This is a genomic window from Mycobacterium sp. E3198, from assembly GCF_001667015.1.
Lineage (GTDB): Bacteria > Actinomycetota > Actinomycetes > Mycobacteriales > Mycobacteriaceae > Mycobacterium.
Window position 1 is genome coordinate 1 of record NZ_LZIS01000066.1, and the last position, 55,778, is coordinate 55,778.

Consider the following 55,778-nt stretch of genomic DNA (forward strand, 5'->3'; position numbering starts at 1 on the left):
TTTTCGCCGGCGAGAATCCCGTCGCCGGTGTTGGCCTTCGCGCCGACGGTCCACTCGGTGGTGATGGGCGCGCGCTGGTACTTCACCCGCATCTGCTCGTTGTGCTCGAACCCGCCAGACGCGAGGATGACGCCGCGGCGGGCCCGGATCAGGCGCGGCTCAACCGATTCAGACGCGCCGGCGTCGGTCACGTACACCCCGCGCACCGCCCCGTCCTCGACATAGAGGTCGGTGAGCGCGGTGTTGAGCACGACGGGCACCCCGGCGCGCTGCAACCCGATCCGCAACGGCCCGATCAGCGCGCGCCCCATCCCGACCAGGTTTTTGCCGGTTGCCTTGGCCCACATCGTGCGGGCGCCGACCTTCAGGCTGCGCGCCACGCCCCGCGGGTGTCGCTTGAGCTGGTTGAGGCGCACGTAATCCTGCTGCATCACAACCACATTGAGCGGAACCTTGCCGTAGGCCGGTTCCAGGCCCGCCTCGTCGGGGCCCAGCTTGCGGGCGTTGAACGGCCTGGGCTCGATCGAGCGGCCGCCCGGGCGGCCCCCCGGCGCCTCGGGATAGTAGTCGGAGTAGCGCGGCACCCAGCACATCTTCAACGGCGTGTGCTTCAGCACGAAGGACAACATCTCGGGGCCGCGTTCGAGGTAGGCGTCGATGCGCTCCGGGTCCACGATGTCGCCGATGATGCCGTGGAGGTAGGTGCGGGCGGCTTCGGGGGTGTCTCGCACGCCGTCGCGCTTGAGCACCTCGTTGTTGGGGATCCAGACCCCGCCCCCGGACCGCGCGGTGGAGCCGCCAAAATGCGCGGCCTTTTCGATGACTAGTGTCGAAAGGCCGCGGTGGGCGGCGGCAAGGGCGGCCACCATGCCGGCTCCGCCGCTCCCGACCACGACGACGTCGTACTCCTGCGCTGTCATGTAGAACACGTTATAGAATTGCCCGGGTTGGGCGCTACCGGCCCGGTCACGAGAACGAGGGGACTTCGGTAAATGCTCAGTGTTGCGATCCGCGACGAGCTGGCCGCCGACCTGGCGCAAGCCGAGCGCAGCCGGGAGCCCATCGCTCCGCTGACCGCCCGATACCCGGACATCGATGTCGTCGACGCCTACGAGATTCAGCTGATCAACATCCGCCAGCGGGTCGCCGAAGGCGCCCGCGTGCTGGGGCACAAGGTGGGCCTGTCCTCGTTGGCGATGCAGCAGATGATGGGCGTCGACGAGCCCGATTACGGCCACCTGCTCGACGAGATGCAGGCGTTCGAGGACACCCCGGTCAAGGCCGGCCGCTACCTATACCCGCGGGTGGAGGTCGAAGTGGGATTCATCCTGTCCGCCGACCTGCCGGGGGCGGGTTGCACAGAGGAGGACGTGCTGGCGGGCACCGAGGCCCTGGTGCCGTCGATCGAGCTGATCGACACCCGGATCACCGACTGGAAGATCGCGTTGTGCGACACCATCGCCGACAACGCCTCGTCGGCGGGCTTCGTGCTGGGTGCGGCCCGGGTGTCGCCGTCCGACATCGACGTCAAGGCGATCGACGCGGTGCTGACCCGCAACGGCGAGGTGATCGCCGAGGGTCGCAGCGACGCCGTGTTGGGCAACCCCGTCACCGCGGTGGCGTGGTTGTCCCGCAAGGTGGAAAGCTTCGGTGTGCGCCTGAAAAAAGGTGACATCGTGTTACCGGGATCGTGCACGCGAGCGATAGATGCACACGCCGGAGACGAATTCGTCGCCGACTTCACGGGACTGGGTTCCGTGCGGTTGTCCTTCGAATAGCACCGGATTAGTTTTGAATTAGTCCAAATACAAGGAGCATCATGCCGTCCAAGGCGAGTGTGGCCATTGTCGGGTCGGGAAATATCAGCACCGACCTGCTGTACAAGCTTCTCCGATCGGACTGGCTGGAGCCGCGCTGGATGGTGGGCATCGACCCGGACAGCGAGGGCCTGGCGCGGGCCCGCAAGCTGGGTCTGGAAACCACCCACGAAGGGGTCGACTGGCTGCTGGCCCAGCCGGAGAAACCCGATTTGGTGTTCGAGGCGACGAGCGCGTACGTGCACCGGGACGCGGCGCCGAAATACGCGGCCGCGGGAATCCGGGCCATTGACCTGACGCCGGCCGCGGTGGGCCCGGCGGTGATCCCGCCGGCGAACCTGCGCGAACATCTGGACGCGCCGAACGTCAACATGATCACCTGCGGGGGACAGGCGACGATCCCGATCGTCTACGCGGTCTCGCGGGTCGTGGGGGTGCCGTACGCGGAAATCGTCGCTTCGGTGGCATCGGTTTCCGCGGGTCCCGGGACGCGCGCGAACATCGACGAGTTCACTAAGACCACCAGCAAGGGCGTCGAGACCATCGGCGGCGCCGAGCGCGGCAAGGCCATCATCATCCTGAACCCGGCCGATCCGCCAATGATCATGCGCGACACCATCTTCTGCGCCATCCCGGAGGATGCCGACCGCGACGCGATCGCCAAGTCCATCCACGACGTGGTGGCCGAGGTGCAGACCTATGTGCCGGGCTACCGGTTGCTCAACGAGCCGCAGTTCGACGAGCCGTCGGTGGTCAACGGCGGCAACCACGTGGTGACCACCTTCGTCGAGGTCGAGGGCGCCGGCGATTACCTACCGCCGTACGCGGGCAACCTCGACATCATGACCGCCGCGGCCACCAAGGTCGGTGAGGAGATCGCGAAGGAATCCCTGTCCGCGAGGGCGGGAGGAGCGCAAGGATGAGTGACATCTTCTTCAATCCGATCTGGGACGTCCGGATGACCGACACGTCGCTGCGCGACGGGTCCCACCACAAGCGCCACCAGTTCACCAAAGACGAGGTGGGCGCCATCGTCGCGGCCCTGGACGCGGCGGGTGTCCCCGTCATCGAGGTGACCCACGGCGACGGGCTGGGCGGCTCGAGCTTCAACTACGGCTTCTCCAAGACCCCCGAGCAGGAGCTGATCAAGCTCGCCGCCGAGACGGCCACCGAGGCCAAGATCGCCTTTTTGATGCTGCCCGGGGTGGGCACCAAGGAGGACATCAAGGAGGCCCAGAGCAACGGCGGCTCGATCTGCCGCATCGCCACCCACTGCACCGAGGCCGACGTCTCGATCCAGCACTTCGGTCTGGCGCGCGAGCTGGGCCTGGAGACCGTCGGGTTCCTGATGATGTCTCACACCATTCCGCCGGAGAAGCTCGCGGCGCAGGCGCGCATCATGGCCGACGCCGGCTGCCAGTGCGTCTACGTGGTCGACTCGGCCGGGGCGCTGGTCCTCGAAGGGGTGCGCGACCGGGTGGCGGCGCTGGTCGCCGAGCTGGGCGACGACGCCCAGGTCGGTTTCCACGGCCACGAAAACCTGGGGCTGGGGGTGGCCAACTCGGTGGAGGCCGTCCGGGCCGGCGCCAAGCAGATCGACGGATCCTGCCGCCGCTTCGGGGCCGGTGCGGGCAACGCGCCCGTCGAGGCGCTGATCGGGGTGTTCGACAAGATCGGCGTCAAGACCGGGATCGACTTCTTCGACATCGCCGACGCCGCGGAGGACGTCGTGCGGCCGGCCATGCCCGCGGAGTGCCTGCTCGACCGCAACGCGCTGATCATGGGCTACTCGGGCGTCTACTCCAGCTTCCTCAAGCACGCCGTGCGCCAGGCCGAGCGCTACGGCGTGCCCGCCGCGGCGCTGCTGCACCGGGCCGGTCAGCGCAAGCTCATCGGCGGCCAGGAAGACCAGCTGATCGACATCGCCCTGGAAATCAAGCGCGAGCAAGAGAGCGGCGCCGTCGTCACGCATTAGCGGTGGGCGCTCCGGTGTGCACCGCCTGCCCGGGCTCTAGAATTCTTTGAATCTGACGGAAGGCGGTAATCCTCCGTCGGGTTTGGCTTAGCGTTGTATCGACTGCATGTGCCGCTAGGGGATGTTGTGAGCTTCTTTACGTTGCCGCCGGAGATCAATTCGCTGTTGATGTACTCGGGCGCCGGATCGGGTCCGATGCTGCAGGCCGCGGCCGCCTGGAATGGGCTGGCCGCCGAGTTGGGATCCGCGGCCCAGTCGTTTGCCTCGGTCACGTCGAACTTGGCGAGCCAGGCGTGGCAGGGTGCGGCCGCGCAGGCGATGGCGGCGGCTGCTGCTCCGTACTCCGCCTGGCTGAGTGCCGCGGCGTCCCAGGCGGCGGGGGCGGCGGCTCAGGCCCAGGCGGTCGTCAGCGCCTTCGAGGGCGCGGTGGCGGCGACGGTGCACCCGCTGCAGGTGGAGGCCAACCGCAACGGCCTGTTCCAGTTGGTGATGAGCAACCTGTTCGGCCAGAACTGGCCGGCGATCGCGGAGACCGAGTTCAACTACATGGAGATGTGGGCCCAGGACGTCGCGGCGATGGTGGGCTATCACGGCGGCGCGTCGGCGGCCGCCGGGCAATTGCTGTCGGGGCAGGCCAGTCTGCCGGCCATCCCCAGCCTTCCGGGCCTGGGCGGCATCGGCGCCGGATCGAACCCGGCAGGCGGCACCGCCGCGGTCGCGGGCGCCGCCGGTGGTGCCGGTGGCGGTGGCGGTGGTGGCGACGCCCCGGCCGGCGCGGGCGTAGCCGGCGGCGCCGGCGGCGGAGGTGACAATCCCGGCATGGGTGCCGCGGTCGGCGCCGGAAGCGCGGACAGCGGCTACGCCAACGCTGTGCCGGCGACCGATGCCAACGCGGGCGCGGTGACGACGGGCGGCACCTACGCCGGCGCCGGAAACGTCGGCGCGGCGCCCGCCGGCGGCATGATCGGCGGCGGTGGCAGCCCGGGCTTCATCGGAGCCGGTGGCATGGGGGCCATGATGATGGCGTCCGCGGCGATGAACTCCTCCTCGTCCACGGGTTCCGCGACGGGTATCCCGGTCCCCACCACGAAGGCAGCGGAGGAAACCGCGACGCCCGCCGCGCCGCCCGCGCCGGAAGCGGTCGCACCGGAAGTCGAGGAAGCACCGGTTCCGCTCGCCGCCACACCTCTCGCGACCACACAGGCCGCGGCAGGACCGGCCGCAGAGGTCTCGGCCATCAAGCCCAAGGCGGCGGAAGCGCAGGCGTCGGGGGAGAGGGTGGCCATGGAGCTGCCACCGGACGAAGCGCCCGAACCCGAGGCTCGGGCCAACTAACCCACGCACCCGGCGCGCCGCGATCTCAGCGTCGATTCGGCGGTGGTCGCCACTCGGTTAACGCGGGTAACCTCGGCTCTATGACCGTGACATTCAGGACCGTCAACCCTCTTCGGCGCGGACTGTACGCCCTGGTTGCCGCCGGTCTGCTGAGCGCCACCGCCCCGGTGATGATCGCGCTGCCGCAGGCCCACGCCGCGCCGCAATGCAATCAGACCGTGGGTCAGTCCATCGACTCGTACCTCAAGGAGCATCCCCAGCTCCACCAGCAGCTGCAGGCCAAGTCCCAGGCCGAGGGCGGCAATGGCAACGTCATGGACTACCTGAGTCGGCACCCCGATGTGCGGCAGCATCTGATCGACCTGTCCCAGCAGTGTGCGCCCTAGTGAGCGGGTGTCGTCGGCAAACGTCAGCGGCGACGCGCGGGAACGTTCGCCATTGACGAAAAAGTAGAACACGTTCTAGCGTCTAGGCGTGTTCTCTAAACCCCTCACTGACGCCATCGCCCAGGCCGAAGAGTTGGTCGCCGCCGCACCGTTCATCGAGAGCGAGGCCGACCTCCTCGAAGGACTGCAATACCTGGCGGGATGCATCGCGGGCTGCATGCATCTGGCCTTCGACTACGAGCGCGACCATCCGTTCCTGCAGTCAGGCACCGGGCCGTTCACCAAGATGGGTCTGGACAACCCCGACACCCTCTACTTCGGCACCCGCGTACAGCCCGACCACGACTATGTCGTGACCGGCCGGCGCGGCACCACCACCGACCTGAGCTTCCAGTTGCTCGGCGGCGAGTACACCGACGACAACGTGCCCGCCAGCCAAGCCGCGTTCGACGATCGCGAACTCGAGATCGCCCCCGACGGCAGCTTCGAGTGGCGGGTGCGACCGAACAGCCCGGGCCAACTGGTGATCCGCGAGGTGTATGGCGACTGGTCGGCCCAACGCGGCACGCTGACCATCTCCCGGCTGGACACCGCCGGCACCGCGCCGCCGCCGCTGACCCGGCAGACGATCGAAAAGCGTTATGCCACAGCGGGTAAGCAGCTGGTGAACCGGGTGAAGACCTGGCTGCAATTCCCCGAGTGGTTCTACCTGAACATCCCGGTCAACACCATGGTCGCACCCCGGCTGACCCCCGGCGGGCTGGCGACGCAGTATTCGTCGGCGGGGCATTTCGATCTGCGGCCCGACCAGGCGCTGGTGATCACGATCCCGGTCTCGGACGCCCCCTATCTCGGCTTTCAACTCGGCAGCCTGTGGTACATCTCGCTGGACTACATCAACCACCAGACGTCGCTGAACAACACTCAGGCCCAAGCGGATCCGGACGGTAAGGTCCGCATCGTGGTCGCCGATCAGAACCCGGGCGTGACCAACTGGGTGGAAACGCGCGGCCACCGGCGGGGCTACGTGCAGTTCCGCTGGCAGCGGGTGTCGCGCCAGCTCACCGACGCCGACGGGCCCACCGTCGAGCTGGTGGACTTTGACGCGGTGCCGGGCGCACTGCCGTATTTCGAGCACAACAAGATCTCCGAGGAACAGTGGCGCGCACGAATCGCGTTGCGTCAACAGCAAATAGCGGCCAGGATGCTGGGGTGACGATGTCAGGAATGCTTAAGCGAAAGGTAGTCGTCATCAGTGGCGTCGGGCCGGGGCTCGGCACCACGCTGGCGCACCGGTGTGCGCGCGACGGCGCCGACCTCGTGCTGGCCGCCCGGAGCCTGGACCGGTTGGAGGCGGTGGCCAAGGAGATCAACGACTCCGGGCACAAGGCGCTGGCGGTGCGCGCCGACATCACCAACGACGAGGAGGTGGATTACCTCGTCGAGACCGCCATGGCGAGCTACGGCAAGGTCGACGTGCTGGTCAACAACGCATTCCGGGTGCCGTCGATGAAACCGTTGGCCGGCACGTCGTTTCAGCACATCCGCGATGCGATCGAGCTGAGCGCGCTGGGGGCGCTGCGGCTGATCCAGGCGCTGACGCCTGCGCTCGAGGAGTCGCACGGATCGATCGTCAACGTCAACTCGATGGTGCTGCGCCACTCGCAGGCGAAGTACGGCGCGTACAAGATGGCCAAGTCGGCTCTGCTGGCGATGTCCCAGTCGCTGGCCACCGAACTCGGCGAGAAGGGTATTCGCGTCAATTCCGTTGCTCCTGGCTATATCTGGGGCGAGACGTTGAAGGCCTACTTCGAACACCAGGCCGGCAAGTATGGCACCACCGCGGACCAGATCTACCAGGCCACGGCCGCGAACGCCGACCTGAAGCGACTGCCCACCGAGGACGAGGTGGCCTCGGCGATCCTTTTCCTGGCCAGCGATTTGTCCAGCGGCATCACGGGGCAGACGCTGGACGTCAACTGCGGGGAGTACCACAACTGATGGGCGACCGCACCGATGTCGGCACCGTCGAGGAACTGCACGCGTCCGCCACCAAGCTGACGGGCCTGGACGACTTCGGCGCCGACGACGACAACTACCGCGAGGCGCTGGGGGTGCTGCTGGACTCCTACCGGAGCGAAGCGGGCCTCACCGTGTTGGGCAGCAAGATGAATCGGTTCTTTCTGCGCGGCGCGCTGGTGGCCCGGCTGCTGTCCGAATCCTCTTGGAAGCAATACCCGCAGCACGCCGACGTCGTGATCCAACGGCCGATCTTCGTCACCGGGCTGGTGCGTACCGGCACCACGGCGCTGCACCGGCTGCTGGGCGCCGACCCGGCGCACCAGGGTCTGCACATGTGGCTGGCGGAGTTCCCGCAGCCGCGCCCGCCGCGCGAAACCTGGGAATCCAACCCGATGTATCGCCAGCTCGACGCGCAGTTCACCCAGCATCACCAGGAAAACCCCGGCTACACCGGTCTGCATTTCATGGCCGCGTACGAGCTGGAGGAGTGCTGGCAGCTGCTGCGGCAGTCACTGCACTCGGTGTCCTACGAGACCCTGTCGCACCTGCCCAGTTACTCGAAGTGGTTGTCGCAGCAGGACTGGACGCCGTCGTATCGCCGGCATCGCAAGAACCTCCAGCTGATCGGACTCAACGACGCCGACAAGCGGTGGGTGCTGAAGAACCCCAGCCACCTTTTCGCTTTGGACGCGCTGATGGCGACCTATCCGGACGCGCTCGTGATTCAGACCCACCGGCCCGTCGAGACCATCATGGCCTCGATGTGCTCGCTGGCGCAGCACACCGCGGAGGGATGGTCGACGACGTTCGTCGGCGCCCAGATCGGTGCCGACTCAATGGAAACCTGGTCGCGCGGTTTGGAACGGTTCAACAGCGCGCGGGCCAAGTACGACCCGGCTCAGTTCTACGACGTCGACTATCGGGCCCTGATAGCCGATCCGCTGGGCACCGTCGCCGACATCTACCGGCACTTCGGTCTGGCGCTGACCGACGAGGCCCGGGCGGCCATGGAGAAGAGCCACGCCGCCAGCCAGTCCGGCGAGCGGGCGCCCAAACACACCTATTCGCTGGCCGATTACGGGTTGACCGAGGAAGCGGTGAAGGAGCGATTCGCCGGGCTGTGACCGGTCGCTCGTGTGACGGTCACCCTTCGATCCGGCGCGACCCCAACCACACCCCTTCGGGAGGCCCGACCGCACCCGCCCGCTCCCGCGCCGCGGCCAGCTCCGGTGATCCCGCGAACCGCCTTGCGGCATCGATGTTTTCCATGTCCATGACGACGATGACGGTATCGGGGTCGTCGCCGTCGACATAGGTCCCCGTCACCACCAGTCCGTGCCGGCGCCTGATCGCGTCGAGCTGCGGGTCGCGAAACACGTTGTTCCATCGGCCGACGCTGGCGACCCGCTGTTTGACCAGCATGACTCCGGTCATGGCAAGCTCACCTCCGTACGATATGTCTACGTATGTAGACATATCCGCCAGCGTAGCGCTGCCACCGCCGCTATGTCTACAGTCGTAGACAATGCGAAGGGAGTGACATGACCAGCGTGTCGCCGCGGCGCCGCGATGCCGGCGCCACCAGAGCCAGGCTGCTTGAAGCGGCGCGCGAGCTTTTCCTGGCGCGCGGCTACAGCGCCATCGGCCTGCGTGAGCTCGCCGCCAAAGCCGGCGTGGATGTCACCCTCGTCCGGCGCTACTTCGGGTCCAAGCAACGGCTTTTCGAGGCAGCGACCGACGTCTCGGAAGACGTGGCGCACCTCCTGGACGCCGCCGACCATGCGCTGGGGGAGCGGTTGATCGCCCGCGTCCTGGCAGCCCGCCGTGACGTCGACGCCCCGTTGTTCGCGTTGCTGCGGTCCAGCGGGGACCCCGCCGTGGTGGCTCGGCTCAATGCCCAGCTTGAGGTCGGGCTCACGCGCAACCTGGCCAGGCGGATAACCGCCGACCGACCGAGGATTCGCGCGGACATGGTGACGGCCCTGTTGTTGGGCATCGGCGTGCAGCGAGTGCTGCTGGGAAAGAAGCCGCTGGCCGGCGCGCGCCACGACGACATCGCCGAGGTGTTTCTCGAGGCCTTCGAAGCGATAACCAAACTGCCCCAAGGCGACTGACTCAGTCGTCGTCCGGGTGGTCCAGGTAGCCCTCGGCGGCCGCGTGCTCGATGCTGTCGCTCAGCTTCGGGCAGGCGCGCGCACGCGCGGTGTCCCCGCCGGATTCGCGGACCTGGCTGAAGTACGCGCAACGCTGCGCCGCGTCGGTGTTCCATTGCACGGCGGTGTGCCCCGGACCGAGTCTTCTGACCGTGACCGTGACGTGGCAGAACCGGCAATCCACCGGCAGCAGCCCCGATGTCAGGTAGCGCTCCCGATCGGCGCGGCTGGCCGCGGCGACCGCCGCGGCGCGTTGCGGGTCGTCAGCGAAATCCTTTGACTTGGACCAGGATCCCGTCCCACCGGTTGCCGCGGGCGATTCGTCGTGATCGTGATGATCGCCATACAGCAGCAGCATCGACCGGGCGAGCCGATCGACGTCCGGTACTGCCGGGTGATCTTCGGGCATGGTCCTAGTGTTGCTCGGCGGGTACGCCTTCTGATTGGGGTTCGGACTCCCGCGCCTTCAGGTTTTCCTCGACCTCGGCGTTCCAGTACTCGTTGGCGCGGGTGGTGTCGACCTCGATCTCGAAGCGCTCCACCATCTCTGGGGCGATGTCGGCGACATCGACGTAGAACTGCTGGTACCAGCGGCGCAGCTGGTAGACGGCGCCGTCCTCCTCGACGAGCAACGGGTTTTCGATCCGGGTCTTGTGCTTCCAGATCTCGACGTCCTGCAAAAAGCCCTTGCTGACGCCCTCGGTGAACACCCGGGACAGCTTGTCGGTCATCGCTTCGTCCATGCCCTTGGGCTTTTCGACGATGACGCCCCATTGCAGGACGAACGAGTTCTGCGTGACCGGGTAGTGGCAGTTGATCAGGATCGACTCGGCCTTATAGCCGCCGTAGCTGTTGTGCAGCCAGTTGATCATGAACGACGGCCCGAAATAGGAGGCCTCGGAATCCAAATGCGCTTCGCCGTAGGAGGTCCCGAGATCGTTCACGTCGGGCCGGCCGACGTTGTGCAGGTACTGCGAGGCGATGTGGCCCTCGAAGACGTTCTTGAAATAGGTCGGCAACCCGAGATGGATGTAGAAGAAGTGCGCCATGTCGGTGACGTTGTCGATGATGTCGCGGCAGTTCGATCCCTCGATGAGGATGCGGTTCCATCGCCACTCGGTCCATTCGTCGCTGTGGGCCTCGGGGATGTCGGGTATCCGGACCGCGGGGTCCGGCGGATTCTGTTCGTGGTCGTGCCAGACGAAGAGCAGGCCGCCCCGGACGTCGGTGGTCCACGACCGCGTGCGCGCCGTCTTGGGGGTGCGCTTGGCGTACGGCACCAGCTTGCAGCGGCCGTCACCGCCCCAGCGCCAGTCGTGGAACGGGCAGGCAACCTCGTCGCCCTTGATGGTGCCCTCGGACAGGTCACCGCCCATGTGGCGGCAATAGCCGTCGAGCACCTTGAGGTCCCCGTGGGAATCGGCGAACACGACCAGCTTGGTGCCGAACGCCTGCACGGAGTGCGGCTTGCCGTCCTGGAAGTCCTTCGCGACGCCCAGGCAGTGCCAGCCGCGGGCGTATCGGGTCGGCAAGGCGCCGGGGTCGATTTCCCGGATGCCGACCGCCTTGGTGTCGGTACTCACCTTCCACCTCCAAGTAGTCTCTAACTAGAACACGTTACAGTTTTGGCCCCGTCCGGCGCAACGACAGCGCGTCTTGCTGCGGTTTTCAGCAAGCGTTTTGACGTTGGGGTATATCTAGACGATGCCGCTGTTTGCTTTCGAAGGTCGATCGCCGCGGATCGATCCCACCGCGTTTGTGGCCCCGACCGCGACCCTGATCGGCGACGTCACTGTCGAGGCGGGGGCATCGGTCTGGTTCAACGCCGTGCTGCGCGGCGACTACGGGCCGATCGTGGTCCGCGAGGGCGCCAACGTCCAGGACGGATCGGTATTGCACGCGCCGCCGGGCATTCCCGTCGACATCGGACCCGGGGCGACGGTGGCGCACATGTGCGTTGTGCACGGCGTCCACGTCGGCAAAGAGGCGCTGATCGCCAACCACGCCACCGTTCTGGACGGCGCGGTGATCGGCGCGCGCAGCCTGATCGCGGCGGGATCACTGGTGCTGGCCGGCACCCAGATTCCGGCCGGAATGCTGGCGGTCGGGTCGCCCGCGCAGGTGAAGGGACCGGTCGCCGGAACCGGCGCGGAGATGTGGATCAACGTCAACCCGCAGGCCTATCGCGACCTGGCGCAACGGCACCTCGCAGGGCTGGAGCCGCTCTAGGGTCAGCCCGAGATCTTTTTGGTGCTCGCGGCCGCCTGGTCCATCTCCCAGTACGCGCGCAGGGCCACCATCTGGCCCTCGTCGTTGGCCTTGTAGGTGAAAACGCCTTCGGCGGTGACCTGGTAATCGCCCGTCGTGATGAGGATGTGTCCGACGTTGGCTTCCTCGTTGCCGCACTGGTAGGTGTCGCGGAAGACGAACTCGATCTTGGTGGTGGGAGCGATGGCCAGGTCCCAGAACGACGAGATCGCGTCGCGCCCCCGGTGCCCTTTGCCCTCGGGATCGAAGGCCGACGGCCCGATCGGATCCTCGACGATCGCGTCGTCGGCGAACACCGCCAGCCAGGCTTCCTTGTCCCTGGCCATCACCGCCTCGCGGGATCGGCGACCGGCCTCGTGCGCGGGGTGCTTGGTCTTTTCCTGAGTGTCGGTCATTGTCAACCTCTTTCGGGTTTGTCCGCCCCCACGACCCACATCGAGTAGTACTGCGAGCCGCCGCCGTAGGCGTGGCCCAGGGCCTTACGGGCGTCCGGCACCTGGTGATCCCCGCCCTTGCCCATCACCTGAATCGCCGCCTCGGCGAAGCGGATCAGGCCGGAGGCCCCGATCGGGTTCGACGACAGCACGCCGCCCGACGGGTTCACCGGCAGCCGTCCGCCGATCTTCGTCTCGCCCGCCTCGGTGAGTTTCCAGCCTTCGCCCTCGGCGGCAAACCCGAGGTTTTCCAACCACATCGGCTCGAACCAGGAGAACGGCACGTAGATCTCGGCGGCGTCGATCTCGTCGATCGGGCTGGTGATGCCGGCCGCCTTCCACAGCGCGGCCGCGGCATCACGCCCCGCCTGCGGGCTCACCTGGTCGCGGCCGGAGAATTGCAGCGGCTCGGTGCGCAGCGCGGTGGCGTGAATCCAGGCGACCGGGTTTCCTTGCGCCAGACGGGCTTCGGCGCTTTCCTCGTCGCCGATCACCACCGCGGCCGCACCGTCGGAGGACGGGCAGGTCTCGTCGTAGCGGATCGGGTCCCACAGCATCGGGGACTCCATCACCTTTTCCAGGGTGATGTCGGGCTGGTGCAGGTGGGCCAGCGGGTTGCGGGCCCCGTTGAGCCGATCCTTGACCGCGACCATGGCACCGATGTTCAACGGTGCCCCCGACCGGCGGATGTACGACCGCACGTGCGGGGCGAAATACCCGCCGGCACCCGCGCCGACCGGCTTGATGAACGGAATGGGAATCGACAACGCCCACATGGCGTTTGACTCCGACTGCTTCTCCCAGGCCATCGCCAGCACGCGACGGTACTTTCCGGACTGGACCAAACTGGCGGCCACCACCGCGGTGGACCCGCCGACCGAGCCCGCGGTGTGCACCCGGATCATCGGCTTGCCGGTGGCGCCCATGGCATCGGCCATGAACAGCTCCGGCATCATGACGCCCTCGAAGAAATCCGGCGCCTTACCCACCACGACGGCGTCGATGTCGTCGAAGGTGGAACCGGAGTCTTCCAACGCCCGGTCGATGGCCTCGCGCACCAGGCCGTTCATCGACACGTCCTTGCGCTTGGCGACGTACTTGGTCTGCCCGGTACCCAGTACCGCGGCCAGGTGTGCTCCCGCGCCGGCCATCAGTTCTTCCCTTCCATGACCGCGACCAGGTTCTGCTGCAGGGCGGGACCGCTGGTGGCGTGCGCCAGCACCCGCCCGGCCGAACCGTTCCAGATGTGTTGTGCGGCAAAGCCGATCCGTTCCAGGCCCGCGACGAACATGGGGTTGGCCGCCAGCGCCCCGCCGGAGGGATTCACCTTCGTGTTCCCGTTGAACCCGATGGCCTCGGCCAGGATTAGGTGCTGGTGGGTGAACGGTGCGTGGATCTCGGCGACGTCGATGCTGCCGGTGTCGCCGCCGGTGGCCCCCTTCGCCGACGCGGCGGTCGAGGTCGAGACCGTCAGGTCGCGCACGCCCAGCGACGGCGACTCGATCCGGTGCTCGAAACCGGTGATCCAGGCCGGGTTTTCGCGCAACTCGCGCGCCCGGTCGTCGGCGGCGAGCACGATGGCCGCGGCGCCGTCGGTGATTGGGGCAATGTCGTGGCGCCGCAGCGGGTCGTTGAAGAACGGGCGGCCGAGCAATTCGTCGATGCTCTTGGCCGGCTTCTCCGAGTCGTTGCGTTCCGCGTAGGAGAACGAGTCGAGGGCAACCTGCGCCATCTGCTCGTGGGTCCACTTGCCGGAGTCGAGGCCGATGCGGGCCTGTAGCCCGGCCATCGACACCGAGTCGGGCCACAGCGGCGCCACGGTGTACGGGTCGGTCTGCCGCGACAGGATCTGGCGCAGGATGCCGGCCGAGGACTTGCCGAAGCCGTACACCAGCGCGGTGTCGACCTCGCCGGTCAGGATCTTGATGTAGGCCTCGTACAGCGCCCACGCCGCGTCCATCTCGACGTGCGATTCGTTGATCGGCGGGACGGCGCCGATCGAGTCAATCGCCGAGATGAACGAAAATGCCCGACCGGCAAGATAATCGGACGAACCCGAACACCAGAACCCGATGTCAGTCCTGGCGATGCCCAGCTCCTCGTACAGCTGGGCGAAGCACGGGATCAACATCTCGACACCGTTGGTGGTGCCGTCGGTGCGGCGGACATGCGGGGCGTGGGCGAAGCCGACGACCGCGACGTTGCGAGCGCTCATGTGTTCCTGGGCCTTTACAGGTGGTGCTTGTAGGTGTCGTACTCGGCGTCGGGCTCGCCCGTCGGCCGGAAGTACTCGATGTTGTCGATGCCGAAACCCCACTCGTCGCGGGGCCGCCACACCGCCTCCACGCGCATGCCCATCCGCACCTCGTGCGCGTCGATGTCGGCGACCAGGTGCAGGAAGGGGATGTCGGAGCCGTCGAGCAGCACGTAGGCCGCCACGTAGGGCGGCTTGATGCGCTGGCCCTGGAACGGGATGTTGATGATCGCGAACGTCGTCACCGTGCCCTTGTCGGGCAGCTCGACGAAGTCCGTCGTCGGCAGGCCGGTCGCGGGGTCGGCGCCGTGGGGCGGGAAGTACACCTTTCCCTTCTCGCCCGTCCGCGCCCCCAACAACTTGCCCTCGGCGATGGCGCGCAGATAGGCGCTCTCCTCGTGCGAGGCGGTGTGCTGGATGGTCAGCGAGATCGGCGTGACGATCATGGTGACCGGGTCCTGGTCGCTGGCGGGGCCTTCGGGTTCGGCGTCCTCGCCCAGCGCGAAGTAGGCGATGTCGGTGATGGCGCCAACAGTTTCGTCGGCCCAGTGCGCGTGCACCCGGGTGCCGGTGCGGATCTTGTCGGGTTCGCCCGCGTCCACCGCGTGCATCAGCAGCGTGTCCGCGCCGTCCAGCTTGATCAGCGCCCACGCGAAGGGCCGATCCAGCGGCTGGCCCTCGATCGGCTCGGGCTGCCACGTCCAGGACGCGACGGTGCCGACGGCCGACACCGGTACCATCTCGCCCAGCGGCTCGTAGGTAACCGGGTCATATTCCGGCGGCGGGACATGCACGCGGCCATCGGATCCGCGCACCCCCAGGATGCGGCGCTCACGCAACGCGGTGAAGAACTTGCTGAGCGTGGGGCCCACCGAACGGGTGTAGTCGAAGGACAACGTCAGTGGCGCGGAGAGCGGTGGCTCAGGATGATCTATCAAGGTCGGGCTGCTCGAACTGGCTGTCACGCCATCGAGTAGAACAGGTTCTAAGAATCGTTTCAACATCGGGTCGGCCGGAAGGGCAGAGGCTATGAAGCTTGGGCTGCAGCTGGGGTATTGGGGCGCTCAGCCGCCGGAGAACGCCATGGAACTCGTCGCCGCGGCCGAGCAAGCCGGATTCGACGCCGTGTTCACCGCCGAGGCGTGGGGATCCGACGCCTACACGCCGCTGGCCTGGTACGGATCCTCGACGTCGCGGGTGCGGCTGGGCACGTCGGTGGTCCAGCTGTCCGCGCGAACCCCGACGGCCTGCGCGATGGCCGCGCTCACGCTCGACCACCTGTCCGGGGGCCGGCACATTCTCGGGCTGGGCGTGTCCGGCCCGCAGGTGGTCGAGGGATGGTACGGCCAGCGATTCCCCAAGCCGCTGGCGCGCACCCGCGAGTACATCGACATCCTGCGGCAGGTGTGGGCCCGCGAAAAGCCGGTGACCAGCGACGGCCCTCACTACCCGCTGCCGCTGACCGGGCCTGGGACAACCGGGCTGGGCAAGCCGCTCAAGCCCATCACCCATCCGCTGCGCGCCGACATCCCGATCATGCTGGGCGCCGAGGGCCCGAAAAACGTCGCGCTGGCCGGCGAGATCTGCGACGGCTGGCTGCCGATCTTCTACACCCCGCGGATGGCCGACACCTACAACGAGTGGCTCGACGAGGGGTTCGCCCGGCCCGGCGCGCGCCGCAGCCGCGAGGACTTCGAGATCTGTGCGACCGCCAACATCGTCATCACCGACGACCGCAGCGCCGCGTTCGCCGCCATGAAGCCCTACCTGGCGCTCTACATGGGCGGGATGGGCGCGGAGGACACCAACTTCCACGCCGACGTCTACCGCCGGATGGGCTACGCCGAAGTCGTCGACGACGTGACGAAGCTGTTCCGGTCGAACCGAAAGGACGAGGCCGGGAAGATCATTCCCGACGAGCTCGTCGACGACGCCGCGATCGTCGGCGACCTGGACTACGTGCGTAAGCAGATCAAGGTGTGGGAGGCCGCGGGTGTCACGATGATGGTGGTGTCCGGCCGCAGTACTGAGCAGATCAGCGAGCTTGCCACGCTGGTTTAGGCGTTCCTTGCCAGGGGAGTAGAACGCGTTCTAGATTGGCCCGATGACAGCCTCGCAGCACACCATCGCGGGCACGGTGATCACGATGCCGGTGCAGATCCGCAAGGCAAATCAGCACATGGCGATGTTCTCCGTCGACGCCGACGCCGCCCAGCACCTGATCGACTACAGCGGCCTGCAGGTCTGCCGGTACCTTCCCGGGCGCACGATCGTGGTGTTGATGTTGATGCACTACATCGACGGCGATCTCGGTGAGTATTACGAGTTCGGCACCAGCGTCATGGTCAACCCCCCGGGCTCGAACGCGAGCGGGCCGCGCGCGCTGCAGTCGGCGGGCGCCTTCATCCACCACCTGCCCGTCGACCAGGCGTTCACCCTGGAGGCGGGCACCAAGATCTGGGGCTACCCGAAAGTCATGGCGGACTTCACCATTCGCCAGGGCCGCGAGTTCGGGTTCGATTGCACCGTCGACGGGCAACTGGTGATCGGCATGGACTTTCGCCGCGGCCTGCCGATCCGGCTGACCCCGCGGCATCAGGCCCAGCGCAGCTACTCGCACCGCGATCGCATCACCCGGGAGACCGCCTTCGAACACACGCTGGACGGGGTGCGGACCCGACTCGGCGGGGTGCGCGTCCGGCTCGGCGATCACCCCTACGCCAAAGAGCTGGCGTCGCTGGGACTTCCGAAGCGCGCGCTGCTGTCCAGTTCCGCGGACCAGGTGCAGATGACATTCGGCGACGCTCAGGAGATCTCATGACCATGACCAGGCCAGACGTCGACCTGACCGACGGCACCTTCTACGCCGGTGACTCCCACAGCGTCTACCGCTGGATGCGCGAGCACGAGCCGGTCTTTCGGGACCGCAACGGATTGGCCGCCGCGTCGACCTATCAGGCGGTGATCGACGCCGAGCGCAACCCGGAGCTGTTCTCGAACGCCGGCGGCATCCGACCCGACCAGGACGGCGTCGAGATGATGATCGAGATGGACGACCCGCAACATCTGTTGCGCCGCAAGCTCGTCAACTCCGGCTTCACCCGCAAGCGTGTGAAAGACCAAGAGTCCAAGATCGTTTCGCTGTGTGACACGCTGATCGACGCCGTGTGCGAACGCGGCCAGTGCGACTTCGTCTGGGACCTTGCCGCGCCACTGCCGATGGCGGTCATCGGCGACATGCTCGGGGTGCTGCCGGAGGAACGCGAGATGTTCCTCAAGTGGTCAGACGATCTGGTCGGCGCCTTGAGCAGCACCGCGGCCGAGGCCGACATTCAGGTCACGATGGACGCCTTCGCCGCCTACAGCGAGTACATGATGGGCATGATCGCGGCCCGCAAGTCCGAACCGACCGACGACCTGGTCAGCGTCCTGGTGCACGCCGAGGTCGAGGGCTCCCGCCTGGAGGACCACCAGATCGTCACCGAGGTGCTGCTGTTGCTGATCGGCGGCGACGAGACCACGCGGCACACGCTGAGCGGGGGCACCCGGCAGCTGCTGTTGCATCCCGAGCAGCACCGGCGCCTGGTGGGGGATCTGTCGTTGCTGCCCAACGCGATCGAAGAGATGCTGCGCTGGACGGCGCCGGTGAAGAACATGGCCCGCACGATCACCGCCGACACCGAGTTCCACGGCACCAAGCTGACCCAGGGCGAGAAGATGATCCTGCTGTTCGAGTCGGCGAATTTCGACGAGAAGGTCTTCGAGGATCCGGAGAGCTTCAACATCGAGCGCTACCCGAACAACCACCTGGCGTTCGGCTTCGGGACGCACTTCTGCCTGGGCAATCAGCTGGCCCGGCTGGAGCTGTCGATCATGCAGACGCGGCTGCTGCAGCGCCTTCCGGACCTGCGACTGGCCTTAGGAGACGCGGCGCTGCCGCTGCGCCCGGCGAATTTTGTGTCCGGCCTGGAGAAGATGCCGGTGGCGTTCAGCCCGTCCGCGCCGCTGGGCTGACGGTCATTGCGTCTCGTTGCGCCGAGCGTGCAACTGTTGCGAGGAAACGGCGCAGAACTCGCGACAGTTTCACGCTCGGCGACGCCATGCGTCGGCCAGTCGGGCCAGGATGCCGCCGCGCGTGTGCTCGCCCATGACACGGATGGTGATCCAGCCCATGGCGTCTAGCGCTTCGTAGCGCTCGATGTCCCTGCGCAGTTGCCGACGATCGGTGCGATGGTGCTCGCCTTCATACTCGAGCGCGATCTTGACGTTTTCCCAACCCATGTCGACAACCGCGACCAGCTCGCCATATTGCCCGTAGACCGGTATCTGCGTCTCCGGCCGAGGGTATCCGGCCTCGATGACCATGAGTCGCAGCCACGTTTCCCGGGGTGACTGCGCACCGGCATCGACAAGCGCGAGCGCGCGCCTGGCCCGCCGGATGTTCCGGTGGCCTTTGTAGCGCTCCGCAATCAATTCGGCATCGGCGATCTTCAGTCGGGTTGCCCGGGCCAGGGCATCGAGAGCGGCGACGGCGTTGCCGACCGGATTGCGACAGGCTAGGTCGAACGCCGTGCGCGCCGGGGTCGTCACCCGCATTCCCTGGACCGTTGTGCTTTCGTCGTCCTCGATGCGATCGGCCCAGGTGCGGACATGTGTCGGGGCGTGGCGATTCTGGTAGATGAGTTCGGCGGGTGCGTGCCCATCTACCCATTTGGCGCCGTGCAGCGCCGCGGCCGACCGGCCGGCGATGATCCCGCGCCGCCGTGACCACAACCACGCCGCCTGGGCGCGCACCACGGCGGAGATCTCGGTATCGCGGGGGACGTACACGTCGCGGTGGATCGCCACAAACTTGCCGGTGCGTAAGGCGTAGGGCGTCACCAGGCCGGACGTGACGGCCTCGCTACCAAGAAATGGCTTTCCCATCCCGCGGAGTATGCCGAGGGGCACCGACGGGTCGCCCAGTGTGAAGCTGTTGCGAAAATCCGGCCGGAAATTCGCAACAGCTTCACGCTCGGCGAAGGGGGGCGGGCGTCAGCGGTTCTGGAAGTTGGGCTTGCGCTTCTCGGCGAACGCCCGCGGGCCTTCCTTGGCGTCGTCGGACAGGAAGACCTTGATGCCGATCTGGGTGTCGATCTTGAAGGCGTCGTTCTCGTGCATGCCCTCGGTTTCGCGGATCGCCCGCAGGATCGCCTGCACGGCGAGCGGGCCGTTGTTCTCGATCAGCTCGGCGATCTCCAGCGCCTTGGTCAGCGCCTGGCCGTCGGGAACCAGGTGGCCGATCAGGCCGATCTCCTTCGCCTCGGCGGCGGTGATGTGCCGGCCGGTCAGCAGCAGGTCGCACGCCACGGTGTAGGGAATCTGCCGCACCAGCCGCACGGCCGAGCCGCCCATCGGGTACAGGCTCCACTTGGCCTCCGAGATGCCGAACTTCGCGCTCTCCCCGGCGACCCGGATGTCGGTGCCCTGCAGGATTTCGGTGCCTCCGGCGATCGCCGGCCCTTCGACGGCCGCGATGAGAGGTTTCGTGAGTCTGCGGCCTTTGAGCAAGGCGTCGATCCGTGACGGGTCGTAGCTGCCGTCCTTGAACGAATCGCCCGGCGGTTTCTTGGTCGCCGTCTTGAGGTCCATACCGGCGCAGAAGTAGCCACCGGCGCCGGTCAGGATGCAGCAGCGGATGTCGTCGTCGTTGTCGACGCGGTCCCAGGCCTGCACCATGATTTCCATCATTTCGGTGCTCAGCGCGTTGCGGGCGTGGGGCCGGTTCAGCGTGACGATCAGGGTGTGACCGCGCTGTTCGACGAGGGCGTCGGGACCCGTCTGTTCGTTTGCTGGTGCCTGAGCCACGGCTACCGCCTTTCCGTCGTCGGTGGGGGCGAGCTTGTCAAGAAATGTAACACGTTCTAATTTGGTGGCCGTGGCCCTGAATATTGCCGACCTCGCCGAGCACGCCATCGACGCTGTGCCTGACCGTGTCGCCCTCATCTGCGGCGACGAGAAGCTGACCTACGCCCAACTGGAGGAGAAGGCCAACCGCCTCGCGCACTACCTGATCGACCAGGGCGTCAAGAAGGACGACAAGGTCGGGCTCTACTGCCGCAACCGCATCGAGATCGTGATCGCGATGCTGGGCATCGTCAAGGCCGGGGCCATCCTGGTCAACGTCAACTACCGCTACGTCGAGGGCGAGCTGCGCTACCTGTTCGACAACTCCGACATGGTGGCGCTGGTGCACGAGCGGCAGTATTCCGACCGGGTCGCCAACGTGCTGCCGGACACCCCCAACGTCAAGACCATCCTGGTCATCGAGGACGGCTCCGACAACGACTACCAGCGTTACGGGGGAGTGGAGTTCTACTCGGCGATCGCACAGGGCTCACCCGAGCGCGACTTCGGCGAGCGCAGCGCCGACGACATCTACCTGCTGTACACCGGCGGCACCACCGGCTTTCCGAAGGGCGTGATGTGGCGCCACGAGGACATCTACCGGGTACTGTTGGGCGGCACCGACTTTGCCACGGGCGAATTCGTCAAGGACGAGTACGACCTGGCCAAGGGCGCCGTCGCCAACCCGCCGATGGTCCGCTACCCGATCCCGCCGATGATCCACGGCGCCACCCAATCGGCGACCTGGATGTCGATCTTCTCGGGCCAAACGACCGTGCTGGCACCGGAATTCAACGCCGACGAGGTCTGGCGCACCATCCACGAACACAAGGTCAACCTGCTGTTCTTCACCGGTGACGCCATGGCGCGCCCGCTGCTCGACGCGCTGGACAAGGACCACGGATACGACCTGTCCTCGCTGTTCCTGTTGGCCAGCACCGCGGCGCTCTTCTCGCCGAGCATCAAGGAGCGCCTGTTGGAGCTGCTGCCCAACCGGGTCATCACGGACTCAATTGGCTCCTCCGAGACTGGTTTTGGCGGCACCAGCGTCGTGGCCGCCGGGGCGCCGCACAGTGGCGGCCCCCGCGTCACCATCGACCACCGCACCGTCGTGCTCGACGAGGAGGGCAACGAGGTGAAGCCCGGCTCGGGTGTGCGCGGCTTCATCGCCAAGAAGGGCAACATCCCGGTCGGCTACTACAAGGACGAGAAGAAGACGGCCGAAACCTTCAAGACCATCAACGGCGTTCGCTACGCCATCCCCGGAGACTGGGCCCTCGTCGAGGAGGACGGCACGGTCACCATGCTGGGCCGCGGGTCGGTGTCGATCAACAGCGGCGGCGAAAAGATCTACCCCGAAGAGGTCGAGGCCGCGCTGAAGGGCCACCCGGACGTCTTCGACGCCCTGGTGGTCGGCGTGCCCGATCCGCGTTACGGCCAGCACGTGGCCGCGGTCGTGCAGCCCCGGCCCGGCTGCCGGCCGTCCCTGGCGGAGCTGGACAGTTTCGTGCGCTCCGAGATCGCGGGATACAAAGTGCCGCGCAGCCTTTGGTTGGTCGACGAAGTGAAGCGTTCGCCCGCCGGCAAACCCGACTACCGTTGGGCCAAGGAGCAGACCGAGGCGCGCCCGGCCGACGACGTGCATGCGAGCCACGCGACGACCTGATGCGCACCTAGCGGCGTGACCGACTTCGTCAAGCAGCACCCGGACGCGCCCACCGGCTATTTCGCCTGGGAGGCAGCGGGTTTGGGGTGGCTTGCCGGGATCGACGGCGGTGTGCCCTGCGCGCAGGTGGTTTCCGTTGATGCGACGAGCCTGACGTTGCGGCGGCTCGAATCCGTGCCCCCGAGCGCCGAGGCGGCGGAGGCGTTCGGCGCCCAGTTGGCCACGACGCACGACGCGGGCGCGCCCGCGTTCGGCGCGGGACCCGCCGGCTGGGACGGGCCCGGGTTCTTCGGGCCGCTGTCGCGGCCGCTGCCGATGTCGCTGCGGCGGCACCGGCGATGGGGCGCTTTCTACGCCGACGAGCGGCTGGCCCCGATGGCCGAGCTGGCGGCCGCGCGGCTCGGCGCGTCGACCCGCGCCACGATCGACGCCGTCGCGGCACGGTGCCGCGCCGGCGACTTCGACGACGACGACGGGCCGGCCCGGCTGCACGGCGATCTGTGGAGCGGCAACGTGATGTGGACGCCCGACGGGGTGGTGCTGATCGACCCGGCCGCGCACGCCGGCCACCGCGAGACCGACCTGGCGATGCTGGCTCTGTTCGGCTGCCCGCATTACGACACCGTCGTCGCCGGTTACCAGCGGGTGCGCTCACTGAGACCCGGCTGGCGCAACCGCGTCGGGCTGCACCAACTCTTCCCGCTGCTGGCGCATGTGGTGTTGTTCGGGGGCGGGTACGCGCAGCAGACGGACGCCGCCGCCCGCGCCGCGCTGGCCGCCTGACGCCCGTCTACTGCTGGATTGCCCGCCTCCTCCTCTCGCCGCTTCGCGGCGCGCATCGTCGGCGGGCTAATGTCGAAGCGCGATGACGATCGATGTCTGGATGCAGCACCCGACGCAACGGTTCTTGCGCAGCGACATGTTGGCCTCGCTGCGGCGCTGGACCGGCGGGTCGATCCCTGAGGCCGACATCCCGATCGAGGCGACCCTCGCGGCGATGGACGCCGCCGGCGTCGACTTCGGCCTGCTGAGCGCCTGGCGCGGCCCGAATGGCCAGGACTTGGTCTCCAACGACGAGGTCGCCGAATGGGTCGGGTCGCATCCGGCCCGGTTTGCCGGCCTGGCCGCGGCGGACCTCGATCGCCCGATGGCGGCGGTCCGCGAGTTGCGGCGCCGGGTGCAGGAGGGCTTCGTGGGCCTACGGGTGGTGCCCTGGCTGTGGGACGCACCGCCCACCGACCGCCGCTACTACCCGCTGTTCGCCGAATGCGTGGAGTCGGGCGTGCCGTTCTGCACCCAGGTAGGGCACACCGGCCCGCTGCGGCCGTCGGAGACCGGGCGCCCGATTCCCTACATCGACCAGGTGGCGCTGGATTTTCCCGAGCTCGTCATCGTGTGCGGCCACGTCGGCTATCCGTGGACCGAGGAGATGGTGGCGGTCGCCCGCAAGCACGAGAACGTCTACATCGACACCTCCGCATATACCATCCAGCGACTCCCGGACGAGCTCGTCCGGTTCATGAAAACCGGTACCGGGCAACGCAAAGTCTTGTTCGGCACCAATTACCCGATGATCACGCACGCGCACGCTCTGGCGGCACTGGACGAACTGGGACTAAGCGACGAGGCCCGCCGGGACTTCCTGCGCGGCAACGCCGAACGTGTTTTCGGACTGGAGGCAAACAGGTGAACGGCGCTCAGGCACTGATCAACACGCTGGTCGACGGCGGCGTCGACGTGTGCTTCGCCAACCCGGGCACGTCGGAGATGCACTTCGTGGCCGCGCTCGACGCCGTTCCCCAAATGCGCGGTGTGCTCGCCCTTTTCGAGGGCGTAGCCACTGGCGCGGCCGACGGCTACGCGCGAATGGCCGACCGGCCTGCGGCGGTGCTGCTGCACCTGGGTCCTGGATTGGGCAACGGCCTGGCCAACCTGCACAACGCGCGGCGCGCGCATGTGCCGATGGTGGTGGTCGTCGGCGATCACGCCACCTACCACAAGAAGTACGATGCCCCACTGGAATCCGACATCGATGCGCTGGCCGGCAGCGTCTCGGGATGGATGCGCCGCACCGAGAACACCGCCGACGTCGCGTCCGACGCCGCCGAGGCGATCGCCGCCAGCCGGTCGGGCTCGCAGATCGCCACCTTGATCCTGCCCGCGGACGTGTCGTGGACCGACGGAGCGGAACCCGCTCGCACACCGCCCGCCCAAGAGCCGCAACCCGATCCAGCCCTGGCGTCCGCCGCGCTCGAGGTGCTGCGTTGCGGGGAGCCCACGGTGCTCATGATCGGGGGCGACGCCACCCGCGGGCCGGGGCTGGCCGCCGCCGCGCGGATCGCCCAGGCGACCGGCGCCCGGTTGCTGTGCGAAACGTTCCCGACGCGCCTGGAGCGCGGTGCGGGCGTCCCCGCGGTCGAGCGGCTGGCCTATTTCGCCGAGGCGGCCGCCGCCCAGCTGAACGGTGCCAAGCATCTGGTGTTGGCGGGCGCCAAGTCCCCGGTGTCCTTCTTCGCCTACCCGGGCATGCCCAGCGACCTGGTGCCCGCCGGCTACGAGGTGCACGTGCTCGCCGAATACGGGGGTGCGGCAGCCGCTTTGGTCGCCCTGGCCGACGAGGTCGCTCCCGGCTCCGTCGCGCCGGCGGCGGCTCCGTCGCGCCCGCAGCTGCCGACGGGCGCGTTGACGTCGGCGTCGACGGCCGACGTGATCGGGGCGTTGCTGCCCGAGCGGGCGATCGTCGTCGACGAGTCGAACACGTCGGGGCTGCTGCTGCCGGCGGCCACCGCCGGTGCACCGGCCCATGATTGGCTGACGCTCACCGGCGGCGCGATCGGCTACGGCATCCCGGCCGCGGTGGGCGCCGCCGTAGCCGCACCCGATCGTCCGGTGCTGTGCCTGGAATCCGACGGGTCCGCCATGTACACGATTTCGGGGTTGTGGACCCAGGCCCGCGAGAACCTCGACGTGACCACCGTGCTCTATGACAACAGCGCCTACGACATCTTGCGCGTCGAGCTGCAACGCGTCGGAGCCGGGTCCGCGCCCGGTCCCAAGGCGCTTGATTTACTCGACTTGTCGCGGCCCACAATGGATTTTGTCAAGATCGCCGAGGGTATGGGGGTTCCGGCGCGCCGCGTCACGACCGCCGAGGAGTTCGCCGACGCTCTGCGCGCGGCCTTCGCTGAACCCGGGCCGCACCTCATCGACGCGGTGGTGCCCTCCCTGATGGGGTAGTGCCGGCGAGGAACGGTTATGCCGGAAGCTGGCAGACGAGCCAGTCGGCCATCGCGTTGATGGCGTCGACCCCGGGGTCGAACGCAGCGGCCTCGGCCGCCAGCGCCACCCCCACATGTGCCGATGCCGTTGGGACGATGCCGAACTGCCGGACCAGGTAGTCGTCGGCCAACCCGGGTCCCCAACCGGATTTGGCCGCAATGCCTTTGGCGGCCAGCCCCCAGCGCTGGCCCGGGGTCAGGCGGTGCATCAGGTCGATGACGGTCGCGGCATCACCGAGGCCGGGCAGGCCCGCGGCGAATCGGGCCTGGCAATCGAGGAGCCATCGCGTTTGTCCAAATGCGGTGAATGGCGGGCGAATTCGCTGCGATTCGACCACTGTGGCGGTGTCGCCGCATTTGCGGACGACGGCTTGCACCTGTAGGGCGGCCCGCGCGGCGTCGCCCAGCTGGGACCACAACCGCTCGGACGCCTCGTTGTCGGACTCGGTGATGGCTTTGACGACCAGGTCGCGGGCGCGGGCGGGATCGCGACGCAGGGCCGCGATTGCCAGCGGCACTTTGATCGTCGACCAGGCGACGCCGGACGACCACCGACCCAGGGAAATCACGTCGGCAACATCCGGACGGGCGATCGCGATGCCGATCGTCGCCGGGACGGCGGCGGCCAGCTCTCGGAAGCTCGCCTCCAGCCGGGGCGGTGCGGGAGTCATAGCGCTATCGGTGAATCGGCCACACCGGATCGCCGCAGTCCACGCCCTGCGCCGACAACTGCCGCTTGAGCACCTTGAAGGTCACCGTGCGCGGCAGCTCCGCGCTGACGCGGACGTAAGACGGCCACTGCTTGGGTCCCAGGTCGGGCTGCTCGGCCAGAAAGGCCCGGAACTTTTCGGGATCGAACTCCACACCGGCCGCCATGACGAACGCGGCCATCACCTGGTCGCCGACGACAGGATCAGGCACCGCGTACACCGCGACCTCGGCGGCGTCCGGGTAGCGCAGCAGCACGCGCTCGATCGGGGCGGCGCCCAGGTTTTCGCCGTCGACCCGCATCCAATCGCCAAGCCGCCCGGCGAAATACGCGTAGCCGTCCGCATCGCGATAGGCGAGGTCGCCGCTGTGGTACATACCGCCGGCCATCCGCTGCGCCTCGGCGGCATCGTCGTTGTAATAGCCCTCGAAACGTCCGGGCCCCGCGGTGTTGACGATTTCGCCAACCACTCCGACCGGGCACGGCTCGCCGGTGTCGGGGTCGACGATCTCGATCCCGTCCGGCAGCGGACCCAACGCGCCCGGCGGCGTGTCGGGGGTCCGCGCGATGGCCACCCCGCCCTCGGTCGAACCGAACCCGTCCTGGACCACGCACCCGAACCGGCTAGCGAAGCGCTCGATGTCGCCGGGCACACCCTCGTTGCCGTACACCGCGCGCAGCGGGTTGTCCGCATCGTCGGCACGCTCGGGTGTGGCGAGCACGTAGGACAACGGCTTGCCGACGTAGTTTGCGTAGGTGGCCCCGTACCGGCGGACATCGACCAAGAAATTCGACGCGGAGAACTTGCGCCGCAACGCCATTGAACCCTGGCACGCCGCGGCCACCGCCCACCCGACCAGCACCGCGTTGGAATGAAACAGCGGCATCGACACATAACAGACGTCATCGCGGCCCAGGTCGAAGCGCTGCGACATCGTCACGCCGGCGATCGCCACCTTGCCGTGGCTGCACTTCACCGCCTTGGGCTCGCCGCTGGTTCCCGACGTGAAGATCAGCATGAAAAGATCGGCAGCCGTTGCGGGCTGAAAGCTCGGCTCGGCGCCCTCGTGCGCGGCCACCTCGTCGGCCCACTCGGCGGAATCGACGTTGACGTGCTCGATATCGCCCAGTGGCGCGGCCGACTTCGAATCGGCCAGCACCAATTGGCAATCGGCGTGCGCGATGTCGCGAGCCAGCGCTGCACCGCGGCGCACCGGGTTGAGCCCCACCGGCACTATCCCGGACATCCCCGCCGCGACCAGAATCGCGGAAAAGAACGGGGTGTTCTCCAGCAGCACGCCGACGTGCGGCGGCTTCGCCGGGTCGAGGGCCTCGCGCAGCGTCGCCGCGATCGCGGCGCCGTGGCGGATGTGATCGCGCCAGCTGGTGAACGAGTCTTCGAAATAGACCCCGCTGTCGTCGATCTCGGCCAGCGGTACCAGCAGTTTGGTGACCGTGGGGTCGGGCGGAAGCACGAAGCTAGGCAGGGGTTTCCGCCAGTTCACGGCCGATCCGGCGCAGCTGCCCGGTGGCGCCGCGCAGCGCGAACTCGATCTCCTTGGCCGCCAGGAAGTAACGGTGCACCGGGTGGTCGGTGTCGACGCCGACACCGCCGTGCACGTGCACGACGGTGTGCGCCACCCGATGCCCGGCGTCGGCCGCCCAGAACGCCGCGCTGGCCACGTCGATCTCGGCGGGAATGTCCTCCGACACCCGCCAGGCCGCCTGGGTCAGCGTCAGCCGCAATCCCTTGACGTCGATGTATCCGTCGGCCAGCCGCTGCGCCACGGCCTGGAAACTGCCGATCGGGCGGTCGAATTGCTCACGGGTGCGGGCGTATTCGGCGGTGAGCTGCAAGCCCCGCTCCAGGACTCCGAGCTGAAAGGCGCTGCGGCCCAACGTGGTCAGTGTGTCGAGCCAGACGGCGACGGTTCCGTCGCCGACCTGTCGGCCGCCGTCCACCTGCACCCCGTCCAGGGCCAGGTGCCCGACGCTGCCGAGTCCGGTGGTCTCCATCGCGGTCACCGTGACGCCGGGGTCGTCGGCGGCGACCAGGAAAACGGCTCCGCCGGCATCGGTTTCGGCCGGAATGAGGAAGGCGTCGGCGACCGGGCCGAAGCCGACCTGGGTGCGGGTCCCGGTCAGCCGGTAGCCGTCACCGGCCCGGGTGGCCTGCACCGGCCCCTCGCCCATTTCGCCGTCGAGCGCGACGGTGAGGATCTTCTCACCCCGGACCGCCGGGCCGCCCCAGCCCTGCTGCAGTTCGTCGGAGCCGAACCGGGCCAGCGCCCCGGCGCCCAGCATCACCGACTCCAGGTAGGGCACCGCGGCCAGCTGGTGGCCCAGCGCAACCAGGATGGCCACCTGCTCGAGGACGCCGAAGCCGTCGCCGCCCAGCGACGTTGGCGACGCGCTGGTCAGAATGTCGGCCTCGACGAGCTTGCGCCACAGGTCGCGGTCGAATCGTTGCGCGAGCTTGTCGAGCTCACGCTGATGTTCCGGGGTGCACACCGCGTCCACGATGGTGTCGACCAGGCCGCCGAGGTCCTGCGCGGCTTCTGTTGTGGTGAAGTCCATGGATTCTCGTCCTTAAAGTCCTTATATGGAGGAAGCTCAGCGGTTGGCTCGGGGCAGCCCCAACGCGACCATCCCGATGATGTCGCGCTGCACCTCGTTGGTGCCGCCACCGAAGGTCAGGATCAGGCAGGCCCGGTGCATCCGCTCGACGCGGCCGCGCAGCAGGGCGCCCGGCGAATCCGGGCGCACCGTGGCCGCGGTACCCAGCACCTCCATCAGGAGCCGGTAGGCCTCGGTGGCCAGCTCGGTGCCGAACACCTTCGCCGCCGAGGCGTCGGCCGGCGACAGATCCTCACTTGCCGCCGACGCGAGCTCCCAGTTGATCAGCTTCAGCACCTCGGCCTTGGCATGCACGCGGGCCAGGTTGAGCTGCACCCACTCCGAGTCGATGAGCCGGGCACCGCTGGCGTCCTTGGTGTGTTGCGCCCACTCACGCACCTCGCGCAGCGCCACGATGATCGGCTGCGCCGAGACCAGGGCGACCCGCTCGTGGTTGAGCTGATTGGTCACCAGCTTCCAGCCGCCGTTCTCCTCGCCGATCAAATTGGTCACCGGGACCCGCACGTCGGTGTAGTAGGTGGCGCTGGTGTCGGGGCCGGCCATCGTGTGCACCGGCGTCCAGGAGAAACCTTCGGCGGTTGTCGGCACCACCAGCATCGAAATGCCGCGGTGCTTCTTGGCCTCGGGGTTGGTCCGCACTGCCAGCCAGACCCAGTCGGCGTACTGGATCAGGCTCGTCCACATCTTCTGGCCGTTGATCACGTAGTCGTCGCCGTCGCGCACGGCGGAGGTGCGCAGGTTGGCCAGGTCGGTGCCGGCGCCGGGCTCGGAATAGCCGATCGAGAAGTGCAGGTCACCGGCGGCGATCTTGGGCAGGAAGAACTTCTTCTGCTCGTCGGTGCCGAAGGCCATGATCGTGGGCGCGACGCTGTTGATCGTCAGGAACGGCACCGGCGCGCCGGCGATGGCCGCCTCGTCGGTGAAGATCAGCGAGTCCATCGGCGAGCGGTCCCGCCCGCCGTACTCCTTGGGCCAGTTCAGGGTGAGCCAGCCGTCCTTGCCCATCTGCGAGACCACCTCGCGATACGCGTTGCCCGTCCCGATCTCGCCCTGAGTCGAGCTCAGCGCCTCGCGGCGCTCCGGGGTCATCAGCGTGGTGAAGTACGACCGCAGTTCGCGACGCAGCTCCTCCTGTTCAGGGGTGTAACTGATGCGCATTACCAGCCGTCCTTGTTCGTCAAGCGTCGATATCGAATGCCGCGTCACGCGCGGTGGCCTTGCCAACGGCTACCCGTTCGCCTCCCCGGTTGTAACACGTTCTAGTCTTGGAATCCAGCGACCGTTTCCCCTGACGCACTGGGGCCCTATGGTGGACCTACATATCGACGGGGCGAGTGCTCAGTTTGAAGGCCAGGTGCAAGGAGGGTGCCGTGCGGGTGATCGTGGATCGTGACCGGTGTGAAGGGAACGCGGTATGCATGGGAATCGCGCCTGACCTGTTCGACCTGGACGACGAGGACTACGCGGTCGTGAAGATCGATCCGATTCCGCCCGACCGAGAGCAGCTGGCCGAGCAAGCCATCGCCGAGTGCCCCCGCGCCGCTTTGCTGCGCCAAGACTAGAGGTATTCATAAATTGACTAGCAGCACAAACGCGACCGATCTGTCCGGGAAGGTCGCGGTGGTGACCGGTGCGGCCGCGGGGCTGGGTCGCGCCGAGGCGCTCGGCTTAGCCGGCCTGGGCGCCACCGTCGTCGTCAACGACATAGCCGGCGCCCTGGATGCCTCCGACGTGATCGACGAGATCAGCGCCACCGGCGCCAAGGCCGTCGCCGTGACCGGGGACATCAGCCAGTGCGCGACGGCCGACGAGCTGGTGGCCACCGCCGACGAACTGGGCGGGTTGGACATCGTCGTCAACAACGCCGGCATCACCCGCGATCGGATGCTGTTCAACATGTCCGACGAGGAATGGGACCTCGTCATCGCGGTGCACCTGCGCGGCCATTTCCTGCTGACCAGAAACGCGGCCACCTACTGGCGCGCCAAGGCCAAGGACGCCGGCGGGACGGTCTTCGGCCGCATCGTCAACACCGCTTCCGAGGCCGGCCTGGTGGGCCCGGTGGGCCAGGCCAACTACGGCGCGGCGAAGGCCGGCATCATCTCGCTCACACTCACCGCCGCGCGGGCGCTGGGTCGCTACGGGGTGTGCGCCAATGCGATCTGTCCGCGGGCCCGCACCGCGATGACGGCCGACGTGTTCGGCGCGGCGCCCGAAGTCGACGAGGGCGGCATCGACCCGCTCTCGCCGGAGCACGTGGTCAGCCTGGTCAAGTTCTTGGCATCGCCGGCCGCCGCCGAGGTCAACGGTCAGGTGTTCATCGTCTACGGCCCGCAGGTGACGCTGGTTGCCGCGCCGACCGCGGAGCACCGGTTCTCCGCCGACGGGGCGGCGTGGGACCCCGGCCAGCTCTCCGGCGAGCTCCAAAAATACTTTGCTGGGCGCGATCCGGAGCGGAACTTTTCCGCCGTCGGGCTGATGGAGTAATGGCCGTGTAAAAGCACTTTACGGGGGGGAATCCGCGAGTAGAACATGTGTCAGATTGGAGTGTAGGCAATACCTCTGACCTGGACAAATTAACGGTTCGGATACGGAAATGCTGTTCATTGACACCGTGTACTTCTTCTGAGTTAATATGATCCGGCTCACACCGGGCCGCGAGCGATCGAAGACAATGCAAAGGCGATTCACAGGCTTCGCCGCGACCAGCAGAGGGGGGTGGCCAAGTTGAGAGAACAACTCGCCGTCCCCGCCCGCGCCATCGGCGGGTTCTTCGAGATGATGATCGACACCGGCCGCGAGACTTTTCGACGGCCGTTTCAATTTGGCGAGTTCCTCGAACAGACCTGGATGATCGCCCGGGTCTCGCTGGTTCCGACGCTGCTCGTCTCCATCCCGTTCACGGTGCTGGTCGCGTTCACCCTCAACATCCTGTTGCGCGAGATCGGCGCAGCCGACTTATCCGGTGCGGGAACCGCTTTCGGCACCGTTACCCAGCTGGGCCCCGTGGTCACGGTGCTCGTCGTGGCCGGCGCCGGCGCGACCGCGATCTGCGCCGACCTGGGTGCCCGCACCATCCGGGAAGAGATCGACGCGATGCGCGTGCTGGGCATCGACCCGGTCCACCGGCTGGTGGTGCCGCGGGTGCTGGCGTCCACGGTGGTGGCGTTGTTGCTCAACGGCCTGGTGTGCGCCATCGGCCTGTCCGGCGGCTACGTGTTTTCCGTCTTTCTGCAGGGCGTCAACCCCGGGGCGTTCATCAACGGCCTGACCGTGCTCACGGGGCTGCGCGAGCTGGTGCTCGCCGAAGTCAAGGCGCTGCTGTTCGGCGTGATGGCCGGCCTGGTCGGGTGCTACCGCGGCCTGACGGTCAAGGGCGGTCCCAAGGGCGTCGGGAACGCCGTCAACGAAACCGTGGTCTACGCGTTCATCTGCCTGTTCGTCATCAACGTGGTCATGACCGCCGTCGGCGTGCGGATTTCGGCCAAGTGAGGCGAGGGAGCACCCGATGAGCTACGACGCCACCCTCCGCTTCCGCCGCTTCATGTCGCGGCTGCAGGGCCCCATCGACGACTTCGGCGAACAGGCGCTGTTCTACGGCAAAACGGTGCGCTACGTGCCACAGGCGCTCACCCAGTACCGGAAGGAGACGATCCGCAACGTCGCCGAAATGACGCTGGGCGCAGGGGCTCTCGTCATGATCGGCGGCACGGTCGGGGTCGCGGCCTTTTTGACCCTGGCCTCCGGCGGCGTCATCGCGGTGCAGGGATATTCGTCGCTGGGCAACATCGGCATTGAGGCGCTGACCGGCTTTTTGTCGGCGTTCCTCAACGTCCGTGTCGTCGCCCCCGTGATCGCGGGCATCGCGCTGGCGGCCACGATCGGGGCGGGCGCAACAGCCCAGCTGGGCGCCATGCGGGTGTCCGAGGAGATCGACGCCGTCGAATGCATGGCGGTGCAGTCGGTGTCCTACCTGGTGTCGACCCGGCTCATCGCCGGCCTGATCGCGATCATTCCGCTGTATTCGCTGTCGGTCCTGGCCGCGTTCTTCGCCGCCCGCTTCACCACGGTGTACATCAACGGGCAGTCGAAGGGCCTCTACGACCACTACTTCAATACGTTCCTCATTCCGTCGGACCTGTTGTGGTCGTTCCTGCAGGCCATCGTGATGGCCATCGCGGTCATGCTGGTCCATACCTATTACGGCTACAACGCCAGCGGCGGGCCGGTCGGCGTCGGGGTCGCGGTCGGCCAGGCCGTGCGGACGTCGCTGATCGTCGTGGTCGTCATCACCTTGTTCATCTCGCTGGCCGTGTACGGCGCGTCGGGTAACTTCAACCTCTCGGGATAAGGGGGAGCAGCACAGCAACATGGCGGACGGCGGATCGGGACGCACATCTGTTCGGCTGGCAGCGGCGCTGCTGGCCAGTTTGATTGTGGCCTTCGCCGCCCTGACCTACCTGTCGTACACGGCGGCTTTCGCCTCGACCGACACCGTCACCGTCACGTCGCCGCGCGCGGGGCTGGTGATGGACAAGGGCGCCAAGGTCAAGTACCGCGGCATCCAGATCGGCAAGGTCACCGGCATCGACTACTCCGGTGACCAGGCGCGGCTGACGCTGGCCATCAACAGCGACCAGATGCACTTCGTCCCCTCCAACGCGACCGTGCACATCGCGGGCAACACCATCTTCGGCGCCAAGTCGGTGGAATTTATTGCGCCCCAATCGCCTTCGCCGACATCGCTGCGCCCGGACGCGCACGTGGCGGCCTCGGCGGTGGCGCTCGAGGTCAACACCCTGTTCCAGTCGCTCATCGACCTGCTGCACAAGATCGACCCGGTGGAGTTGAACGGGACGCTGAGCGCGCTCTCCGAGGGCCTGCGCGGCCACGGCGACGACTTCGGCTCGCTGCTGGCGGGACTGAACACGCTGGCCCGTCAGGCGAACCCGAAACTGCCCGCCCTGCAGGAAGACTTCCGCAAAGCCGGCATCGTCACGAACACCTACGCCGACGCCGCCCCGGACCTGAACACCATCTTCGACAACTTGCCGACGATCAACAGGACGGTGGTCGACCAGCAGAAGAACCTCAACGACACGCTGCTCGCCGCGATCGGCCTGGCCAACAACGCCTACGACACGCTGGAGCCCGCCGAGCAGAACTTCATCGACGCCATCAACCGGCTGCGCGCCCCGATCAAGGTGGCGCATGACTATTCGCCCGAATTCGGCTGCTTTTTCGCCGGTGTCGAGCGCGGCATCAAGGAGTTCGCGCCGCTGCTCGGCGTGCGCAAGGCGGGCCTGTTCACATCGTCCAGCTTCGTGTTGGGCGCGCCCTCGTACACGTACCCGGAGTCGCTGCCGATCGTCAACGCCTCCGGGGGTCCGAACTGCCGCGGGCTGCCCGACATTCCGACCAAGCAGACCGGCGGGTCGTTCTACCGATCGCCCTTCCTGGTGACCGACAACGCCAATGTCCCGTACGAGCCGTTCACGGAGCTGCAGTTCGACGCGCCCTCCACGCTGCAGTTCCTGTTCCACGGCGCCTTTGCGGAACGGGACGACTTCTGATGGCGGCCGCGGGGATGCCGTCGCACCGGTCGATGCTGATCAAGGTCTGCATCTTCGCGGTGGCCATGGTTGTGGTGAGCGCGTCGCTGGTGATCGTGTTCGGTGACTTCCGGTTCGGGCCCGAAAGCACCTACCACGCAACGTTTACCGACATATCGAAGTTGAAGTCGGGCCAGAAGGTTCGCATCGCCGGCGTGCCGGTCGGCGCGGTTTCGGGCGTGAAGCTCAACCCCGACAACACGATCGACGTGAAGTTCGGAGTGGACAGCCGCTACACGCTGTACTCGTCGACGCGCGCGGTCATCCGGTACGAAAACCTGGTCGGCGACCGCTACCTGGAGATCACGTCGGGCCCGGGGGAGCTGCGTAAGCTGCCGCCCGGCGGCACCATCAACGCCCAGCACACCCAACCGGCGCTGGATCTCGACGCGCTGTTGGGCGGGCTGCGGCCGCTGGTCAAGGGCCTGGACGCCGACAAGGTCAACACCATCAGCAGCGCGGTCATCCAGCTGCTGCAGGGCCAGGGCGGGGCGCTGTCCAACGTCCTGTCCGACACGAGCGCGTTCTCGTCGGCGCTGGGGCAGCGCGATCAGCTCATCGGCGACGCGATCACCAACCTCAACACGGTCCTGGGCACCGTCGACCAGAAGAGCGCGCAATTCTCCGCCAGCGTCGACCAGTTGCAGCAATTGATCACCGGGCTGGCCAAGAACAAGGACGCCATCGCGGGGGCCATCCCGCCGCTGGCGTCGACGACGACGGATTTGACTGAGCTGCTGAAGAATTCGCGCCGACCGCTGCAGGGCATCCTGGAGAACACCCGGCCGCTGGCCACCGAGCTGGACGACCGCAAGGCCGAGGTGAACAACGACGTCGAGCAACTCGGCGAGGACTACCTGCGGCTGGCGGCGCTCGGCGCCTACGGGTCGTTCTTCAACATCTACTTCTGCTCGGTCACGATCAAGATCAACGGCCCGGCCGGCGGCGACATCCTGCTGCCGCTCGGTGGCCAGGTGGATCCCAGCAAGGGGAGGTGCGCTTTTGTCAAGTAACGCAAGGCGCGAACGCGACCCGCTGCGCACCGGCATCTTCGGTGTCGTGCTGGTGGTGTGCGTCGTCCTCATCGCGTTCGGGTACGCCGGCCTGCCGTTTTGGCCGCAGGGCAAGGTCTACGACGCCTACTTCACCGACGCCGGCGGCATCAATCCCGGCAACGCCGTTTATGTGTCGGGCTTCAAGGTCGGGAAGGTGTCGTCCGTCGGCCTGGCCGGCAACAGTGCGAAGGTGACCTTCACCGTGGATCGGCACGTCGTCGTCGGTGACCAGTCGCTGGCCGCCATCCGCACCGACACCATCCTCGGTGAGCGCTCCATCGCCGTCACCCCGGCGGGCACCGGCAGGGCGACCAGCATTCCGCTGAGCAGGACGGCGACGCCGTACACGTTGGCCGGTGCCCTGGAGGATTTGGGTAACAACGCCAACAACCTCGACAAGCCGCGGTTCGAGCAGGCACTGGGCGTGCTCTCCGACACGTTGCGCGACGCCACGCCCGAATTGCGGGGCGCGCTGGACGGGGTGACCTCGCTGTCCCGCACGCTGAACCGCCGCGACGAGGCGCTGCAAGGCCTGCTGGCACACGCGAAGTCGGTGACGACGGTGCTGGCGCAGCGCGCCGGCCAGGTCAACAAGCTCGTGGACGACGGCAACGAGTTGTTCGCCGCGCTCGACGAGCGGCGCGCCGCGATCGGCCAGCTGATCTCGGGCATCGGCGGTCTCTCACAGCAGATCTCCGGCTTCGTCGCCGACAACCGCCAGGAATTCGGGCCGGCACTGACCAAGCTCAACGCGGTGCTGGCCAACCTCAACGAGCGCCGTGACTACATCACCGAGGCGCTCAAGCGGCTGCCCACCTATGCGACGGAATTGGGCGAGGTCGTCGGCTCCGGGCCCGGGTTCAACGTGAACGTGTTCAGCGTGTTGCCCGCGCCGATGGTCGCGATGGTGTTCGACTTCTTCTACCAGCCCGGCAAGCTGCCGGCCAGCCTCGCCGACTACCTGCGCGGGCTGATTCAGGAACGCTGGATCATCAGGCCGAAGTCGCCATGACCCGAATCACCGGCAGCAGGAGCGTGCGCTACGCCACCATCATCGCGCTGGTCGCGATGCTGGTGGGTGGCGTGTATGTGCTGTCGGCGCAGGGCAATAACCGCACCGTCATCGGCTACTTCACCTCCGCCGTCGGCATCTATCCCGGAGACCAGGTCCGAATCCTGGGCGTGCCGGTCGGTTCGATCGACACGATCGAGCCGCGTCCCTCCGACGTGAAGATCACCATGTCGGTGGCCAAGGACGTGAAGATCCCGAAGGACGCGAAGGCCATCATCATTTCGCCGAACCTGGTGTCGGCGAGGTTCATTCAGCTCACCCCGGCCTACACCGGCGGGGCGGTACTGCCCGACGGGGGCAGCATCGACCTGGACCGGACCGGGGTTCCGGTGGAATGGGACGAGGTGAAGGAGTCCCTGACGCAACTGGCCGTCCAGCTGGGTCCGACGACGGGATCGATGCAGGGGCCGCTGGGCAGGGCGATCAACCAGGCCGCCGACACGCTCGACGGCAAGGGCGAGTCGTTCCACAACGCGTTGCGCGAGCTCTCGCAAGTCGCTGGGCGGCTGGGGGATTCGCGCAGCGACATCTTCGGCACGGTCAAGAACCTGCAGGTGCTCGTTGACGCGCTGTCGGCGAGCAACGAACAGATCGTCCAGTTCGCCGGGAACGTCGCCTCGGTGTCGCAGGTGCTCGCCGACAGCTCGCGCCACCTGGACAACACCCTCGGCACGCTCAACCAGGCGCTCTCGGACATCCGGGGATTCCTGCACGAGAACAACTCGACGATCATCGATACGGTCAACAACCTCAACGACTTTGCCCAGACGTTGAGCGACCAGAGCGACAACATCGAGCAGGTGCTGCACGTCGCCGGCCCCGGTATCGCCAACTTCTACAACATCTACGACCCAGCGCAGGGCACGCTGAACGGCTTGCTGTCGATACCCGAATTCGCCAACCCCGTCCAGTTCATCTGCGGTGGCTCCTTCGAGACCGCCGCGGGGCCGAGGGCGCCGGACTACTTCCGGCGCGCCGAGCTCTGCCGCGAGCGGTTGGGGCCGGTGCTGCGCCGGCTCGCGGTGAATTACCCACCGGTGATGTTCCACCCGCTCAACACGATCACCGCGTACAAGGGGCAGATCATCTACGACACCCCGGAGACCCAGGCCAAGGCCGCCACTCCGGTGCCGCAGTTGACCTGGATACCGGCGCAGGGCGCGCACCCGGCACCGCCCGCCGAGAATCCCTCCGACCTGCAGGCGCTGCTGGTTCCGACGGCCCCGCAGACCGGTCCCGCTCCGGGGCCGCCGCCGGCCGGCGCGAACCCCGCTCCGGCGCCGGGCCCGGGGCCCGGTAACGCGTTCGGCCCGCTGCCCGGGCCCCCGCCCAGCCAGGCGCCCAACGGGCCGTCGGCCAACCTAAGTGGTGGCGGATGAAACGAATCTGGTTGCGTAGCAGCGTGTTAGCGGCGGGCGGTGTGCTGCTGGCCGGTTGTCAGTTCAACGGGCTCAACTCCCTGGCGATGCCCGGCACTGCCGGCCACGGCAGCGGCGCGTATTCGATCACCGTCGAGATGCCCGACGTGGCGACGCTGCCGCAGAACTCGCCGGTCATGGTCGACGACGTCACCGTCGGCAGCGTCTCGGGCATCTCGGCCGAGCAGCGGGCCGACGGATCTTTCTACGCCGCGGTGAAGCTGGCGCTGAACAAGAACGTGGTGCTACCGGCCAATGCGACGGCGACGGTGGCCCAGACGTCATTGCTGGGGTCGATGCACATCGACCTGGCGCGCCCCAAGGACAAGCCGGAGACCGGGCGGCTCAAGGACGGCTCGAAGATCTCGGAGGCCAACACGGGCCGCTACCCGACCACCGAAGAGGTGCTTTCGGCGCTGGGCATCGTCGTCAACAAGGGCAATCTCGGTGCGCTGGAAGACATTACCGACGAGACCTATCGGGCTTTCGCCGGTCGCCAGGACCAGTTCACCGACCTGATTCCGCGGCTGGCCGAATTGACCGCGGGGCTCAATCGGCAAACCAACGACATCATCGACGCGGTCGACGGGCTGAACCGATTCTCCGCGACCCTGGCGCGCGACAAGGACAACCTGGGCCGGGCGCTGGACACGCTGCCCGAGGCCATCCGGGTGCTCAACAAGAACCGGGACCACATCGTCGAGGCGTTCGCCGCGCTCAAGAGGCTGGCGACGGTGACCTCCCACATCCTGGCAAAAACCAAGGTGGACTTCGCCGAAGACCTCAAGGGCCTTTATTCGGTCGTCAAGGCCCTCAGCGACAACCGCAGGAACTTCGTCACGTCGATGCAGATCCTGTTGACATTCCCCTTCCCCAATTTCGGCATCAAGCAGTCGGTGCGCGGCGACTACCTCAACGTGTTCACCACCTTCGACCTCACCCTGCGCCGGATCGGTGAGACGTTCTTCACGACGTCGTACGCACTCGACCCGAACATGATGCACATGAGCGAGGTCCTCAACCCGCCCGACTTCCTGACCGGCGAATTGGCCAACCTGTCCGGGCAGGCGGCCGACCCGTTCAAGATCCCGCCCGGCGCGGCTTCGGGTACTGAGGGGCGGTAGGGCGGCGCGATGATCGACAAACTCACCAGGATCCAACTGTGGGTGTTCGCGGTGATCACCGCCATCACGCTGACCGTGATGGCCGTCTTCTACCTGCGGCTGCCCGCCACGTTCGGCATCGGAACCTACCAAGTCAGTGCGGATTTCGTCGCCGGCGGTGGGCTGTACAAGAACGCCAACGTCACCTACCGCGGCGTCGCGGTCGGCCGCGTGGAGTCGGTGGGCCTGAACCCCAGCGGCGTCACCGCCGAAATGCGGCTCAACAGCGGCACCCCCATTCCGGCGAACGTCACCGCCACCGTCAAGAGTGTGTCGGCCGTCGGCGAGCAGTACATCGACCTGGTGCCGCCGGGGAATCCCGCATCGGCCAAGCTGCACGACGGATCCCGCATCGACCGGGCGAACACCCGGATCGGCCAGGACGTCGCCGACCTGTTGAAGCGGGCGGAGGCGCTGGTCAACAGCCTCGGCGACACCCGGTTGCGCGAGCTGCTGCACGAGACGTTCGTCGCCGCCAACGGGTCCGGTCCCGAGCTGGCCCGGTTGATCGAGTCCGCCCGGCTGCTGGTGGACGAGGCCAACGCCAACTATCCGCAGGTCTCGCAGCTGATCGACCAGGCCGGCCCGTTCCTGCAGGCCCAGATCCGCGCGGGCGCCGACATCAAGTCGCTGTCCGACGGGTTGGCGCGGTTCACCTCCGAGGTGCGCCAAGCCGACCCGCAGCTGCGCCAGACGCTGGCCACCGCGCCCGGGGCCACCGACGAGGCCAGTACCGCGTTCTCCGGAATCCGGCCGTCGTTCCCTGCGCTGGCCGCCAGCCTGGCCAACCTCGGCCGGGTCGGCGTCATCTACCACAAGTCGATCGAGCAGCTGCTGGTCGTTCTGCCGGCGCTGTTCGCGGCGATCACCACGGCCGCCGGCGGCGCCCCGCAAGACGAGGGCGCGAAGTTGGACTTCAAGCTCGACCTCAACGACCCGCCGCCGTGCGCCGTCGGCTTCCTGCCGCCGCCGCTGATGCGCACCCCGGCTGACGAGACGCTGCGCGAGCTCCCCAGAGACATGTACTGCAAGGCGGCCCAGAACGATCCCAGCACCGTGCGCGGCGCCCGCAACTATCCCTGCCAGGAGTTTCCCGGCAAGCGGGCGCCGACGATCCAGCTGTGCCGTGACCCGAAGGGCTACGTTCCGGTTGGCCGCAACCCCTGGCGCGGACCGCCGGTGCCCTACGACACGCCCGTGACCAACGGCCTGAACGTGTTGCCGCCCAACAAGTTCCCGTACATTCCGCCGGGCGCCGAACCCGATCCGGGTACCGCCATCGTCGGGCCACCGCCTCCCGGCGTGGTGCCCGGGCCGGGACCGCTGCCCAACCACCAGCCGGCTTACGACCCGCCGCCGCCCAACGACAGCGGACCGCCGCCGGGCAACCCGTCGTGGCACCCGCCCGGGGTGCCGCCGGTGCCGCCGATGCTTCCGTATCCGAAGTGGCTGCCCCCGCCGGCACCGCCGGAGGGCATCAATCCCCCGCCGGCGGGTCCGGGACCGGAGAAGCCGTGGGGGCCGCCGCCCGGACCCCAGCCGCAGGCCAGCGGCCCGTCCTACGCCACCTACGACCAGCGCACCGGAGCCTTCACGGACCCGGCCGGCGGCACTGGTATCTTCGCGCCCGGCGCGAGCGGCGCGTCGAGCGCCGAGAACTGGGTGGACCTGATGCGTGATCCAAGGCCTCTTTGATGGGCTTGCAGTGACAGCAGAACAAGCGACGACGCAACGCGTCCGTCGGCGGGCCTCCCGCGCGGCGGGCCCCGCCAAGAGCGAGTCAGATGGGGCCGCCGCGGTCCAAGTCGATGCCCCGGCCGCGTCCGAGCCGTCGGCGAAGCCCGCCGCCAAAAGGGCGACCTCGCTCAAGCCGGTCAAGCCGCCGCCCCGGCGGCGGCCCCACCGGACCCTGGTGCTCTGGACGTCGTTCGCCGCGGCGCTGCTCGCCCTCGGCGCGCTGGCCGGCTGCCTGGCGTTCATGCTGACCCAGCAGCGGCAAGCCGACGCCAGGCAGGCGCGTGATCAGCGCTTCGTCGACACCGCCACGCAGACCGTGGTCAACATGTTCAGCTACAAGCAGGACAACATCGACGACAGCGTGAACCGGTTCTACAACGGCACCAGCGGCCCGCTGCACGGCATGCTGGGCGCCAACAACAACATCGAGAACCTCAAGGCCCTGTTCCGCTCCACCAACGCCACCTCGGAAGCCGTCGTCAACGGCGCCGCTCTGGAGGGCGTCGATTCGGTCACCGACAACGCGTCGGTGCTGGTGTCGGTGCGGGTCACGGTGGCCGATATCGACGGGACGAACAAGCCGTCCATGCCGTATCGGCTGCGGGTGATCGTGCACGAGGACGAGCGGGGCCAGATGACGGGCTACGACCTGAAGTATCCCGACGGGGGGAACTGATGCGGTGGCTGATCGCCGTCGTGGGTACGTTCCTGGCGGTGGCTTTCGTCGGCCTGTCCGCGGCGGCCGGCTGGTTTTACTGGGAGCGGGTCCAGACGCGCGGCGAGGCGGCCGCGCGCGCGGTGCTGCCCGGGCTGGCCGCCAAGGAGATACCCGAGGTCTTCGCCTACGACTACCAGACCGTCGAACGCAGCCTGTCGGCCGCCTACCCGCTGCTGACGCCCGCGTATCGCCAAGAGTTCCAGAAGAGCGTCAACACCCAGATCATTCCGGAGGCCAAGAAGCGCGAGGTTGTCGTTCAGGCCAATGTCGTTGGCGTGGGCGTCATGTCGGCCAAACGCACTTCGGCGTCGGTGATGGTCTACATGAACCGCACGGTGACCGACAAGTCACGGCAGCCGCTCTATGACGGCAGCCGGTTGCGGGTCGACTTCGCGAAGATCGGCAAGCAGTGGCTGATCGCCTACATCACGCCGATCTAGCACCTGAGGCCCCAGCGTCACACTGGCGTGACGTTCGGCAACCACCGCCACGCTGGCGTGACACTCGGCGCCGCGACAACCTCAGAAGCACATGGCGAACTCGTTGCAGCGCAACGGGTAACGCTCGACCGGGCTGGGCGGTGGCCCGGCCATCTGCAGCGAGAACGGTTGCTTCTTCATGTCGGACGGCAGCCCACAGACCGGGCCGTGCAGGGTGGTGTGGGTGCCGGTCATGGTTTCGTCGCTGAACGCGTAGGTTTCGGTGGTCGGCGCGGTGCCGCCGCCCGGACACGAAACGCCGTCGGCCTTGTCCACCTTGAAGGTCCACAGCATGCTCGACATGCGGGCCCTGCCGCTGAAGTTCTGCAGCTTGTCCGCGGCGGTGATCCGTTCGGGCGTCGAGCTCACGACGTTCAGGGCGCAGTTCATCGCGAAGACGATCGGGTCCGAATAGTCGTTCATGTTCCGGGTTCCGTTCGGCTGAACGCACAGCGCCGAGATGGTCCAGGTGACCCCGGATACGCCTGCCTCGTTGAAGGTGTAGGTGCCGTCCGCCGGCGGCCCGATGGCGCCGGCCGGGTGGCCCGATTCCGACGCGATCCCCAGCGCGACGGCCGCGCAGACGCCGGCGCCGGCGGCCAGCCCACGACCGAGTTTCATGATGCCCCTCCCTTCACGCTGCATCGAGTATCACAGCGTTTCGGCCGCGACACCATGGCTAGTTGGGGCCGTGCGGATGCGACTGGGCGAGAGCGTCCAGGAACGACCGCGCCCAGCGGTCGACGTCGTGGGCGAGCACCTGGCGTCGCATCGCTCGCATCCGGCGCCGGCCCTCCTCGTCCGTCTGGTTGAGCGCCGCCTCGATTGCGTCCTTGAGCCCTTCGAGGTCGTGTGGGTTGACCAGGTAGGCCTGCCGCAATTCGGCTGCGGCACCGGTGAATTCGCTGAGCACCAGCGAGCCCCCGAGATGGACGCGGCAGGCGACGTACTCCTTGGCAACGAGGTTCATCCCGTCGCGCAGCGGGGTGACCAGCATGACGTCGCTGGCGACGAAGAACGCGATCAGTTCGTCGCGGGGAACGGGGCGATGCAGGTAGTGCACCACCGGGTGACCGACCTCGCCGTATTCGCCGTTGATGTGGCCGACCTGACGCTCGACGTCGCTGCGCAGGATCTGATAGCTCTCCACCCGCTCGCGGCTCGGCGTGGCGAGCTGAACCAGCACCGTGTCGTCGCGTTTGGCGCGGCCCTCGGCCAGCAACTCGGAGAAGGCCCGCAGCCGAACGTCGATGCCCTTGGTGTAGTCCAGCCGGTCGACGCCGAGCAGGACCTTTCGCGGGTTGCCCAGCTCGGCGCGGATCTCGCGCGCGCGGCGTCTGACTTTCGGGTCGCGGGCCGCGTGGTCGAGCGCGGACGAGTCGATCGAAATGGGAAAGGCGCCCACCCGGACGGTGCGCGATTCCAGCTCCACCTCGCCGAATCGCGACCGCACCCCCACGGACCCCCGGGAGGTGTTGACGCCGATCAACTGCCGGGACAAGAACAGGAAGTTCTGCGCGCCGCCGGGCAGATGAAAGCCCACCAGGTCCGCGCCGAGCAGCCCCTCGACGATCTCGGTGCGCCAGGGCATCTGCATGAACAGCTCCACCGGCGGGAACGGGATGTGCAGGAAGAAACCGATGGTCAGGTCGGGCCGCAGCTCGCGCAGCATCTTGGGCACGAGTTGCAGCTGGTAGTCCTGCACCCACACGGTCGCGCCCCGGGCCGCCGCGTGCGACGTGGCCTCGGCGAAGCGGCGGTTGACCGCGACGTAGCGGTCCCACCATTCGCGGTGGTAGATGGGTTTGACGATGACGTCGTGGTACAGCGGCCACAGCGTGGCGTTGGAGAATCCCTCGTAGTACTCGGCGACGTCGTCGCTGGTCAGCCGCACGGGATGCAGGTGCAGGTCATCCTGCTCGATCGGCTGGTAATCCAGCTCCTCGTCGTCGTCGGCGACTCCCGGCCAGCCGACCCACGCGCCGCGCCGGCGACGCAGCAGCGGCTCTAAGGCCGTGACCAATCCCCCGGGGCTGCGTTTCCAGGCCGTGGTGCCGTCGGGAAGCCGCTCGAGGTCGACCGGCAGCCGGTTGGCGACGACTACGAAGTCGGAATTGCCGAAGCCCATTTAAGTGTCGAGCTTGGCCGGTCCAATACCGAGCATGGACAAGAAGACGCGGCACTCGTCGGCGTCGTTCGCGTACGCGGCGACGACCCGCCTGGCCTGGCTCGCGGTGCTGTCGGCCAGCGGCTCAACATCGCCGATTTCGCCAGGATCAGATTTCGTAGGCATGACATAACTCTAGGCCAAGGGCGGCACCCGGCGAGAACCCGCTTACATCCTGGCCGTAATGTGTAAACCCTCGGATCTGACAGAAGGTGGGCGGAATGACACTCTCCGACCAAGCCGGCGCGCAAGCCGGTGCCGCGCCGGCCAATGAACTGGTGACCTACGAGACCCTCGACGACGGCCGCGTCGCCCGGATCTGGCTCAACCGGCCGGAGGCCCACAACGCGCAAAGCCGCGGCCTGCTGATCCAGCTCGACGAGGCGTTCCTGCGCGCCGAGGCCGACGACGCCGTGCGCGTGGTGATCCTGGCCGCGCGCGGCAAGAATTTCTCCGCCGGCCACGACCTCGGGTCCGAGTTGGCGATCGCCGAACGCAGCCAGCTCCCGAGCTTCCGCATCAACGGCGGCACCCGCGATCCCATCGCCGAGAAGATCTACCTGCAGGAGTGGCACTACTTCTTCCAGAACACCTGCCGCTGGCGCGATCTGCGCAAGATCACCATCGCCCAGGTGCAGGGCAACGCGATCTCGGCGGGGCTGATGCTGATCTGGGCCTGCGACCTGATCGTGGCGGCCGACAACGCGAAGTTCAGCGACGTCGTCGCCGTGCGCCTGGGGATGCCGGGCGTCGAATACTACGCCCACCCTTGGGAATTCGGTCCCCGCAAGGCCAAGGAGCTGTTGTTGACCGGCGACGCGCTGGACGCCGACGAGGCCTACCGGCTGGGCATGGTGTCGAAGGTGTTCCCGGTCGACGAGCTGGCGGACAAGACGCTGGAATTCGCCCGGCGCATCGCCGATCGGCCCACGATGGCGGCGCTGCTCGTCAAGGACTCGGTGAACGCGGCCTCCGACGCGATGGGGTTCACCGAGGCGCTCCGGCACGCGTTCCACATTCACGAGCTGGGCCACGCGCACTGGGCCGCGCACAACGAGAACAGGTACGCCGTCGGCCTGCCGCCCGACGTCGAGGACTGGCGCGACGCCAAGCCCACGCAGATCGCCCGCCGCGATACGCCGTAACGCCGGCGGTCGGCTCTGTCGAGTGTGAAATGCCGGCGGTCATCGCCATCGAGTGTGAAACCTGGGCTTTTGGTGTGCGTCCGGGGCGCGATCTCGTCGATTTCTCAACCCTCGGTACACACGCAAAGCCCTGAGGACACGCAATCCCTTGTCCCGGGACGTAAGTGGCGCGTGTGACCGCTCGCCTATGCTAGAACCCGTTTCAGTTTTGGCGTGAAGGGATGCGGCGTGCAGCTTTCTTTCGACAACCGGACGTACCTGGTGACCGGTGGTGGCAGCGGGATCGGCAAGGGGGTCGCGGCCGGGCTGGTGGCGTCCGGGGCGTCCGTCATGATCGTCGGCCGCAGCCCCGATCGGCTGGCGGCGGCCGTCAAGGAGATCGAGGTGCTCAAGGCGGACGGCTCGATTCGGTATGAGCCCGCCGACATCACCAACGAGGAGGAGGCCGCTCGCGCGGTCGACGCGGCCACGGCCTGGCACGGCCGACTCCACGGGGTCGTGCATTGCGCGGGTGGGTCGGAGACCATCGGGCCGATCACCCAGATCGACTCGGAGGCCTGGCGCCGCACGGTCGACCTGAACGTCAACGGCACCATGTACGTGCTCAAGCACGCCGCCCGCGAGCTGGTGCGCGGCGGCGGCGGATCGTTCGTCGGGATCTCCTCGATCGCGGCCAGCAACACCCACCGGTGGTTCGGCGCCTACGGCGTCACCAAGTCGGCCGTCGACCACATGATGCAGCTGGCCGCCGACGAACTCGGCCCGTCGTGGGTGCGGGTCAACAGCATCCGCCCGGGCCTGATCCGCACGGATTTGGTCGTGCCCATCACGGAATCGCCCGAGCTGAGCGCGGACTACCGGCACTGCACGCCGCTGCCGCGGGTGGGGGAGGTCGAGGACGTCGCGAACCTGGCGATGTTCTTGCTGTCCGACGCGGCCAGCTGGATCACCGGGCAATGCATCAACGTCGACGGCGGCCACCTCCTGCGGCGCGGCCCGGACTTCTCCGCGATGCTGGAACCCGCGTTCGGTGCCGAGGGATTACGCGGAGTGGTCTGAGCTTCCGGCGTCCCGGGCGGCGAGGGTGGCCAATGCCGACCAGTCCAACTGGCCGCCGCCCGTCGCCACCAAAGTCAGGAAGCGGTCCCGCAGCAGGCTGGCCACCGGCAGCGGCACCTCGAGCTGCTCGCCGGCCGCGAGGACCAGCCGGACATCCTTGAGGCCCAGGCTCGCCGCGAAGCCGGCCGGCTCGAACTCCTGACGCGCGATCAGCCCGCCGTAGGTCTGATACGCCGGCGCGGCGAACAACGTCGACGTGAGGATGTCGACGTACTGCTGCCGGTCGACACCGGCCTTGGACACCAGCGCCACGGCCTCGGCGATCGTTTCGATCGCCGACGCGAGCAGGAAGTTGCCGCTGAGCTTCACCAGATTGGCGGTGTGCGGCTGCTCGGACACCACGAAGGTGCGCTGGCCGATCGCGTCGAACAGCGGCTGCACTGGCTGCAGCACCTCCGGGGCGCCCGCGGCGATCACGAAAAGCTTTGCCGCAGTGGCCGCTTCGGGCCTACCGAACACCGGCGCGGCGGCATAGCGCTGGCCGGCGTCGGCGTGCGCGGCGGCGAGGCGCTCCGACAGCGCGACGCTGATGGTGCTCGACGACACGTGCATGGCCCCGGCCGGCAGCGACGCCACGATCCCGTCGGGGCCGAGCGCGACGGCCTCGACGGCCCGGTCGTCGGCCAGCATGGTGAACACCACCTCGGCCCGGCACGCCTGCGCCACGGTGTCCGCCGCGGTCGCGCCCCGCTGCACGAGGCCTTCGGTCTTGCCGGGGGAGCGGTTGTACACGGCCACGCGGTGACCCGCGGCGACCAGGTTCGCCGCCATGCCCTGACCCATGTTTCCCAGGCCGATGAATCCGATGTCCATGTCATACACTCTGCCTTCTATGAAGCGACTCGAGGGCAAGCGGATCCTGGTGACCGGCGCCGCGTCGGGGATCGGTCAGGCGACCGCGTTGCGGTTGCTCGACGAGGGCGCGACGGTGGCGGCCTCCGACGTCGCCGAGGACGGCCTGGCCCGGACGAAGGCGCTGGCGGAGGAGGCGGCGACCGCCGACCGCCTCACCACCATGGCCATGGACGTCGCCGCCGAGGAGTCGGTGATCGACGGCGTTCGCCGGGCCGTCGAGACCCTCGACGGCCTGGATTCGCTGGTCAACGCGGCGGGCATCTTGCGCGCCGCGCACACGCACGAGACCAGCCTCGAACTGTGGAATCGGATCGTCGGCATCAACCTCACCGGGACCTTCCTCGTGGTCCGCGAGGCCCTCGGGGCCCTGCTGGCGAATCCGCGCAGCGCGATCGTGAACTTCAGCTCGACGTCGGCCTCGTTCGCCCATCCGTACATGGCGGCCTACGCGGCGAGCAAGGGCGGCATCCAGGCCTTCACGCATTCGTTGGCGCTCGAATACGCCAAGCAGGGGCTGCGCGCGGCGTGCGTGGCGCCGGGCAGCATCAAGTCCGGAATCACCGATGCCACCGGGGGATACATCCCCACAGATGCCGACTGGTCATTGTTCCCGAGGCTCATGCCCATCCTGCCCACGACCGTCGAATCCAGCGGGGCCGGAATGGCCGAGCCCAGCGCGATCGCCGGCGTCATCGCGATGCTGGTGTCCGATGACGGCGCCTGGATCACCGGCACCGAGATCCGCATCGACGGCGGCACGCACGCCTAGCCGCGGCGCCGCTAGTTGACGCAGGGCACCCCGCCGCCGTCGATCGGCTTCCCTTGATCGGGCGTCGGATAGGTCGTGGTGGTGCCGTTGTAGTAATACGTGTTGGACTTGCTGGTCGTGGTGGTGGTGGTGGTCGTTGTCGTGTCGTCCATCGTGGTGTCGTCCTGGGCCGGCAGCGAGAAGTTGGTGTCCACGGTCACCCGGATGTGCCCGGGCTGCACGGCGGCGTTGGGCTGCTTGGGCGCGTCGAGGCCGAGCAGGGTGGCCACGTTGCGCGCGTCGGTCTCCGCGCCGGCGCCGTATTCGATGGTGGTGGCGGTCGGTTCACCCGAATTGCGGTCGCGCACTTGACCGGCGGTGTAGCCGTGCTTCTTCAGCGCGCGGGACACCTCGGTGGCCATCCCGCTCACGCTGCCGGCATTGACCACGTCGACGACGGTTGACGGGCTGGGTTTGGCGGCGGTGGTGGCGGGCGTGGTCGACGGCTGTGGTGCGCCGATCGCCTGGGCCACCTCGGCTTTGATCGCGGCCGGGTCGATGATGTTCACGTCCTGACCGTCGATGTTGTCGTAGCGCACGACGGGCAGCGTCCGGAATTCGACGTTGCCGCTGGAGAACAGCGTGCCCAGGCGCTGAATCAGTTCCTCGTCCCAGCCGGAGGACAGCACCACATCCTTGCGCGCCACGGCCATCAAGCTCTTGAGCTTGTCCAGGTTCGTGAAGGTGCCCGAGGCCTGCAGCTCCTGCATGACCGACGAGATGAACGCCTGCTGCCGGTGGGTGCGGTCCAGGTCCCCGTTTTCCAGGCCGTGCCGCTGCCGGACGAACGAAAGCGCTTGGGAGGCATCCAGTGTCTGCCGCCCGGCCGGGAAGTCGGCGCCCGAATACGAGTCGTAGACCGCGTGATTCAGGCAGACTTCCACACCGCCCAGCGATTGGGCCAGGTCGTAGAAACCGGCCAAGTTGACCTCGGCGAAGTAGTCGATCGGGACGCCGGTGAGGCTGCGCACCGCGCGCAGGGTCGCCGCCCGGCCCGCCTCCCGGCCCTTGGTCTCGAGTTCCTTCTGACTGCTGGTGCCCTGATTGGCGAGCTTGTTCGCGACGTATTGCTTGGTCAGCCCGTACGCCTCTTTGATTTTGATGTGGTTGTATCCCGGAACGCCGTTGAACGCCACCCAGTCGTCGCGCGGGATCGAGAAGGCGACGACCTTGTTGTCGGCACCGATGTGCACCAGGATCAGCGTGTTGGTGTTGTAGCCGCCGTCGTCGGAATCGCCGGCGTGCAAATGCTTCAGGATCGAGTAGGGCAGATCGTTGCCGTCCTGGTCTTTGCGCGAGTCCAGCCCGATGAGCAAGATGTTCATGTTGTCGCCACTGGAACGCGGATCCTCCGCCGACAGCGCGTCGGAGACCGTGATGCCGCCCAGCGCCCCGTGGGCCACGTAGTACCCGGCCCCGGTCATCAGGATGGCCCCCACCGACACCAGCGTCATCAACCCGCGCGTCAGTCCCTTGCGGAGGCGCGACGGTTGGGTAACGGCCCGATGGCGGCGATGCGCGCCGCCTGAGCGTGCCATCAAAAACCTCGTCCTTTTACCAGCGCACCACCCGGCACCGCAACGGCGGTTTGCGGTGATGTCGCTTGCAGCATGCCGTCAAGTATGCGTTAGCTTGCTGTGAACCCCCCAATTGAGCGGGTTGATGTAACGAGGCTCACCCGCCGCCGGCCGCCCCGCTTCGTCGCGTCGATTCGGCCGCTACCAGCGGCTTTGCGCACAATCTGCCGGCCCGTGCCGCGCCGTCGTGCCGGGATCGAACCCAACCCGTTACCAATTTGGCATTCCGCGTCGAGTTGTTGCGCGAAATGTGCGCGGAATTTCGGCCAACTGGTCGACGTTCGCGATGCGGGTGGTCGAACGCCATTCAGCAATACGGATATTCAATGTGCCATCGGCCGTTCACATAGTCGGCCCGATACTGACCGCCCAGTTGAGGATTCGCATCGCGAATGAACCCGGAACCGCCGGCGTAGGGCGCGAAACCAGGCGGATCCCAGGTGACGGACTGGGGGTTGGGCGGCAAATCGGGCGTGCAGGTGAGCTGCTTCTCGACGTAGCCGTCGATGATCCTCTGCTCGGCGGTGGCTTGATCGCCGGCGTCGGGCGGAGGGTCGGCGGGGCAGAAAGACGCTGTGCGACAGAGGTTTTGGCGTACATCGACGAGCGTCATATCGCCGGCGGGGGTGGCGGCCATCGAGGCGACGATCACGAACAGTGCCGCTGCCGCACGTACCCACATGGTGGCCTCCAGCTGCCTATCGGGGCCTGACCAGGTCCTCGCCGGACGCGTAATACCAGCGAATATTCGAGCCCGCGACGATTTCGGCGAGGTATACGCCGAGCGGTTCTACCTCGTAGTAATAGTGAACGTTGCCCTGCGGGTCCACTGCCGAGGCGCACGAAAGGCCCGGGGCGCCGCACCGTTGCTTCACCGGTATCGCCAGGACGGCGATGAACAACATGACGGCAATCACCAGCGTCAGCGGCGCGCCGCCCAGTCCGCGACGGGTCCGCGCGGGATGGGTCACGTTCGGAGTGTAGGGGCTCACAAATCGACGTGCCCCGCCACGCGCCGCACTAGGGTCTGCTGGCTATGGCCACAGTCAACGCGCACGCGCCGTCGCCGCACACCCGGGTCGAGGTGCTGGGCAACATCGGGCCCAACTGGTTCGCCGCGGTCATGGGCACCGGCATCGTGGCCACCGCGGGCGCCACGCTGCCGGTCCACATCGTGGGGCTGCGGGCGTTCGCCCAAGTGGTCTGGGTGATCGCAGCGGGGCTGCTGACAGTGTTGATCGTCCTGGTGGGCGGTCACTGGTTGCGCCACCCCACCGTGGCGCGCACTCACGCGCGTAATCCGCAGATGGCCCATTTCTACGGTGCGGCGCCCATGGCGCTGCTGACGGTCGGCGGGGGAGCGGTGCTCGTCGGCTCCGATCTGATCGGTGAACGCGTCGCCGTCGACCTCGACTGGGCGCTCTGGGCGGGCGGTACGCTCGGTGGGCTGTTCACCGCGGTCAGCATCCCGTTTCTCATGTTCACCCAGCACGACGTCGAGCCGGACGCGGCGTTCGGCGGATGGTTGATGCCGGTCGTTCCGCCCATGGTGTCGGCGGCGACGGGCGCGTTGCTGCTTCCACACATGGCGGCGGGCGCCGGGCGAGAGACCATGCTCTACGGCTGCTACGCGATGTTCGGGCTGTCGCTGATCGCCTCGTTGAACATCATCGCGATGATCTGGTCCCGGCTGGTGCTGTACGGCACCTCCGGCACCGCGCGCGTGCCCACCCTATGGATCGTGCTCGGCCCGCTCGGCCAATCCATCACTGCCGCAGGGCTTCTCGGGGCGACCGCGCCGCTTGCCGTCAAGCCGGAAGTGGCCGAGGACATGGACGCGTTCGCGATCCTTTACGGGGTTCCGGTGTGGGGGTTCGCGATGCTGTGGATCGCGCTGGCCGCCTCACTCACGGTGCGGACCCTCCGACGGGGCATGCCGTTCGCCCTCACCTGGTGGAGTCTGACCTTTCCGGTGGGCACCTTCGTCACGGGCACCGCGCAGCTCGCCGCGCACACGCATCTGCCGGCGTTCAAGGCGACCGCGACCATCGCCTACGCCGGTTTGCTGTTCACCTGGTTTCTGGTGGCCGCCCGCACCGCGCGGGGAAGCCTGCGCGGCAATCTGCTCAAGCTGGCGCCCAGCAGCGCACCCGTCAAGGCCAGCAAGCAGCGCCTCTCCTAGTCGGGCCGGGTTGATCCGGCGGATCGCCAAGTTCTCCGGAGGGGACCAATACCTCACGGAAGCGCCGGGAGATTGCGAGGTCGTCTTACTATCTCCTGATGACGAGCGCACCTGAAACGTTTTCGACCCGGGGGACCGGCGGTGTTCGCATCGTCGCCGACCGGCTGGGCGATCCCCAAGCGCGCGCCGTGGTGTTTCTGCACGGTGGCGGGCAGACCCGCCGCTCCTGGGCCAAGGCGGCGGCGGCCGTGGCCAACCGCGGCTGGCAGGCCGTCACCATCGACCTGCGCGGCCACGGGGAATCCGACTGGTCCAGCGAGGGTGACTATCGCGTGGTCAGCTTCGCCGCGGACGTGCAAGAGGTGCTGCGCACTCTGCCGTCGCGCCCGGTGTTGGTCGGCGCGTCCCTGGGTGGCTTCACCTCGATGCTGCTGGAAGGCGAGCTCTCCCCGGGCACCGCCAGCGCCGTCGTCCTGGTCGACATCGTGCCCAACATGGAGCAGTCCGGGGCAACCCGCATCCATAACTTCATGTCCGACCGGGTGGAGTCCGGCTTCGGCTCACTCGAAGAGGTGGCGGACGCGATTGCCGAATACAACCCGCACCGGCCCCGGCCCACCGACCTCGACGGACTGACCGCCAACCTGCGCCGCCGCGGCGATCGCTGGTACTGGCACTGGGATCCGCAGTTCATCAGCGGCACCGCGCCGTACCCCCCGTTCGAGGTCACCGACGCCGATCGGATGCACGCGGCCGTCGACGCGATCCTGCGTAATGGCGTGCCGATGCTGTTGATTCGGGGTCAGGTGAGCGACCTGGTCAGCCAGGAGCGCGCCGACGAGTTCCTCGCGCGCTTCCCCCAGGTCGAGTTCACCGATGTGCGCGGCGCGGGACACATGGTCGCCGGCGACCGCAACGACATCTTCGCCGAGGCTGTCCTGGGTTTCCTTGGCCGGCATGTGGACGCCGGGTGACACGCGTACCGCCTACTGCCCGAGCAGTTTTCGCTTCTGCGCCTCGTACTCGTCGGCGGTGAGCTCGCCCCGGTCCCGCAGGTTCATCAGCTCGGTGAGCCGGTCCACCGGACTGCGGGCCTGTTCTTCCAGCCATCGCTCGCGCATCGCGAAAGTCGCTTGCCGGGCGGCGTTTTGGGCCTCGGGGGAGCGATCCAGGATGACCTTGTGCTGATCGGAAGGGTCGTAGAGCACCGCGACCACGGTGTTGAGCCACGGCCGCTCCGCCTCCCAGAGCCAAGCCTCGATTCGGGCCTCGAACGCGGGCGCATTCTGGGGCTGCACCCGGACCGTCATCGCCCAGAGGTCCGGCGTCGCCTGGGTAGGTGGGGTCTGATAGAAGGGGTCGTTGGTTTTGTAGAGGCCGGACATCGTGCGGCGGGTGGACAGCACGGTAGCCATCGCCGCCCGGCCCTGCCCGCGTAGTTTCCGCTCCAGCCGTCGGCCACCGATACCGAACACGCGTCCTCCACTTCGCACTGGATAACCCTGCGGCCAACGACGTCGAACCGAACCCAGTTGCTGCTGTTAACATGCTGCCCTACCCAAGAAGAGAGGCGGCGTGGGGTTGCGTTGGTTGCGAGGGTCGGGGGCGATCGCCGCCGTGGTCATTGCGGCGACGGTCCTGGCGCACCCCGTCCTGGCCGACCCGGGGGTGGCGCCGGGCATCAAGGTTGAGGACGAAAACAGCTCGTGCACAGCGGGCTTCGCGGCCCAAGGTGATGACGGCAGCTATTACCTCATGACCAGTGGGCACTGTGACCACCACGACGATTCGGTATGGACCTACGGCGATGACGTCCGGCTCGGAAGGATCACGGCCAGCGAGCAAGACGGCGACACGCGGGACGCCGCCATCATCCATCTCAATCCGAACGTCGGCGCGCCGGACGGTCACGTCGGCGGCAAGTATCCGGTCCGGGATGTGTTGAGCGCGGCGCAGATTCAGGTCGGCATGCCGTTCTGCAAGATCGGCGCGGTCACCGGAGAGACGTGCGGGACCGTCAAGAGCGTGGAGAACGACGTCGTCGAGACCAGCGTCTACAGCCTCAACGGCGACAGCGGCAGTCCCGGTTTCGTGAAGAACCCGGACGGCACCGCCAGCGCCGTGGGGCTGCTGACGTCTTCACCCGATGGTGACGATTACACGACGTACTTCGCGCTGGTGACCCCCCTGCTCGGCAAGTGGGGCCTGCGCGTCCTGGCCTGACCACCGGGCGCGAGAACCGACGTTTGCGAATGGTAGGAACGGGGAAAAGGTAGCGCACCAGCGACACGAAGGGGAGCACTAGTGAAGCGTGGGATCGTGGTCGGCGTAGCGGGCATGGCCGTGGCGGTCGCGGCGTGTGCCGGTTGTTCGAGCAACAAGTCCAGCACCGGAGCCTCAACGAGTTCGGGGGCGCCGGCGGCGTCGGGCCCTCAGCTCACGGTCGATGGTCAAAATCAAAACGTCAGCGGCCAGGTCACGTGCAACACGGCCAATGGCGTGGTCACCATCGGAATCGGTGACGCGACAGCCGGTATCGGCGCCGTGCTCAGCACCGACAATCCGCCGATCGTTCATTCCGTCGGGCTGGGCAGCGTCAACGGCATCGCGCTAGGCTTCTCCGACGCCGCTCCGAACCAGGCCAGCAACGCGGGGGCCGCGGTCAACGGCAAGTCCTACGCGATCAAGGGCACGGCGACGGGTACCGACATGAGCGACCCGCAGCAGCCGAAGACGGTGACCAAGCCATTTGAGCTGGACGTGACCTGCCCGTAGCGCAGGCACCGACACCCAAGAGGGGACGCATTCCATGTCGATGAAACGTATTGCCAGCGCGGCGGCGCTCGTGGCCGGCCTCGGGATCTCCGCGCTGAACCCGGGGTTCGCCAGCTCCGCGCCGCTCGACCCGCCGCCTCCGTGCCCGAACTGCCACGGCGGTGGTGGCGGCGGGGCGACACCGGCGCCGCAGAACCCGCCGCAGGCGCCGAGCACGCAAAGCCAGCCGCCGGCCACCCACAGCACCGCGCCGCCGGCCACCCAGAGTCAGCCGCCGGCCACCCAAAGTCAGCCGCCGGCGACGCAGAGCACCCAGCCGCCGGCCACCACCGAGCCGCCGGCCACCACCGAGCCGCCGGCCACCCAAAGCACCCACCCGTCGTGGACACGCGGCAGCGAGCCGCCGAGGACGGAAACCACGCAGCCCGGCGGGCAGACGACTCCGCCGAGCCCGCAAACCACGGCACCGGCGAGCGGGCAAACCAGCCCGCCGTCGGGGCGGGAGGCGCGCCCGGCGCTGAATCCGCCGAGCACGCAGCCTCCCCACCCGGCCTACGTTCCGCGCCGCGACCTGGTCACGGCCAGCGCGGAAGTCGGCGGCCCCGCCGGTAACGCCCAATTCAGCATCGTGGGCCGAGGCGCGCCGCCGCCGCCGGTCCGCGGCTGGGGCTGGAACGACGGCCCGGCTCCGCACCGCGCCCCGCCCGGCTGGTATGGCCCGCCGCCCCCCGGCGGCTGGGACGGTCCGCCGCCTCCCGGCGGCTGGAACCGCCCGTGGAGCGGGCCGCCGCGCGACGTCGTCCACGCTCGGTCCGATTTCGGCCCGTTCGAGTACAACACCTTCACCGTCTTCCCGGTCTTCAACTGGTATTACGGAGGTTGGGGTTACTGGTTCTTCGGCGTCTGGGTACCGCTGTACTGACGCTCTCGAGCCCTTTGTGAAAGCCGCCCCGGCATGCGTCGGGGCGGCTTCCAACTGTCGGCCCCAGTCGACAAGCGAGGCCGGGAAGGGGCGCATGGGCACCGCGGACAAGCGATTCGTCAGGCTCGGCCGCGACGGCGGCGTCGTCACCCTC

At 67.7% G+C, this 55,778-nt stretch carries 60 protein-coding genes (1 of these 60 running past the window's edge); 38 read left to right on the plus strand and 22 right to left on the minus strand.

Annotation, left to right across the window (positions count from 1 at the left end):
- A partial coding sequence (locus A5673_RS07740; RefSeq protein ID WP_156747998.1) for an FAD-dependent oxidoreductase occupies positions 1-920 on the minus strand: 920 nt, incomplete at its 3' end.
- Positions 921-992: 72 nt separating this feature from the next.
- Between A5673_RS07740 and A5673_RS07745 the strand changes: the two genes are divergently transcribed.
- The 8 genes from A5673_RS07745 to A5673_RS07780 all read left to right on the plus strand — a co-directional run bounded on the left by A5673_RS07745 (position 993) and on the right by A5673_RS07780 (position 8,659).
- On the plus strand, positions 993-1,778 hold the full coding sequence (locus A5673_RS07745) for a 2-keto-4-pentenoate hydratase (RefSeq protein ID WP_068229400.1): 786 nt from the start codon (positions 993-995) through the stop codon (positions 1,776-1,778).
- Between the two features lie 41 nt (positions 1,779-1,819).
- Positions 1,820-2,740 carry an acetaldehyde dehydrogenase (acetylating) gene (locus tag A5673_RS07750; RefSeq protein ID WP_068229403.1) on the plus strand — a complete coding sequence of 307 codons (921 nt, stop codon included), beginning with the start codon at positions 1,820-1,822 and terminating at the stop codon, positions 2,738-2,740.
- The gene (gene dmpG / locus A5673_RS07755; protein WP_068229407.1) at positions 2,737-3,792 is read left to right on the plus strand and encodes a 4-hydroxy-2-oxovalerate aldolase; all 1,056 of its coding nucleotides are present in this window, start codon (positions 2,737-2,739) and stop codon (positions 3,790-3,792) included. Before A5673_RS07750 ends, dmpG begins: the two co-directional genes overlap by 4 nt.
- Before the next feature lie 126 nt (positions 3,793-3,918).
- Positions 3,919-5,127: a PPE family protein gene (locus tag A5673_RS07760; protein ID WP_068229410.1), complete on the plus strand. Its 1,209-nt coding sequence runs from the start codon at positions 3,919-3,921 to the stop codon at positions 5,125-5,127.
- 80 nt (positions 5,128-5,207) lie between these two features.
- Positions 5,208-5,513 carry a hypothetical protein gene (locus A5673_RS07765; RefSeq protein WP_068229413.1) on the plus strand — a complete coding sequence of 102 codons (306 nt, stop codon included), beginning with the start codon at positions 5,208-5,210 and terminating at the stop codon, positions 5,511-5,513.
- 88 nt (positions 5,514-5,601) lie between these two features.
- Positions 5,602-6,729, plus strand: a complete 1,128-nt coding sequence (locus A5673_RS07770; protein ID WP_068229416.1) for a hypothetical protein — start codon at positions 5,602-5,604, stop codon at positions 6,727-6,729.
- 2 nt (positions 6,730-6,731) lie between these two features.
- Positions 6,732-7,514, plus strand: coding sequence for an SDR family oxidoreductase (locus A5673_RS07775; protein WP_068229419.1), 783 nt, complete (start codon positions 6,732-6,734; stop codon positions 7,512-7,514).
- Positions 7,514-8,659: a sulfotransferase gene (locus tag A5673_RS07780; protein WP_068229422.1), complete on the plus strand. Its 1,146-nt coding sequence runs from the start codon at positions 7,514-7,516 to the stop codon at positions 8,657-8,659. Before A5673_RS07775 ends, A5673_RS07780 begins: the two co-directional genes overlap by 1 nt.
- Before the next feature lie 19 nt (positions 8,660-8,678).
- Here A5673_RS07780 and A5673_RS07785 read toward each other — a convergent pair whose 3' ends face one another.
- On the minus strand, positions 8,679-8,969 hold the full coding sequence (locus A5673_RS07785) for a hypothetical protein (RefSeq protein ID WP_231970931.1): 291 nt from the start codon (positions 8,967-8,969) through the stop codon (positions 8,679-8,681).
- Positions 8,970-9,076: 107 nt separating this feature from the next.
- On the opposite strand from A5673_RS07785, the gene A5673_RS07790 reads away from it, so the two are divergent.
- Positions 9,077-9,649, plus strand: coding sequence for a TetR/AcrR family transcriptional regulator (locus A5673_RS07790; protein WP_068229425.1), 573 nt, complete (start codon positions 9,077-9,079; stop codon positions 9,647-9,649).
- A 1-nt stretch (position 9,650) separates the two neighbouring features.
- Here A5673_RS07790 and A5673_RS07795 read toward each other — a convergent pair whose 3' ends face one another.
- Positions 9,651-10,097, minus strand: coding sequence for a hypothetical protein (locus A5673_RS07795; protein ID WP_068229430.1), 447 nt, complete (start codon positions 10,095-10,097; stop codon positions 9,651-9,653).
- A 4-nt stretch (positions 10,098-10,101) separates the two neighbouring features.
- The gene (locus A5673_RS07800) at positions 10,102-11,271 is read right to left on the minus strand and encodes a Rieske 2Fe-2S domain-containing protein (RefSeq protein WP_068229433.1); all 1,170 of its coding nucleotides are present in this window, start codon (positions 11,269-11,271) and stop codon (positions 10,102-10,104) included.
- Positions 11,272-11,392: 121 nt separating this feature from the next.
- Between A5673_RS07800 and A5673_RS07805 the strand changes: the two genes are divergently transcribed.
- Complete coding sequence (locus tag A5673_RS07805; RefSeq protein WP_068229435.1) at positions 11,393-11,917, plus strand: gamma carbonic anhydrase family protein; 525 nt, start codon at positions 11,393-11,395, stop codon at positions 11,915-11,917.
- A 2-nt stretch (positions 11,918-11,919) separates the two neighbouring features.
- Here A5673_RS07805 and A5673_RS07810 read toward each other — a convergent pair whose 3' ends face one another.
- Genes A5673_RS07810 through A5673_RS07825 form a run of 4 tightly spaced genes read right to left on the minus strand, consistent with a single transcriptional unit; the run spans position 11,920 to position 15,609 of the window.
- Positions 11,920-12,351, minus strand: coding sequence for a nuclear transport factor 2 family protein (locus A5673_RS07810; RefSeq protein ID WP_068229438.1), 432 nt, complete (start codon positions 12,349-12,351; stop codon positions 11,920-11,922).
- 2 nt (positions 12,352-12,353) lie between these two features.
- Positions 12,354-13,541: a thiolase domain-containing protein gene (locus A5673_RS07815; protein ID WP_068229442.1), complete on the minus strand. Its 1,188-nt coding sequence runs from the start codon at positions 13,539-13,541 to the stop codon at positions 12,354-12,356.
- Positions 13,541-14,605, minus strand: coding sequence for a thiolase domain-containing protein (locus tag A5673_RS07820; protein ID WP_068229445.1), 1,065 nt, complete (start codon positions 14,603-14,605; stop codon positions 13,541-13,543). Before A5673_RS07820 ends, A5673_RS07815 begins: the two co-directional genes overlap by 1 nt.
- 14 nt (positions 14,606-14,619) lie before the next feature.
- Positions 14,620-15,609 carry a Zn-ribbon domain-containing OB-fold protein gene (locus A5673_RS07825; RefSeq protein ID WP_068229447.1) on the minus strand — a complete coding sequence of 330 codons (990 nt, stop codon included), beginning with the start codon at positions 15,607-15,609 and terminating at the stop codon, positions 14,620-14,622.
- Positions 15,610-15,673: 64 nt separating this feature from the next.
- On the opposite strand from A5673_RS07825, the gene A5673_RS07830 reads away from it, so the two are divergent.
- Genes A5673_RS07830 through A5673_RS07840 form a run of 3 tightly spaced genes read left to right on the plus strand, consistent with a single transcriptional unit; the run spans position 15,674 to position 18,658 of the window.
- Positions 15,674-16,705, plus strand: a complete 1,032-nt coding sequence (locus A5673_RS07830; RefSeq protein ID WP_068229450.1) for an LLM class F420-dependent oxidoreductase — start codon at positions 15,674-15,676, stop codon at positions 16,703-16,705.
- Positions 16,706-16,748: 43 nt separating this feature from the next.
- A complete protein-coding gene (locus A5673_RS07835; protein ID WP_068229456.1) occupies positions 16,749-17,465 on the plus strand; it encodes an acetoacetate decarboxylase family protein in 717 nt (238 codons plus the stop codon).
- On the plus strand, positions 17,462-18,658 hold the full coding sequence (locus A5673_RS07840) for a cytochrome P450 (RefSeq protein ID WP_068229458.1): 1,197 nt from the start codon (positions 17,462-17,464) through the stop codon (positions 18,656-18,658). The genes A5673_RS07835 and A5673_RS07840 overlap by 4 nt, the downstream gene beginning before the upstream one ends.
- A 69-nt stretch (positions 18,659-18,727) precedes the next feature.
- On the opposite strand, the gene A5673_RS07845 is transcribed toward A5673_RS07840, so the two are convergent.
- Together A5673_RS07845 and A5673_RS07850 are read right to left on the minus strand one after the other, a co-directional pair.
- Positions 18,728-19,570 (minus strand): type IV toxin-antitoxin system AbiEi family antitoxin, encoded by an 843-nt coding sequence (locus A5673_RS07845; RefSeq protein ID WP_068229459.1) that lies wholly within the window; start codon positions 19,568-19,570, stop codon positions 18,728-18,730.
- A gap of 108 nt (positions 19,571-19,678) precedes the next feature.
- A complete protein-coding gene (locus tag A5673_RS07850; protein WP_068229462.1) occupies positions 19,679-20,491 on the minus strand; it encodes a crotonase/enoyl-CoA hydratase family protein in 813 nt (270 codons plus the stop codon).
- A gap of 64 nt (positions 20,492-20,555) precedes the next feature.
- Between A5673_RS07850 and A5673_RS07855 the strand changes: the two genes are divergently transcribed.
- The 4 genes from A5673_RS07855 to A5673_RS07870 all read left to right on the plus strand — a co-directional run bounded on the left by A5673_RS07855 (position 20,556) and on the right by A5673_RS07870 (position 25,433).
- Positions 20,556-22,196, plus strand: coding sequence for an acyl-CoA synthetase (locus A5673_RS07855; RefSeq protein WP_068229471.1), 1,641 nt, complete (start codon positions 20,556-20,558; stop codon positions 22,194-22,196).
- A 15-nt stretch (positions 22,197-22,211) separates the two neighbouring features.
- On the plus strand, positions 22,212-22,979 hold the full coding sequence (locus tag A5673_RS07860) for a fructosamine kinase family protein (protein ID WP_068229477.1): 768 nt from the start codon (positions 22,212-22,214) through the stop codon (positions 22,977-22,979).
- An 82-nt stretch (positions 22,980-23,061) separates the two neighbouring features.
- A complete protein-coding gene (locus tag A5673_RS07865) occupies positions 23,062-23,886 on the plus strand; it encodes an amidohydrolase family protein (protein ID WP_068229479.1) in 825 nt (274 codons plus the stop codon).
- Positions 23,883-25,433: an acetolactate synthase large subunit gene (locus A5673_RS07870; RefSeq protein WP_068229481.1), complete on the plus strand. Its 1,551-nt coding sequence runs from the start codon at positions 23,883-23,885 to the stop codon at positions 25,431-25,433. The genes A5673_RS07865 and A5673_RS07870 overlap by 4 nt, the downstream gene beginning before the upstream one ends.
- Positions 25,434-25,449: 16 nt before the next feature.
- Here the strand turns inward: A5673_RS07870 and A5673_RS07875 are convergent, their stop codons facing one another.
- Genes A5673_RS07875 through A5673_RS07890 form a run of 4 tightly spaced genes read right to left on the minus strand, consistent with a single transcriptional unit; the run spans position 25,450 to position 29,978 of the window.
- Positions 25,450-26,145 (minus strand): hypothetical protein, encoded by a 696-nt coding sequence (locus tag A5673_RS07875; RefSeq protein ID WP_068229485.1) that lies wholly within the window; start codon positions 26,143-26,145, stop codon positions 25,450-25,452.
- A gap of 4 nt (positions 26,146-26,149) precedes the next feature.
- Positions 26,150-27,658 carry a long-chain-fatty-acid--CoA ligase FadD17 gene (gene fadD17 / locus A5673_RS07880; protein ID WP_068229489.1) on the minus strand — a complete coding sequence of 503 codons (1,509 nt, stop codon included), beginning with the start codon at positions 27,656-27,658 and terminating at the stop codon, positions 26,150-26,152.
- Between the two features lie 4 nt (positions 27,659-27,662).
- Positions 27,663-28,760: an acyl-CoA dehydrogenase family protein gene (locus A5673_RS07885; protein ID WP_068229492.1), complete on the minus strand. Its 1,098-nt coding sequence runs from the start codon at positions 28,758-28,760 to the stop codon at positions 27,663-27,665.
- A 36-nt stretch (positions 28,761-28,796) separates the two neighbouring features.
- On the minus strand, positions 28,797-29,978 hold the full coding sequence (locus A5673_RS07890) for an acyl-CoA dehydrogenase (RefSeq protein WP_068229493.1): 1,182 nt from the start codon (positions 29,976-29,978) through the stop codon (positions 28,797-28,799).
- A gap of 212 nt (positions 29,979-30,190) precedes the next feature.
- Here A5673_RS07890 and A5673_RS07895 point away from each other — a divergent pair, with 212 nt between their 5' ends.
- The 12 genes from A5673_RS07895 (at position 30,191) to A5673_RS07950 (ending at position 42,035) form a co-directional block, all read left to right on the plus strand.
- Complete coding sequence (locus A5673_RS07895) at positions 30,191-30,382, plus strand: ferredoxin (protein ID WP_068229660.1); 192 nt, start codon at positions 30,191-30,193, stop codon at positions 30,380-30,382.
- 13 nt (positions 30,383-30,395) lie between these two features.
- Positions 30,396-31,307: a 3-oxoacyl-ACP reductase gene (locus A5673_RS07900; protein WP_068229495.1), complete on the plus strand. Its 912-nt coding sequence runs from the start codon at positions 30,396-30,398 to the stop codon at positions 31,305-31,307.
- A gap of 240 nt (positions 31,308-31,547) precedes the next feature.
- The gene (locus tag A5673_RS07905; protein ID WP_068229663.1) at positions 31,548-32,312 is read left to right on the plus strand and encodes an ABC transporter permease; all 765 of its coding nucleotides are present in this window, start codon (positions 31,548-31,550) and stop codon (positions 32,310-32,312) included.
- 16 nt (positions 32,313-32,328) lie between these two features.
- Entirely contained in the window at positions 32,329-33,171 is an 843-nt protein-coding gene (locus A5673_RS07910; protein ID WP_067159662.1) for an ABC transporter permease, read from the plus strand.
- A 19-nt stretch (positions 33,172-33,190) separates the two neighbouring features.
- The gene (locus tag A5673_RS07915) at positions 33,191-34,393 is read left to right on the plus strand and encodes an MCE family protein (RefSeq protein ID WP_068229497.1); all 1,203 of its coding nucleotides are present in this window, start codon (positions 33,191-33,193) and stop codon (positions 34,391-34,393) included.
- Positions 34,393-35,445: an MCE family protein gene (locus A5673_RS07920; protein WP_068229503.1), complete on the plus strand. Its 1,053-nt coding sequence runs from the start codon at positions 34,393-34,395 to the stop codon at positions 35,443-35,445. The genes A5673_RS07915 and A5673_RS07920 overlap by 1 nt, the downstream gene beginning before the upstream one ends.
- Positions 35,435-36,499, plus strand: coding sequence for a virulence factor Mce family protein (locus A5673_RS07925; RefSeq protein WP_068229506.1), 1,065 nt, complete (start codon positions 35,435-35,437; stop codon positions 36,497-36,499). Before A5673_RS07920 ends, A5673_RS07925 begins: the two co-directional genes overlap by 11 nt.
- Positions 36,496-37,938, plus strand: a complete 1,443-nt coding sequence (locus A5673_RS07930) for a virulence factor Mce family protein (RefSeq protein ID WP_068229509.1) — start codon at positions 36,496-36,498, stop codon at positions 37,936-37,938. Before A5673_RS07925 ends, A5673_RS07930 begins: the two co-directional genes overlap by 4 nt.
- Complete coding sequence (locus A5673_RS07935; RefSeq protein WP_068229513.1) at positions 37,935-39,101, plus strand: virulence factor Mce family protein; 1,167 nt, start codon at positions 37,935-37,937, stop codon at positions 39,099-39,101. The genes A5673_RS07930 and A5673_RS07935 overlap by 4 nt, the downstream gene beginning before the upstream one ends.
- 9 nt (positions 39,102-39,110) lie before the next feature.
- Positions 39,111-40,835: a virulence factor Mce family protein gene (locus A5673_RS07940; RefSeq protein ID WP_068229516.1), complete on the plus strand. Its 1,725-nt coding sequence runs from the start codon at positions 39,111-39,113 to the stop codon at positions 40,833-40,835.
- Between the two features lie 10 nt (positions 40,836-40,845).
- On the plus strand, positions 40,846-41,553 hold the full coding sequence (locus A5673_RS07945) for a mammalian cell entry protein (protein ID WP_231970933.1): 708 nt from the start codon (positions 40,846-40,848) through the stop codon (positions 41,551-41,553).
- Positions 41,553-42,035, plus strand: coding sequence for a mammalian cell entry protein (locus tag A5673_RS07950; protein ID WP_068229523.1), 483 nt, complete (start codon positions 41,553-41,555; stop codon positions 42,033-42,035). The genes A5673_RS07945 and A5673_RS07950 overlap by 1 nt, the downstream gene beginning before the upstream one ends.
- 81 nt (positions 42,036-42,116) lie before the next feature.
- Here A5673_RS07950 and A5673_RS07955 read toward each other — a convergent pair whose 3' ends face one another.
- The 3 genes from A5673_RS07955 to A5673_RS28995 are packed head-to-tail and all read right to left on the minus strand — an operon-like array spanning position 42,117 to position 44,367.
- Positions 42,117-42,695, minus strand: a complete 579-nt coding sequence (locus tag A5673_RS07955; RefSeq protein WP_068229525.1) for a hypothetical protein — start codon at positions 42,693-42,695, stop codon at positions 42,117-42,119.
- Between the two features lie 58 nt (positions 42,696-42,753).
- Positions 42,754-44,202 (minus strand): trehalose-6-phosphate synthase, encoded by a 1,449-nt coding sequence (locus A5673_RS07960; RefSeq protein ID WP_068229527.1) that lies wholly within the window; start codon positions 44,200-44,202, stop codon positions 42,754-42,756.
- Entirely contained in the window at positions 44,203-44,367 is a 165-nt protein-coding gene (locus tag A5673_RS28995) for a hypothetical protein (RefSeq protein WP_139830586.1), read from the minus strand.
- Positions 44,368-44,462: 95 nt separating this feature from the next.
- Here A5673_RS28995 and A5673_RS07965 point away from each other — a divergent pair, with 95 nt between their 5' ends.
- Both A5673_RS07965 and A5673_RS07970 read left to right on the plus strand, forming a co-directional pair.
- Positions 44,463-45,386 (plus strand): enoyl-CoA hydratase, encoded by a 924-nt coding sequence (locus tag A5673_RS07965; protein WP_068229529.1) that lies wholly within the window; start codon positions 44,463-44,465, stop codon positions 45,384-45,386.
- A gap of 228 nt (positions 45,387-45,614) precedes the next feature.
- Positions 45,615-46,445, plus strand: coding sequence for an SDR family oxidoreductase (locus A5673_RS07970; RefSeq protein WP_068229532.1), 831 nt, complete (start codon positions 45,615-45,617; stop codon positions 46,443-46,445).
- On the opposite strand, the gene A5673_RS07975 is transcribed toward A5673_RS07970, so the two are convergent.
- On the minus strand, positions 46,428-47,318 hold the full coding sequence (locus A5673_RS07975) for an NAD(P)-dependent oxidoreductase (protein WP_068229535.1): 891 nt from the start codon (positions 47,316-47,318) through the stop codon (positions 46,428-46,430). The two genes, A5673_RS07970 and A5673_RS07975, sit on opposite strands and share 18 nt — an antisense overlap.
- 19 nt (positions 47,319-47,337) lie before the next feature.
- Between A5673_RS07975 and A5673_RS07980 the strand changes: the two genes are divergently transcribed.
- Complete coding sequence (locus A5673_RS07980; RefSeq protein ID WP_068229540.1) at positions 47,338-48,129, plus strand: SDR family NAD(P)-dependent oxidoreductase; 792 nt, start codon at positions 47,338-47,340, stop codon at positions 48,127-48,129.
- An 11-nt stretch (positions 48,130-48,140) separates the two neighbouring features.
- On the opposite strand, the gene A5673_RS07985 is transcribed toward A5673_RS07980, so the two are convergent.
- From A5673_RS07985 to A5673_RS07995, 3 genes are all read right to left on the minus strand, one after another.
- A complete protein-coding gene (locus A5673_RS07985; RefSeq protein ID WP_082958605.1) occupies positions 48,141-49,706 on the minus strand; it encodes an LCP family protein in 1,566 nt (521 codons plus the stop codon).
- Positions 49,707-50,052: 346 nt separating this feature from the next.
- A complete protein-coding gene (locus A5673_RS29900) occupies positions 50,053-50,427 on the minus strand; it encodes an integrase (protein ID WP_068229546.1) in 375 nt (124 codons plus the stop codon).
- A gap of 16 nt (positions 50,428-50,443) precedes the next feature.
- Entirely contained in the window at positions 50,444-50,650 is a 207-nt protein-coding gene (locus tag A5673_RS07995) for a hypothetical protein (protein ID WP_068229669.1), read from the minus strand.
- Between the two features lie 131 nt (positions 50,651-50,781).
- Here A5673_RS07995 and A5673_RS08000 point away from each other — a divergent pair, with 131 nt between their 5' ends.
- Together A5673_RS08000 and A5673_RS08005 are read left to right on the plus strand one after the other, a co-directional pair.
- Positions 50,782-51,927, plus strand: a complete 1,146-nt coding sequence (locus A5673_RS08000) for a TDT family transporter (RefSeq protein ID WP_068229549.1) — start codon at positions 50,782-50,784, stop codon at positions 51,925-51,927.
- 98 nt (positions 51,928-52,025) lie between these two features.
- Complete coding sequence (locus tag A5673_RS08005) at positions 52,026-52,901, plus strand: alpha/beta fold hydrolase (RefSeq protein WP_197518322.1); 876 nt, start codon at positions 52,026-52,028, stop codon at positions 52,899-52,901.
- Between the two features lie 12 nt (positions 52,902-52,913).
- Here A5673_RS08005 and A5673_RS08010 read toward each other — a convergent pair whose 3' ends face one another.
- Positions 52,914-53,402, minus strand: coding sequence for an SHOCT domain-containing protein (locus A5673_RS08010; RefSeq protein WP_068229551.1), 489 nt, complete (start codon positions 53,400-53,402; stop codon positions 52,914-52,916).
- Positions 53,403-53,502: 100 nt separating this feature from the next.
- On the opposite strand from A5673_RS08010, the gene A5673_RS08015 reads away from it, so the two are divergent.
- The 4 genes from A5673_RS08015 to A5673_RS08030 form a co-directional block, all read left to right on the plus strand.
- Positions 53,503-54,150, plus strand: coding sequence for a S1 family peptidase (locus A5673_RS08015; RefSeq protein WP_068229554.1), 648 nt, complete (start codon positions 53,503-53,505; stop codon positions 54,148-54,150).
- 81 nt (positions 54,151-54,231) lie between these two features.
- Complete coding sequence (locus A5673_RS08020) at positions 54,232-54,702, plus strand: lipoprotein LpqH (RefSeq protein WP_082958606.1); 471 nt, start codon at positions 54,232-54,234, stop codon at positions 54,700-54,702.
- A gap of 40 nt (positions 54,703-54,742) precedes the next feature.
- Positions 54,743-55,624: an MAP_0585 family protein gene (locus A5673_RS29480; protein WP_068229676.1), complete on the plus strand. Its 882-nt coding sequence runs from the start codon at positions 54,743-54,745 to the stop codon at positions 55,622-55,624.
- Between the two features lie 94 nt (positions 55,625-55,718).
- A protein-coding gene (locus A5673_RS08030) for an enoyl-CoA hydratase (RefSeq protein WP_068229559.1) crosses the window boundary here: on the plus strand, positions 55,719-55,778 show its 5' portion. The gene runs 720 nt beyond the window's last position; the window shows 60 of its 780 coding nt (coding positions 1-60); its start codon is at positions 55,719-55,721; its stop codon lies beyond the right edge, outside the window.

Bases quoted from the DNA above. Each gene is read 5' to 3' on its own strand.
- A5673_RS07745 (WP_068229400.1), top strand. From the start codon at position 993: ATGCTCAGTGTTGCGATCCGCGACGAGCTGGCCGCCGACCTGGCGCAA.
- A5673_RS07750 (WP_068229403.1), top strand. From the start codon at position 1,820: ATGCCGTCCAAGGCGAGTGTGGCCATTGTCGGGTCGGGAAATATCAGC.
- dmpG (WP_068229407.1), top strand. From the start codon at position 2,737: ATGAGTGACATCTTCTTCAATCCGATCTGGGACGTCCGGATGACCGAC.
- A5673_RS07765 (WP_068229413.1), top strand. From the start codon at position 5,208: ATGACCGTGACATTCAGGACCGTCAACCCTCTTCGGCGCGGACTGTAC.
- A5673_RS07775 (WP_068229419.1), top strand. From the start codon at position 6,732: ATGTCAGGAATGCTTAAGCGAAAGGTAGTCGTCATCAGTGGCGTCGGG.
- A5673_RS07780 (WP_068229422.1), top strand. From the start codon at position 7,514: ATGGGCGACCGCACCGATGTCGGCACCGTCGAGGAACTGCACGCGTCC.
- A5673_RS07785 (WP_231970931.1), bottom strand. From the start codon at position 8,969: ATGACCGGAGTCATGCTGGTCAAACAGCGGGTCGCCAGCGTCGGCCGA.
- A5673_RS07790 (WP_068229425.1), top strand. From the start codon at position 9,077: ATGACCAGCGTGTCGCCGCGGCGCCGCGATGCCGGCGCCACCAGAGCC.
- A5673_RS07795 (WP_068229430.1), bottom strand. From the start codon at position 10,097: ATGCCCGAAGATCACCCGGCAGTACCGGACGTCGATCGGCTCGCCCGG.
- A5673_RS07805 (WP_068229435.1), top strand. From the start codon at position 11,393: ATGCCGCTGTTTGCTTTCGAAGGTCGATCGCCGCGGATCGATCCCACC.
- A5673_RS07810 (WP_068229438.1), bottom strand. From the start codon at position 12,351: ATGACCGACACTCAGGAAAAGACCAAGCACCCCGCGCACGAGGCCGGT.
- A5673_RS07815 (WP_068229442.1), bottom strand. From the start codon at position 13,541: ATGGCCGGCGCGGGAGCACACCTGGCCGCGGTACTGGGTACCGGGCAG.
- A5673_RS07820 (WP_068229445.1), bottom strand. From the start codon at position 14,605: ATGAGCGCTCGCAACGTCGCGGTCGTCGGCTTCGCCCACGCCCCGCAT.
- A5673_RS07830 (WP_068229450.1), top strand. From the start codon at position 15,674: ATGAAGCTTGGGCTGCAGCTGGGGTATTGGGGCGCTCAGCCGCCGGAG.
- A5673_RS07835 (WP_068229456.1), top strand. From the start codon at position 16,749: ATGACAGCCTCGCAGCACACCATCGCGGGCACGGTGATCACGATGCCG.
- A5673_RS07840 (WP_068229458.1), top strand. From the start codon at position 17,462: ATGACCATGACCAGGCCAGACGTCGACCTGACCGACGGCACCTTCTAC.
- A5673_RS07845 (WP_068229459.1), bottom strand. From the start codon at position 19,570: ATGGGAAAGCCATTTCTTGGTAGCGAGGCCGTCACGTCCGGCCTGGTG.
- A5673_RS07865 (WP_068229479.1), top strand. From the start codon at position 23,062: ATGACGATCGATGTCTGGATGCAGCACCCGACGCAACGGTTCTTGCGC.
- A5673_RS07875 (WP_068229485.1), bottom strand. From the start codon at position 26,145: ATGACTCCCGCACCGCCCCGGCTGGAGGCGAGCTTCCGAGAGCTGGCC.
- A5673_RS07885 (WP_068229492.1), bottom strand. From the start codon at position 28,760: ATGGACTTCACCACAACAGAAGCCGCGCAGGACCTCGGCGGCCTGGTC.
- A5673_RS07890 (WP_068229493.1), bottom strand. From the start codon at position 29,978: ATGCGCATCAGTTACACCCCTGAACAGGAGGAGCTGCGTCGCGAACTG.
- A5673_RS07910 (WP_067159662.1), top strand. From the start codon at position 32,329: ATGAGCTACGACGCCACCCTCCGCTTCCGCCGCTTCATGTCGCGGCTG.
- A5673_RS07915 (WP_068229497.1), top strand. From the start codon at position 33,191: ATGGCGGACGGCGGATCGGGACGCACATCTGTTCGGCTGGCAGCGGCG.
- A5673_RS07920 (WP_068229503.1), top strand. From the start codon at position 34,393: ATGGCGGCCGCGGGGATGCCGTCGCACCGGTCGATGCTGATCAAGGTC.
- A5673_RS07930 (WP_068229509.1), top strand. From the start codon at position 36,496: ATGACCCGAATCACCGGCAGCAGGAGCGTGCGCTACGCCACCATCATC.
- A5673_RS07935 (WP_068229513.1), top strand. From the start codon at position 37,935: ATGAAACGAATCTGGTTGCGTAGCAGCGTGTTAGCGGCGGGCGGTGTG.
- A5673_RS07940 (WP_068229516.1), top strand. From the start codon at position 39,111: ATGATCGACAAACTCACCAGGATCCAACTGTGGGTGTTCGCGGTGATC.
- A5673_RS07950 (WP_068229523.1), top strand. From the start codon at position 41,553: ATGCGGTGGCTGATCGCCGTCGTGGGTACGTTCCTGGCGGTGGCTTTC.
- A5673_RS07955 (WP_068229525.1), bottom strand. From the start codon at position 42,695: ATGAAACTCGGTCGTGGGCTGGCCGCCGGCGCCGGCGTCTGCGCGGCC.
- A5673_RS07960 (WP_068229527.1), bottom strand. From the start codon at position 44,202: ATGGGCTTCGGCAATTCCGACTTCGTAGTCGTCGCCAACCGGCTGCCG.
- A5673_RS28995 (WP_139830586.1), bottom strand. From the start codon at position 44,367: ATGCCTACGAAATCTGATCCTGGCGAAATCGGCGATGTTGAGCCGCTG.
- A5673_RS07965 (WP_068229529.1), top strand. From the start codon at position 44,463: ATGACACTCTCCGACCAAGCCGGCGCGCAAGCCGGTGCCGCGCCGGCC.
- A5673_RS07975 (WP_068229535.1), bottom strand. From the start codon at position 47,318: ATGGACATCGGATTCATCGGCCTGGGAAACATGGGTCAGGGCATGGCG.
- A5673_RS07980 (WP_068229540.1), top strand. From the start codon at position 47,338: ATGAAGCGACTCGAGGGCAAGCGGATCCTGGTGACCGGCGCCGCGTCG.
- A5673_RS07985 (WP_082958605.1), bottom strand. From the start codon at position 49,706: ATGGCACGCTCAGGCGGCGCGCATCGCCGCCATCGGGCCGTTACCCAA.
- A5673_RS29900 (WP_068229546.1), bottom strand. From the start codon at position 50,427: ATGTGGGTACGTGCGGCAGCGGCACTGTTCGTGATCGTCGCCTCGATG.
- A5673_RS07995 (WP_068229669.1), bottom strand. From the start codon at position 50,650: ATGTTGTTCATCGCCGTCCTGGCGATACCGGTGAAGCAACGGTGCGGC.
- A5673_RS08000 (WP_068229549.1), top strand. From the start codon at position 50,782: ATGGCCACAGTCAACGCGCACGCGCCGTCGCCGCACACCCGGGTCGAG.
- A5673_RS08005 (WP_197518322.1), top strand. From the start codon at position 52,026: ATGACGAGCGCACCTGAAACGTTTTCGACCCGGGGGACCGGCGGTGTT.
- A5673_RS29480 (WP_068229676.1), top strand. From the start codon at position 54,743: ATGAAACGTATTGCCAGCGCGGCGGCGCTCGTGGCCGGCCTCGGGATC.